The organism is Acidovorax sp. GW823-FHT01C06 (assembly GCF_058798375.1).
This window is the reverse complement of sequence record NZ_JBXAKN010000005.1, coordinates 110,706-165,314: the sequence shown is the minus strand read 5'-3', so window position 1 is coordinate 165,314 and position 54,609 is coordinate 110,706. Positions and strand designations below refer to the sequence as shown.

Here is a 54,609-nt window from a genome sequence, read left to right as displayed (position 1 = left end):
GTAGCGCCCACCATCAGCGTGGAAGAGCTCGAAAAGCGCATCGACGAACTCAAGGCCGTGCAGTTCTGGCTGGAGCAGAACTCGCGCGCGCTGGCCGCCACCATCCAGGCGCTGGAGGTGCAGAAGATGACCCTGGCCACGCTCAAGGGCATGAACTTCAGCATGGGTGACGTGGCCAATGCCTTCAAGCTCAAGACCGCCGACACCGTGATGAGCGGCGTGCAGAAAGCCGCCGACACGGTGAGCGGCGCGGCCGGCGCCGTCGCAGGGGCCGCCGCCCGCGTCACGGGCCGCGCGAGCCCCGCCGAAGAAGCAGAAGAAGACGAGGGCGAGGACGCCGAGCCCGCCGCCCAGCCCGCCAAGGCCAAGGCGAAGGGCAGCAAGGCGGCAGCGGCCGCCACCGCCGCGCCCACCGTGGTGGACCCGATGCAGTGGTGGGGCGCGCTCACCGGCCAGTTCCAGCAGATCGCCGCCAACGCCATGAAGGACGCGGCCAAGCAGACCGCCATCGACACCACCAAGAACATGGCCACGGGCCTCGCCAAGGAAGCCCTCAAGACGGCCACCGGCATGGCCACCCAGTTCGCCGCCAAGGGCATGCAGACCATGCAGGGCGGCGCCAAGCGTGCCGCGGCGGCGGGCACCGCCAGGAAGACCGCCGCCACCAACAAGCCCGCGGCCCGCAAGACCACGGCGAAACCCGCCGCCAAAAAAACCGGCAGCAGCACCCGCAGCCCGGCGGCCCGCAAGCGGGCGGGCTGACGCCAACGCGGGCGGGTGGCAACCCGTGGGGGCCCGACACCCCCGCCACCGCCCCTGGCACGGAGATCCACACCATGAAGCTTTTCCCTTCCGGCCACGCCACCCATCCCCAGTGGCGCATGGCCGCCGCGCTGGTTCTGGCGCAGTTGCGCGCCCAGATGGCGCTGCCCGAATACGCCTCGGCGCCCACGCTGGGCCTGCTCTACATCACCGACCACTACGCCAGCGAGGCCCAGGCGCTGCTCGACCACCTCAGTGGCGAACTGCCCGAGGTCACGGACTGGAGCGGCACCGTGGGCGTGGGCGTATCGGCCAACAATGCCGAGTACTTTGACGAGCCCGCGCTGTCGGTGATGCTGCTCGATGTACCCGCCGACCAGTACCGCGTGTTCTCGGGCGTGGCACCGTTGCCCAACCACCCGCGCCACCCGGCCAGCGGCTTCGTCGCGCACACCGCGCTGGTGCATGCCGATGGCCAGACGCCCGAGCTGGCCGAACTGCTGGCGGAGATGGCGGCCCGCACCGATACGGGCTATCTCTTTGGGGGCCTGAGCGCAAGCCGCGGCGCGAGCGTGCAGTTCGCCGTGGGGGGCGATGGGAACATGGCCGGGCAGGGCGCGGCGGGCGGCGTGTTCGATGGCGGCCTGTCGGGCGTGGCGTTTGGCGCCGGCGTGGCGCTGGTGTCGCGCGTCACGCAGGGTTGCCAGCCCGTGGGGGCGCTGCGCACCATCACCGACGCGCAGGAGAACGTGGTGCTGCAGCTCGACGGCGAACCCGCGCTGGACGTGCTGCTGGAGACGCTGGACGTCACGCTCGACGGAGATCCCCAGCCCGCCCTGCGCAAGGTGCGCGCCACGCTGGCGGGCCTGGTCAGCGCGGGCGAGCAGCCCCAGGGCCAGCGCCGCACGGGCCACTTCGGCACCGACACGCGGGTGCGGCACATCGTGGGGCTGGACGGCGCCCGCCGGGGCGTGGCGCTGGCCGACAAGGTCGAGGCCGGCATGCACCTGGCGTTCTGCCAGCGCAACGTGGCCGCGGCGCGCGCCGACCTCATGCGCATCTGCGCCGAGATCCGCGAGGAGCTGTCGCCAGAGGAGCTGGAGCCCGTGCCGCTGGTCTCGGATGCCGCGGCGGGCGCGGCCGCCGGGCCCGCCGCGGGCGGCCAGGGCAGCCTCGCCCCGCAGGCGGGCCGGCGCATCTGCGGCGCCATCTACGTGAGCTGCTCGGGCCGTGGCGGCCCGCATTTTGGCGGCCCCAGCGCCGAACTGCAGATCGTGCGCCACGCGCTGGGCGATGTGCCGCTGGCCGGTTTTTTTGCGGGCGGCGAGATTGCCCACCACCATCTGTACGGCTACACCGGCGTGTTGACCGTGTTTGTGGACGGCGAGCCCTCACCGTCCTGATGTAGAAGAGGGGGCGGGCTGGTGCAGCAGCCCCCGCAATCGCCAACGCCGGTCAGCCCGCGCCGTTGTCGTTGGACTCGGCTTTTTCCTCGGGCGTCAGCCGCGTGGCCAGGATCTTGTCGATGGTCTTGCCGTCCATGTCCACCACTTCGAGCTTCCAGTTCTCCCACTGCACCGTGTCGGTCACCTTGGGCAGGCGGCCGGTCAGCAGCATGATCATGCCGCTGAGCGTGTGGTAGCGGCCGCGCTCCTCCTCGGGCACGGTGTCCAGGTTCAGGCGGTCCTTCAGCTCGGGCACGGGAATGTGGCCGTCCAGCAGCCAGCTGCCGTCCTCGCGCTGCAGCGCCCACGAGGTCTCGGGGTCGCGCGGCTGGAACTCGCCGGTGATGGCCTCGATCAGGTCCTGCAGCGTCACGATGCCCTGCACCTCGCCGTACTCGTCGATGACAAAAGCCATGTGCACGTCCGACAGCCGGAAGTTGTCCAGCAGCTCCATCCCCGTGATGGTTTCGGGCACGTACAGCGCGGTCTGCAGCGTCTGCTGGGTCAGGCCGTGGGCGCGGTCGCGCAGCGTGCGCGACAGCCACTGGCGCGCGTTGAGCACGCCCAGGATGTTGTCCATGCCGCCGCGCACCACGGGAAAGCGGGCATGGTCGGATTCTTCGATGCGCTGCAGGTTGTCTTCGAACGGCGCATCGATGTCCAGGCACACCACGTCGCCGCGCGGCACCATGAGCGAGCCGATCTGGCGGTCATCGAGCCGGAACACGTTGCGCACCATGGTGTGCTCGTGCGACTCGATCACGCCGGCCGTGGTGCCTTCCACCAGCATGGCGTGGATCTCTTCCTCGGTCACGGGGCTGCCGCTGGTTTCCTTCACGCCCAGGAGGCGCAGCAGCGTGCGCGTGGACGTGGACAGCAGCAGCACGAACGGCTTGGTGGCCAGCGCCAGGAAGTTGATGGGCCGCGCGACGAGCCGGGCGAAGGTCTCGGGGTACGACTGGCCGATGCGCTTGGGCACGAGCTCGCCCACGACGATGGAGAAGTACGTGATCAGCACCACCACCAGCCCCGTGGCCGCATAGCCGCCATAGGGCAGCGGCACGCCCAGCGACTCCAGCCAGGACGCGAGCGGCGCGGCCAGCGCGGCCTCGCCCACGATACCGTTGAGGACGCCGATGGACGTGATGCCGATCTGGATGGTGGAGAGGAAGCGGGTGGGGTCCTCGCCCAGCTTCACGGCGGCGGCGGCGCCGCTATCGCCCTCATCGATCAGCTTCTGCAGCCGGGCTTTGCGGGCCGTGACCAGGGCGATCTCGGACATGGCAAACAGGCCGTTGAGGAGGATGAGGGCGAACAGTATTGCTATTTCCATACAAAGGGCGCCTTGCACGCCCTTGGGTGTTGATGAGTATGGGATTGTAAGGACGGGGGCGCGGCGGGTTCCCCAAGGCCACGGCACCTGCGCGCGCGGCGCCCGACGGTGCAGGGCGCGCAGGCCGCAGGGCAGGCCTGGCGCGGGGACCGTGGCGGCCCGTGCGCCGCGTGCTCAGCCGCCTTCGGTGGGCAGCCCGGTCGCGTCCCACTCGGGCAGCCCGCCGCGCAGCCAGTACACGGACTTGAAGCCCTTGGCCGCCGCCACCTTGGCCGCCTTGTAGGACTTCCAGCATTCGGCGCCGTTGCAGGCAAAGATCACGGGCTTGGCCTTGTCCAGGCTGGGAATCTTGTCGAGCGCCTGGAAATCGTCCTGGGCCGCGTTGAACGCCACGTCCTTGAGGCTCTTTTCCACATAGGCGGCAAACACGGCGCCCCGGATGCGCCGGGTCTTGAATTCCTTTTCGGTGCGCGTGTCCACCAGCGTCGCGCCCTGGGCCTGCAGGCTCTGCGCCTCGCGCGCGGTGATGCGGTTCACCCCGGGCAGGCTGGTGGGCGTGAAGAGGCCGAGCTCCGCAACGCGCCGGTACTCCGCGGCCTCGGGGCGCACGGCGACCGGGGGCAGGCCGGTGGCGGACGAGGCCCCGCCAAACCACTGGGCCAGCTTGCCACGCGCATCGGCGGGCAGGTCCTTCTTCACCACGATGGAAAACCCGCCCGGCACCGGCTGCGAGGTGGCCAGCACGCGCGCGGTGCCCGGGTGCGCGGCGGACCATTCCGCCCACTCGTCCTCCCGCACCACGGTGGCGTCGGCCGTGCCCAGCGTCAGGGCCGTGAGTCCCGCCTGGGGAAACTTCTCGTACTGCACGGCCCGCAGGTCCTGGAACGACAGGCCCGCCTCGTTGAGCATGCCGCGCGCCATGTAGGTATAGAGCGAATCCTGCTGGGGCAGGTAGAGCCTGCGGCCCTTCATCGCCGGCACCGCGTCGATCTGCGGCAGGCCGACCAGCAGGTACCTGTCCGATTTCTGCGTCGCGCCCACCAGTTCATAGCCGCGCTGCAGGGCGGAAGCGGCCACCTGGGCGGGGCCGATGAAGATGTCGTGGCTGGCGCTGCGCGTGGCGCGCATCACGTCGGCCAGTTCGTCGCTGGTGGCCAGGGCCACCGTCTGGCCGGCCGCCTTGGAGAGCCCGGACTCGGCGGCCGTGCGCAGGATGGAGTGGGCCGCCTTGCGGGCCGTGGGCTCCACCGCCACCATGGCGGTGAGCTGGGCCTGCGCCACGGCACAGGCCGCGCACGCGAAAAGCAGCACCGCGAGCTTGCCGCCCATGGGTCTCCAGTCAGTGTTCATGGCGCGCGCCCTCTCTCAAAAGAAAGGGCGAATATGCCCACGCCCTCCGTATCTGCGTACGAATGTTTCCGATGTTTTGTATTTGTTACGTTTACTAACGCCATGTCGCGCGCGGTGCGCAGGGGCTGCCGCACAGAATGCGGCCTAGGCTGAAAGCCGGGGGCCTGCCCACCGCTGTCGCGAGCCTGCCTGTTCAATCATTATTTTGGAGACCGTTTCCATGAAAGATTCCATGACATTGCCGCGCCGCCACATGCTGGCCGGAAGCGCCGCTGCCTTGAGCGCGCTGGGCCTGGCCGGATGGACCGGCAGCGCCAGGGCGCAGCAGGCCGCCAGCCCCGCCAAGCCGCTGCCCGCGTATGCGGGATGGAAGTCTTCCGATGCGCTCATCGTGCACAGCAGCAGCACGCTGGAAACCCGGCGCTCGGCTTTCGGCACCAGTGTCATCACGCCCTCCAACCAGCTGTATGTGCGCAACAACCTGCCTGCGCCCGACGCGGCCATCCTGGACAACCGGGACGCCTGGACGGTGTCGGTCGAAGGCGTGAAGAACCCGCGCAGCCTCACCCTGGCCGAGCTCAAGACCCTGGGCGTGGAAACCGTGGCCACCGTGCTGCAGTGCTCGGGCAACGGGCGTGGCTTCTTCCCCAGCAAGCCCAGCGGCACGCCCTGGGCCGTGGGCGCGGCGGGGTGCGTCGTGTGGAGCGGCGTGCCGCTGCGCAATGTGGTGGCGGCGCTGGGCGGGCTCGCCGATGGCGCGGCCTACCTCACGGGCACGGGGGGTGAGAAGCTGCCCGAGGGCGTGGACCCGCTGTCCGTGCTGGTGGAGCGCTCCGTGCCCATCAAGGCCACCGAGGACGCGCTGCTGGCCTGGGAAATGAATGGCGAGCCCATCTCGCTGGCGCACGGCGGCCCGCTGCGGCTGGTGGTGCCGGGCTACCAGGGCGTGAACAACATCAAGTACGTCAAGCGCGTGGCCTTCACCGGCGCCCAGTCGCAGGCGCGCATCATGTCGCACGGCTACCGCATGTCGCCCCCCGGCTCCAAGGCCAGCCCCGACCAGCCGTCGGTGTGGGAGATGGGCGTCAAGTCCTGGATCAATGGCCCCCTGCCCGAGAAGGGCCCCCTCAAGGCCGGCCAGGTGCAGGTGCATGGCGTGGCCTTTGGCGGCACGCAGGCCATCAAGGGCGTGGAGGTCTCGGTGGACGGCGGCAAGACCTGGCAGGCCGCGCGGCTCATCGGCCCCGATCTGGGCAAGTTCGCGTGGCGCCAGTTCGTGCTGCCGGTCACGCTGGCGGCGGGCACGCACGTGCTGGCCAGCCGCGCCACCGATGCCGCAGGCAATGTGCAGGCCGAGCAGCGCGAGGAAAACCTGGGCGGCTACAACAACGCGAGCTGGCGCGACCATGCGGTCACGGTGACCGCAGCGTGACCGGGCGCCCCCCTGAGACGCTGCGCGCCTTCCCCCCTGGAGGGGAGCGCGCCCCCCGGACTGGCCGTGCCAGATCCGCGGTGGCACTGGTGCTGGGGCGCATCGGTTTCCAGCATTTGCGCGTGCCTGCGCTCGCGGCCATGTCGAGCGTGCTGCTGCTGTGGACGGGTGCCGGCTGGGCGGCGGATGCCGCCGAGCTGGCGCGGGGCAAGGAGCTGTTCATCAAGATCCAGCCTGCTTGCGCCGTGTGCCACACGCTGCAGGCCGCCGGTGCCGAGGGGCAGGTGGGCCCGGTGCTGGATGAGCTCAAGCCCGACGCGGGCCGCGTGCTGCGCGCGCTCAAGGCGGGCATCGGCGTGATGCCTTCGTATGCCGAACGCATGAGCGAGAAGGACATGCAGGCCGTGGCGCAGTTCGTGGCGCACGCCACGGGCGCTGCCAGGTAGGCCGGGCGCTGGCCCGTGGTGGCAGCGCCGCCTGCGCGGCGGTGCTGCAACCCCGCTGTGCTCCCGTTCAGGCCGTGGTGCGCGATGGCACCAGCGCCTTGCCGGGAGCGCAGCCCTGCAGACCCTGGAATGCAAAGTCCACTTCGGGCACCCGGCCGCTCACGATGTCGGCCAGGGCCTTGCCCGAGCCGCAGGCGTGGGTCCAGCCCAGCGTGCCGTGGCCCGTGTTGAGGAAGAGGTTGGCCACCTTGGTGGCGCCGATCAGCGGCACGTTGCTGGGCGTGGCGGGGCGCAGGCCGGTCCAGAACTGGGCCTGGCTGGCATCGCCCGCGCCGGGGAACAGCTGCTCCACGCGGCGCACGATGGCGTCGCAGCGCACCTGGTTCAGGTGGCGGTCGTAGCCGTTCAATTCGGCCGTGCCGGCGATGCGCAGGCGGTCGCCACCCCGTTCGCTGGTGTAGCGCGAGAACACGAGCTTGAACTCGTCGTCCGTGAGGCTCACCTGGTGCGCCTTGCCCGCATCCTTGACCGGCATGGTCACCGAATAGCCCTTGGCCGGATAGATGGGCAGGCGGATGCCCAGCGGCTGCGCCAGCAGCGGGCTGAACGAGCCCATGGCCAGCACGAAGGCGTCGCCGCGCACGCGCTCGAAGCGGCCCTCGGCGTTGGTCACTTCCACATGGTCGATGTGGCCGCCGGCTTCGCGCAGCGCGGTGACGTGGTGGCCCAGGCGGAACTGCACGCCCGCCGCCTCGCACAGCCGGGCCAGCTCGCGCGTGAACTGGTTGGCATCGCCCGACTCGTCCTCGGCCGTGAAGGTGGCGCCTGCGAGCTGCGGGCGGATGTGGGCCAGCGCGGGCTCGATGCGCACGGCCTCGTCGGCGCTGATGACCTGGCGCTCGCAGCCCAGCGCGCGCATCTGTTCGGCCGGGCCCAGAGCGCCGTCGAATTCCTTTGGGTTGGTATAGAAGTGCAGGATGCCTTGTGTGCGCTGGTCGTACTGGATGCCGGTGGCCGCACGCAACTGCTGCAGCGTGTCGCGGCTGTAGGTGCCCAGGCGCACGATCTGCTCGATGTTGTGGCGCGTGCGCGCCGGCGTGCAGTTGCGCAAGAAGTCCAGGCCCCAGAGCCACTGGCGCATGTCGGCGCGGATGCGGAACAGCAGAGGCGCGTCCTCCTTGCCCAGCCACTGCAGCACCTTGAGCGGCGCGCTCGGGTTGGCCCAGGGCTCCGCGTGGCTCACCGAGATCTGGCCACCGTTGGCGAAGCTGGTCTCGGCGCCGGGCGCACCCTGGCGGTCGATGACGGTCACCTCGTGGCCGCGCTGTTGCAGGAAATAAGCCGAAGTCACGCCGAGCAAGCCGGCGCCCAAAACGATCACGCGCATGATTTTCAAAGCCTTTCTGGGCTCTGGCGCTAGAACAACATGCGCTGGCAGCTATGAATTCAATAGCGTGCAGCTGGCGCATGAATGCCCAAGCTGCCGCTCCCCCTGTCCTTGGTACCTGAGAGATTCACCGCGCGGCCCACATGGCGCGCGGTTTGCTCCTTCGGTGCGCTTCGCGTTGCGCGAAGCGGCTCTCCAGACGGCTTTGATGAATGGTGCAGTACGGGACCTGAGCGTGTATGGGAGTTTGCGCCTTCGGTGAAGCGGGCGGGGCCGCTGACTCTCCTGCGGGGGCCATTCTAGGAGCCCGCATCGCGCAAAAACCGCTTTGTCCGCGCTAATGAACCGCAATCGTTGCTGATGCTGCGGGCACGGGGTTGGCCATAATCCGCCGGAACCTTCGCCTTTCTCTCCAGGACGCCTTGATGCCCGATACCGCCTTTGATCCGCTGACCAGCGCGGCCGTGCTCACCATGGCCCGCCTGGGGCGCACGCCCCGTCCCCTCGACCTGCCCGCCGCATTGCGTCCCCAGAACGCTGCCCAGGCCTATGCCGTTCAGGACGCCGTGGTGCGCGAGCGCGGCGAGATCGCGGGCTGGAAGGTGGGTGCGGCGTCGCCGCAGGCGCTGCCTGCGCGGGCGGCCCTGGCGCGCGATTCGGTGTTTGCGATGGCCGGCGGGGGCGCGGTGCGCCTGTCCTGCGCGGGCTTCGCCGTGCTGGGTGTGGAGGCGGAACTGGTGTACGAACTGGGTGCCGATCTGCCTGCCCGGGCGCAGCCCTACAGCGAGGCCGAGGCGCTGTCCGCCGTGGCGTCGGTGCGGGCGGCCATCGAGGTCTGCGACACGCGCTACGCCGCCTGGGCGCAGCAAGGCGAGTGGAGCCGGCTGGCCGACCAGGCCTGCCATGGGGCACTCATCGTGGGGTCGGGAACGGAGAGCGCGCAGTCGGTGCAGCCGATGCGGCAGCCCGTGGTGCTGTCGGTGAATGGCGCGCAGGCCGTGCGGCACGCTGGCTGGGGCAACCCGGCTGGCGATCCCCTGCGCCTGCTCACCTGGCTGGCCAATGGCGGCGCGCACAGCCTGGGTGGGCTGCGCGCGGGACAGTGGGTGACCACCGGGTCCTGCACCGGCACCGTGATGGTGGCGCCGGGCACGGTGGTGGTGGCTGAGTTTCCCGGCCTGGGGCGCGCCGAACTTCAACTGGGCTGACCGGCGGCGCCCTGCGCGGCGCGCGCCGGGCGTGGGGTCAGTTGCGGCGCGGGTTGTCGGGCTGCTGGTCGCGGCGGTTCGGTACGCCGTCGCCGTCCCGGTCGCGGTCATGGCGGTTGGAGACGCCATCGCCGTCACGGTCCCAGCCGCCACGCTGAAACTCCCAGCGGCCTTCGCGTTCCACCCAGTGCGGCTGGCGATACTGGTGGCCGGCGCGGGCCTGCACCCAGTGGCCGCGCACCCATTGGTAGCGGTTGCCACGCCATTCCCAGTGGCCTTCTTCCCACACCTGGCCCCGGCGGGGGCGGGGCACGGCTTCATGGCGCGGGGGAGGGGGCGCGGGCCTCACCTGGTACTGCGTGGCGTGGTAGCTGCGCTCCGGCTGGCCCGATTGGACGATGACGGTGCCCTGCGTGGCGGCATGCGCCTGCGGGAGGGTCCACAGCGCCATCAAGGCGATGGAGGCTGCGGTGAATGTCTTGCGGGTCATGAAGGTCATGGGATTCTCCTGATGTTCCTTGCGGAAGCGGTCACTGCATGGTGGCGGCACGGGCAGCCGGGCCGCGTAGGCGCCCTGCGGGGGTGTGCGTAGGCGGCGAGGGCCAGTTCCTGGCGCGCCCGCCGCCATCGGGGGGCGGGCGGCGCTCAGGCCCCGTCAATTGCGATAGGGGTTGTCCGGGCGGCGGTCGTGGCGGTTCGGCACGCCGTCTCCGTCGCGGTCGCGGTCGTGGCGGTTGGACACGCCGTCGCGGTCCCTGTCATGGTCGCGGTCGTAGCGGTTGGGAATGCCATCGCCATCGCGGTCGCGGTCATAGCGATTGGGGATGCCGTCGCCATCGCGGTCCCAGCCGCCGGGGCGCATTTCCCAGCGGCCCCCATGCTCCACCCAGCGGGGCTCGCGGTAGTAGTAGCCCGGGCGGGCCTTCACCCAGTGGCCCTGGATCCAGACGTGGCGGTGGCCGCGCCAGTCCCAGTACCCAGGCACCCACACCATGTCGCGGCGGGGGCGGGGCACCACTTCGTAGCGCGGTGGCGGGGGTGGGCCGTACTGCACCATCACCGGCGCGGGCGGCGCCTGGTAGTGGTGGGGCTGCCCCGACTGGATGACGACGGTGGCGCTGGTCTGTGCCTGCGCCACGGTCGCGGCGCCCAGCGACAGCAGGGCGATGGAAGCAGCGGCGAGTGCATTGCGGGCCATGATGGTCTCCTCAAAATGATTCCTTGCGGAACCGGAGACTTCATGGTGCAGATGCTGCGTCAAGACGGTGTAGGCGAATTGCGAAGTCTTGTGAAGTTGTGTTTCCCGTGGCGGCAAAGGGGGGGCTTTTCGTGATTTCTTTCACGCCGGGGCGTGCAGGTGGCCGTCCGGTGCAGGCCCGCGCGTGTCAACGCCACCACACCAGGGCCGCCACCACCAGCAAGGCAAACCAGGCAGGGTGCCTGCCCTCGGTGGCATAGAACACCAGCATTCCGCTGACCAAGGTGGCCAGCCCGGCCACGTCAGCCACCCAGGCCCCCAGGTTGGCATCCCCGGGTACGGTCCCCAGGCGCCACAGCAGGGCGCTGAGGGCCCAGCCCAGCACGGTGGCCAGGTGCCAGGTGCCCCACAGGATGCGCACCTGCCGCTCGTGCAGCACGGGCTTGCCGCCGGTGGGCACCACGCCCTGCGTGCGCAGTGCGCGAAACACGAGGAATTCACCCAGCACCGAGTGCGCAACGCCCACCAGGGCGAGGCCCCCGGCTGCCAGTACCAGCGCAGTATTCATGGACAGTTTTCAAGTCAATCAGGGTGGCCGTGGAAGGTGCAGACGCGGCGCGGCGATCCGTCTTCTTCGCCTTCAGCGCCTCGGGGGCCAGCACAGGGCCAGCGCGGGCGGCAGCGCCAGCCAGAAGCCCGAGGCGGGCATAAGCACGATGCCCAGCAGCGTGAGGGCCAGCAACCCGGCACCGAGCCCGCGCATGGGGACGGGCGCCATGGCTGTGTTGCGTTCGGCCAGCAGGATGGCCCAGCCCAGCAACGCGAACAACACGCCGAACAGCACAAACCAGACCACGGCGCCCACGGTCGGGTCTTTTTGCACGCTGTTGAAAACGCCGCGCCGCACGATCTCCTGCAGCTGGGTCGGAAACACGACGGCGGCATACAGCGTGTGCAGCAGCGCCACGGCCAGCATCCACGGGCCCTTCCAGCGGCTGCGAGGCGGCATGGCCGCAGAGCGAGGGGAGGGGGAGGTCAGGGTGGTCATGTGGGCGGGTTCCTAGGAAGAAAGAAGGGCGGGGCAATGCGTGCGCACCCGTGCACCCAGCCCCGTGAGCAGGTGCATCAGGCCCATCCACATGCGCTCGAACGCCGGCATTTCGCCGGGCACCTGCACCAAGTGATCGCCCAGCACGCGCTGGTGGCGGGCGGCGGTGATGGGTGGCGGCGTCTTGGCGCCAAAATCGAAAACCGCCTGCGTGAAGGGTTCCATCTGCCAGGCCTGCATGTCAGCCAGTGCGGGGGCGAGTTCGGCGGCGTAGGCCTGCACGGAGAGGCCGGCGTTGACGAGCCCGAGTGCCTGGTAGGCCTGCAGCACCAGCGCGTCGCGCTGCGGGTCGGAGGGAGGGCGCAGCAGTGCGGACCACGCCTGTGTCACTTGCGCCCGAAACCCGTCGGAGAGGCTGCGCGTGCAGCCAAAGTCGAGCACACCCACCGTGCCATCGGGGGCGAACAGAAAATTACCAGGGTGCGGATCGGCATGCACCCGGCCCAGCACAAAAGTGCAGTGCATGAACCAGTCCCACAGGTGCTGCCCGGCCTGATCGCGTTGCTGCTGTGTGGGTTGCGTGGCCAGCCAGGCCTGCAGGTGCTGGCCCGGCAGGAACTGCTGCGTGAGCACCTGGGCCCGCGTGTGCGACAGGATGGGCCGCGCCAGCACCACGCCGGGCAAAGCCGCGTGCTGCGCAAACCATTGCAGTTGCTCGGCTTCCTGCAGGTAGTCCACCTCGCGCAGCAGCGTGGCCTCGATCTCGGCCATCACGCCGTCCACCACGGTGCTGGCGGGCAGGGGCATGTCGGTGTGGGCCAGCGCGCGCAGCGCGGTGCGCATCAATTGCATGTCGCTGGCGATGGTGGCGGCAATGCCGGGGTACTGCACCTTGACGGCCACCGTGCCGTGGCCCGCCAGCTGTGTGCGGTGCACCTGGCCCAGGCTGGCGGCGGCGAAGGCGGTGGGCTCGAAGTGGTCGAACAGCGCCTCGGGCTCCTGGCCGAAGGCCTGGCGGAACACGCGCCCCACCAGCGCGCGGTTGAGCGGCGGCGCCTGGTGGTGGGCGCGCGCCAGCTCCTGCCGCACGCCGTCGGGCAGCAGGCCCGGGTGCATGCTGAGCAGTTGCGATACCTTGAGCGCTGAACCCCGCAGCTGGCCCAGGGCGCCAAAAAGGATGCGGCCCAGGGCGGCCTCGTGGTCGGCCTGCGCCTGGGCAGACGGCGTGCTGCGCACGCGATGGCCTAGTTGGGCCATGCCGATGCGTGCCGCCGCCAGGCCCGTGATGGTGCCGCGCGCAAGCCGGCTGGTGCGCGGCGGTTCAGCGCGGGCCATGGTTTGAAGCGGCCAGTTGTTGCAGCATGGCCTGCACGATGCGGCGGTGAAACGGCGTGATGACGGCCATGTAGGCATGGCCCAGCGTGTTGTGGATGTGCACCACGGTGCTGATGACGACCGTGGGGGCACTGCCAGGCTGGCCGTGCTTGGTCAGCGAGACCTGCACATCCAGGTGTTTGTCGTCCTGCCCCATCACCACTTCGGTGTCGCTCAGATGGCGGATGAGGAAGATGCCCACGCGGTCTCCGACGCGGTAGCTGCGCGCATTGGTTGGAGAGGCTCCGCTGGCAAGCGGATGCACGTCCTGCAACTGCCCCACGTCCTTGAGACCCATCAGCCGCACCAGCTTGTTGCGCACTGCCAGAAGTTGCTCCGTCCACCGCGGTGTCCTGGCCAAGACCTCCAGCCAGGTCTGCAATGCGCTGGCGGCGGGGCGGGGATCGGTCGTTGTGAAGGCGTCAAAAAAATCCGCGTCATGCAAGGTGGCATGGATGACGGTGCCTGGGGGCACCTGGATTTCGCGCACGGCGGGGGCGGTGGTCATGCGGACTTCCTCTTGCGGGGCGTGGCCACTGGCTGTGCGGCGGGTGCCGGGCTGGCAGCGCGGGGTTTGCGCGGCGCACGCGGCGGTTTGGAAGGCTCCGGCGACCGGGATGGTTCAGCGGCTGCCGTGTAGGCGGGGGCCGGGCCGGGCGGTGCGCTGGCCATGGCCTGTCTGGCCAGCTGCAGCATGCCCATCAGGCCGCTGCTGTGCTGCACCATGCGGGCCATCTGGCTGCGCAGCACAAAACCACCCAGTTGCAGCACGCGGTTGACAAGCCCCCCGCGCAGCGCCTGCACCAGCACGCCGAGCGAGAGGTCCACCAGCTGCGTGGTGTCGGCAAATTCCTCGGAGGTGTCGGCCAGCCAGTACGTCACCACACCGGCCAGGTAGTCGGTGTACAGCCCGCCCGCCATGCCCTTGAAGTCGCAGGGCTCGATTTCGCCACTGGCCTCCGCGGCTTCCAGAAATCTGGCGACGGCCTCGCGCAGGCTGTGCCGCGCCGCCAGGGGCTCGGCCAGCATCGACAGCGGCGAGCGCCGCGCCAGGCTGCGCACCTGGGCCACGAACTCGCGGTCGGCCAGCAGGCGCTCCAGCACCGCGTCGGTCAGGCGCTGCAGCTTTTCCTGCAGGCCGTAGCCCGCGAAGCCGGGCGTCTGCAGGGTGTCGGCCAGCGCCTGGTGGGCCACGTCGTCCAGGTAGCCCAGCACGATGCGGTCCTTGGTCGGGAAGTATTTGTAGATCGTGGCGTCGCCAATGCCGGCGGCGCGGGCGATGTCCTTCATCGTCGTGCCGTCGAAGCCCTGGCGGGTCATGAGGTCCACCGCGCTGGCCACGATCTGGCGGCGGGTGGCATCTTGCTGCTGGCGGGTGGTCTTCATTTAATATCTTTAAATCTGTCAAATTGACTATTTAAAGAATAGTGTATTCACATTAAAGAGTCAACCGGCGCTGAAACGGGCATTCGGTGCGCTGGAGGCGGCTGTTCTGAGCACTTTTTAGCCCTCTACCGCTTGTCGGTAAAGCGCAAGAAGCTATCAAAAAGATAGTGTTTGTGCTGGCTCGCCCGGCCCCCCGCCATGCCATGCCATCGCCCTCCGAAACCGGCGCGCCCAAGGCCGGTGCACCCGTGGAACCGGCTCTGCCGGGCCACCGGGTGCGTCCCCCGCGGGGGACGCCGCGCAGCGGCTCAGGGGGGGAGTCGTCTCATCCCGGTGAAGGCCTCGAACTCCCAGCTGCGCATGGCCAGCAGCAGGGTGTAGCCCTCCAGCTCGCGCGGCGGCAGTTTCTGGTCGGCCAAGTGCTGCTGCGCGAAGTCCTGCGCCACGCGCTGCATGCGCTCCATGAAGGCGGGCGCCAGGCCCCGGCTGATGGTGCCGTGGACCAGCAGCACGCCTTCGCCCGGGCCGTCGAAGCCGCCCGCGAAGTAGTCGAGCAGCGCATGCTCGCGAAAGTAGTTCATCACCGGCCCGTGGGGCCGCCAGCGGAAGGTCTTGGCCAGCTTGAGGCGGTAGCGGTTCAGCGGCCGCAGCTCGATGATGCCGATGCGGTCGAGCTGCGCGAGGTACTTGATGCCCTCGGCCTCGGTGAGGCGGTAGGTGGTGGTCACCTGCTCCAGCGTCCACTGGCTGAGCACGCAGATGGCCATGAGCAGCAGCTTCTTGTCGGCCACCACCGCGCGCTCCTGCTCCTGGCTCAGTTCCTTGAGCAAGGGCTGGCTGTCGGCCACGCGGCGCGCCAGGTCGGCGAAGTCCAGCGCCAGCGCGCGGCAGATCGCGTCGATGCGCGACAGCGGCATGTCGCCCTTGGCCAGCATGCGCTTGACGCTGGACTCGGCCATGCCCAGGGCCTGGGCCAGGTCCGCGTAGGTCATCTGCGCGGTCTTGAGTTCCTTTTTCAGGGCGGCAACGAGGTCGGCGGTGGTGCTCATGGGTATCGATTATGGGTACCCAGGGTGCTCCGGGTGGCCCTCCGTGCGACTTTTCGCGGCCCGGGGCCGTTGGGCTGAAGACACTGCGCGGCATCGATCCACCACCTGCCCACGGACACGACGACCATGACCGTTCTCCCCGCTCCCTTTCGCCATCGCCCCGGCCCGTCGCGCGCCGAGGGGGCCCTGCCGGGCCTCGCCGTGCTGCTGCTGGGGCTGGCGTGCCTGGGCCCGGCGCTGCCGGCCAGCACCCACCAGCATGCCTTTGCGGACCAGCGCGCGCTGTGGGGCATCCCTTGCGCGCTGGATGTCCTGAGCAACCTGCCATTCGCCGCCGCCGGCCTGTCGGGGCTGCGGTGGCTGCGGCGCGTGGAGCGCCCGGCCATGGATGCGGCCTCCCGGGTCTTCGCGGCCCTGTTCTTCGCGGGCCTGGTGTGCGCGGCCGTGGGCTCCGGCCTGTACCACGCGGTGCCCGACGATGCGGGCCTGCTGTGGGACCGGCTGGGCATGGTGCTGCCTTTCGCGGGCCTGCTGGGCCTGGCGGCGGGTGGCCGGGTGAGCGCCCGGGCGGGCTGGGCCGCCGCAGGCACGGTGTTGCTGGCAGGGCCGGCTGCGGTGCTGTGGTGGTCCACCACCGGCAACCTGCTGCCCTGGGCCGTGGTGCAGCTGGGCGGGATGCTGGTGGTGCTGGCGCTGGCCCTGCTGCCCCGGCGTGCGGGCACGCTGCCGGTGCACCTGGGCGCCGTGATCGCGATGTACGCCGTGGCCAAGCTGTTCGAGGCGGCCGACCATGCCGTGTTCGACGCCACGGCGCAGTGGGTGTCGGGCCACAGCCTCAAGCACGTGCTGGCGGCTGGCGCTGCCTGGCCGGTGCTGATGGCGCTGGATGCGCTGGCGGCTTCGCGCCACAGCCGCGCACCGCGCCCCGCATTTGCCGCCATGTGCGGGCAGAATGGCGCCCACACCATGGGTGTCGCACGCGGGCAGGGCCTCCAGCCCCGGGTGCGCCGGGCCATACCAACACACACAGCAGCCACCGCCGACCCATTGGACACGAGGAGAAACGCATGAACCCCGAGACCACCCCAGCCAGCGTGCCCCAGGCGCCCCACGTGCACTCCGTGCAGCACACGGGCAGCCCGGGCCATGGGCATGAGGACCCGAACCAGTTCGCGCTGCTGCGCCAGCGGCGCTTCGCCCCGTTCTTCTGGACCCAGTTCTCCGGCGCCGCCAACGACAACCTCTTCAAGTTCGCATTCACCGTGATGGTGACGTACCAGCTCAGCGTGTCGTGGCTGCCGCCCGCGATGGCGGGGCTGGTGATCGGCGCGCTGTTCATCCTGCCGTTCCTGCTGTTCTCGGCCACCTCGGGGCAGCTCACCGACAAGTACGACAAGACGCGCATGATCCGCTTCGTGAAGAACCTGGAGATCGCCATCATGCTGGTGGCCGCCTTCGGGTTCATCGCGGGCCACGTGCCCGTCCTGCTGCTGTGCACCTTCCTCATGGGCGTGCACTCCACGCTGTTCGGGCCGGTCAAGTTCGCCTACATGCCGCAGGTGCTCAACGAGCGCGAACTCACGGGCGGCAACGGCATGGTCGAGATGGGAACCTTCGTGGCCATCCTGCTGGGCAACGTGGCGGGGGGCCTGCTGGTGGCGCTGCCGGGCATCGGCCACACCACGGTGGCCGTGGCCTGCGTGGTGGCCGCGCTGGCGGGGCGCGCCGTGGCGCAGTTCATTCCCCCGGTGCCGGCCACCGACCCGGGGCTCACGATCAACTGGAACCCCTTCACCGAGACCTGGCGCAACCTCAGGCTCGCGCATGGCAACATCGTGGTGTTCCGCTCGCTGCTGGGCATCAGCTGGATGTGGTTCTTCGGCGCGGTGTTCCTGAGCCAGTTCCCCAGCCTGGCCAAGGAGGTGCTGCACGGCAACGAGCAGGTGGCCTCGCTGCTGCTGGTAGTGTTCTCCATCGGCATCGGCATCGGCTCGCTGCTGTGCGAGGTGCTCTCGCGCCGCCATGTCGAGATCGGCCTGGTGCCCCTGGGTGCCATCGGCATGAGCGTGTTCTCCATCGACCTGTACTTCGCCGCGCGCAGCCTGCCGCCCGCGGAGATCATGGGCCTTGGCACCTTTCTAGCGCAGAGCCAGCACTGGCGCGTGATGCTCGACCTGGCGCTGCTCAGCCTGTTCGCGGGCCTGTACAGCGTGCCCATGTACGCGCTGATCCAGATGCGCAGCCAGCCCACGCACCGCGCGCGCATCATCGCGGCCAACAACATCCTGAACGCGCTGTTCATGATCGCGAGTTCGCTCATCGCGGGCGCCTTGCTGGGCGCCGGCTTCACGGTGCCGCAGATCTTCCTGTTCACCGGCCTGGCCAATGCGGTGGTGGCGTTCTACATCTTCATGCTGGTGCCCGAGTACCTGCTGCGCTTCGTGGCCTGGGTGTCCTCGCGTTTCGTCTACCGCTTCAAGGTGCAGGGCGACGAGAACCTGCCCAGCACGGGCGCGGCCATCCTGGCCTGCAACCACGTGAGCTTTGTGGATGCCGTGCTGCTCATGGCGGCCAGCCCGCGCCCCATCTACTTCGTGATGGACCACCGCATCTTCCGCGTGCCGGTGCTCGGCTGGCTGTTCCGCCTGGCCAAGGCCATCCCCATCGCGCCCTACAAGGAAGACCCCAAGACCTACGAAGCCGCCTTCGACCGCGCCGCGCAGGTGCTGCGCGAAGGCGACCTGCTGGCCATCTTTCCCGAAGGCGGCATCACCAAGGACGGGCAGCTGCAGGAGTTCAAGGGCGGCATCATGAAGATCATCGAGCGTGCCCGCGAAGAGGGCATCGAGGCGCCCGTCATTCCCATGGCGCTGACCAATCTGTGGGGCTCGTACTTCAGCCGCATCGAGCAGGGCGGGGCCATGGTGCGGCCCTTCCGGAGGGGCTTCTACAGCCGCGTGGGCCTGAACGTGGGGCACGCCGTGGCGCCGTCGGACGTGCAGCCTTCGTTGCTGCGCTCGCGCGTGGCGGACCTGCTCGGAGCCTGACCGCCATGGAGCAGGACCGGGTGGAACAGGAAGAGCGCACCGCGCTGGCCCGCAAGATCATGGCCTTTCTGCGGGAGATCGGCCTGGACGTGGCCGAGGACGAGCTTGCCGGCGGCAACAGCTTCCTGCCCGGCGTGCGCATCGCGCGCGGCGGCCTGAGGGTGGACCTGGCGCGGCTGCGGTGGCCCGGCGACCTGCTGCACGAGGCCGGACACCTGGCCGTGGTGCCCGCAGCCCTGCGCGCGGGCATGGGCGATGCCCTTGCCGAACTGCCCCCCGTGCCGCACAGCGGCGAGATCGAAGCCACGGCATGGGCCTGGGCCGCCCTGCAGCATCTGCGGCTGCCATCGGCCGTGCTGTTCCACGAAGGGGGCTACCACGGCCACTCGCAGGGCTTGCGCATGACCTTCGAGCTGGGCGTGTATCTGGGCGCTGCCGGGCTGGTGTCGGCGGGCCTCGCCGCATCGCCCGCACAGGCCGCCTCTTCGGGCGTTGCGCCCTATCCGCACCTGCAGGCCTGGCTGCGCGCCTGAGCCGCGATCCTGCCGGCATGGATACATGGGCCGGGAACCGCCCTCGGGCGCTCCGCCTGGCCTGTCGCCGGGTCAGTCTTTGGGCGCACCCCGGCGCGCCGGTGGCTTGGCCCCCGGCGCTGCGTCCCCGCACGAGAGCAGCTTCTCGTAGTTGCGCCGCAGGATCAGCCCTGCGTAGTACACGTGCTCGCGCATCAGCTGCTCGGCACGCACACAGTCGCGCGCGATGACCGCCTCGATGATGCGGTGGTGGTCGCCGTGCGAGCGCAGGATGATGGGATGGTCGTCCCACAGGATGATGCGGTCCGAGGCGAAGGGAATGTTCTGCGCCTGCTCCGCGAAGCGCGTGACCCAGGGGTTGCCCGAGGCTTCCAGCAGCGTGTCGTGGATAGTCACGTTCATCTGCTGGTAGGGCTCGTGGTCTTCGGGCCTCAGTTCTCCCAGGGCCAGGATGCGGTCGCCGTCCGCCAGCGCCCCGCGCAGCCGCTGCGCCTGTTCGGGCGTGAGTCCGCGCATGGCGGCGTTGCGGCAGGCCAGGCCTTCGAGCACCGCGCGCACCTCGTAGGCCGCGACGATCTCCTCCATGTTGAAGCCGCGCACCAGGTAGCCGCGCTTGGGCTGGTGGTCGACCAGCCCCTCGCTGGCCAGGGTGCTCAGGGCGGCGCGCACGGGGGTGCGCGAAACGCCCAGCTTCTCGGCCAGGGGGATTTCCTCCAGCCGCTCGTCGGGCCGTATCTCCCCGTTGAGGATCCAGTTGCGCAGCGTCTCGGTCACGTCCTGGGCCAAAGTTCTCATCCCTGCCGCTCCAGTAGAAATTTTCTTCAAGTATACATGTGATGCCATTAATGGCTTTTTTACGGGTTATCCCTGAGATAAATCAGTAGTCATGTATACATAATTGCCTCGCTCACGCACCATGCGTGATTTTGATCAAGAAGGGCGAGGGTGGATATGGCAAGGGTTGCAAGTGAAGATGGCGGCTGGCTGGGGTTGGCAAACCGCACCGGTGTGGTGACGGGCGCAGGCGGCGGCATTGGCCTGGAGATCGCCGTGCAGCTGCTGGCCGCGGGAGCCCGCGTCGCCTTGCTCGACCGCGATGCACAGCGCCTGGCGGAGATCGCCGGCGGACTGGGCGAGCACCCGGGCCGGGTCCTGCCGATCACCTGCGACGTGACCGACCCACACAGCGTGCAGGCGGCGGCGGACCAGGTGCAAAAGGCCTGGGGCGCGGTGGATCTGCTGGTCAACAATGCCGCGGCCCTGTACGCCGACGCGCTGATGGACATCGCCGTCGACAAGTGGAACCAGCTGCTGTCGGTGAACCTGACCGGCTACCTGCTGTGCGCCCAGGCCTTCGGGCGGCAGATGATCGCCCACGGCGGGGGCTCGATGGTTCACATCGCGTCCATCTCGGCCAGCATTCCGCAGCCCTACAGCGGGGCGTACAGCGTGAGCAAGGCGGGCGTGAAGATGCTGTCGCAGCTGCTGGCCGTCGAGCTGGGCGCGCACGGCGTGCGCAGCAACGTGGTCAGCCCCGCGATGATCCGCACGCCCATGAGCGAGGGCATCTACACGGACCCCGCGGTGCGCCTGCGGCGCGAACAGATCGTGCCCGCCGGCCGCATCAGCACGCCCTCGGACATCGCCGGCGCCGTGCTGTTCCTGTCCAGCGAGCGGGCCAGCTACATCAGCGGCCAGGAATTCCTCGTCGACGGCGGCCTGACGCAGGCCTGGCTGGGCCTGATTCCCCGCCCAGGGTTCGAGAAGAAGGACACGGCCCCACAGCCGGCCGCCTGACGCCATTGCGCTCCCCCGTTACCTCACCCCCCCAAAAAAAGGAGACTCTCGTGAAACCAGCCAAGTCCTTGCTCGTGGCCTGCGTGGCCGCACTTTCCACCTTCTGCGCGCAGGCGCAGACCGAACCGGGCCTGACCGACAAGACCATCAAGCTCGGCCTGTTCGGGCCGCTGTCGGGCAACTCCATGGCCTACGGCTTCGACGTGATGAACGCGGCCAAGATGTACTACGACAAGATCAACAAGGACGGCGGCATCCACGGGCGCAAGATCGAACTGGTGGTCGAGGACGACCGCTGCAACGCCAACGACCTGCTGGCCGCCGTGAAGAAGCTCACCGAGCAGGACAAGGTCTTCGCGCTCAACGGGGGCTCCTGCTCTGCCGCCGTGGTGGGCGCGCGCGAGTACGTGGAACGCTCGCAGATCCCCCTGGTGATGCTCAACGCGTCGGGCGACGGCGCCCTGTACCCGCCGTCGAAGTACATCTATGGCGCGTTCTCCATCTCCCAGCGCGCGGTGGGCGGCTCGATGGTGCAGTTCGCTGCCGAGCACCTCAAGGGCAAGAAGATCGGCTACATCAACCACGACGATGCCTATGGCGGGTGGAACCTCGAAGCGGCGGAGTTCCAGGCCAAGCAGCTCGGGGTGGACCTGCAGGTCCAGTCGGTCGCGCCGAACCTGACCGACGTGACCGCGCCGATGCTCAAGATCCGCGCCGCCAACCCCGACGTGCTGCTGATCACCACCTACGCGCGCCCCGTGAGCCTGCTGGTCAAGAAAGCGCAGGAGCTGGGCTGGACCAAACCCATCGTGATCGCCGTCAACGGCACGGCCGACCTCAAGCAGCTGGTCGAGAACGTGGGCAGCAAGGATGCGTTCAAGAACGTCTACCTGCAGGAAGTGATGGCCGACGTGGCCGGCGGCCCCAAGCTCAAGTGGGTCTACGACATGTACAAGGCCTACTACCCCGAGCTGGCCGCCAAGCCAGGCTATCCGCAGACCTACATGCCCTACGGCATCCCGTCGGCGATGACCGTGGTCAACGCGCTCAAGGCCGCGGGCCCGCAGCTCACGCGGGAGAAGTTCCTCACCGCGCTGTCGCAGACCAAGTTCGAGTCGAACGTGATGGCCGGTCCGATCGAGCTCACGCCCACCGACCACGCGGGCCAGAAGTCGGCCATCTACCTGAAGTTCGACGGCACCAACATGACCGCGGTCCCCGGCGCCTACCGCAGCCTCTGGACCTACCAGCCCAAGTAACCAACCAGGAGAAGGGGCCGGTCCACGCCCGCGTGCGGCCGCCCCTCCATCGCCATGAGTTTCAGTGAGATTTGGCTGTTTCTGCAGCAGGGCATCCTTTCCGGCCTGGTGACGGGCAGCGTCTATGCGCTGCTGGCCATCGCCATCGTCGCGATCTTCAAGACCACCGACGTGCCGAACTTCGCCCAGGGCGAGATCTTCATGATCGGCGGCTATGTGGCGCTGTCCCTGCTGCTGATCGCGGGCTGGTCGTACGCCGTGGTCATCCCCGTCACGGTGGTCGCCGTGGCGGTGGGCGCGGCGCTCTTCCAGCGGGTGGTGATGGAGCGGGTGACCCATTCCAAGGGCGTGGGCCCGCAGCTGGTGATCGCCACGCTGGGCCTGGCCTACATGCTCAAGGGCCTGGTGCGCCAGACCGGGCTGGGCGACACGCCGCGCTCGCTGCCGCCCCTGGTCTCCAACGACCCCGTGATCATCGGCGACGCCTTTCTCACGCGGCTCGACGTGGCGATCTTCGTCGCCTCCCTCACCGCGATGGTGCTGATCTACCTGATGTTCAACCACACGCGCATCGGCAAGGCGATGCGGGCCGTGGGCATGAACCCGCGCGCCGCGCAGATCGTCGGCATCCGCCTGTCGCGCATCCGCATGATGGTGTGGGCCATGGCAGGCCTGCTGTCCGCGCTGGCCGCCCTGCTCATCACCCCCAAGATCCTCATCACGCCGGACATCGCGCACATCGCGATCCTGGCCTATGCGGCGGCCATCGTGGGCGGCTTCACCAGCCTGCCGGGCGCCGTGCTGGGCGGCCTCGTCATCGGCATCGTCGAGAACCTGGTGGGCCTGTTCATCTCCACCAACGCCATCGTGGTCGCGCCCTTCCTGGCCATCCTGGTCACGCTGATCGTGCGTCCGCAGGGCATCCTGGGCGGCAAGCCCCAAGTCAAGAAAGTATGAAAACCATGACCCGCGATCACTGGGCATTGCTCGCTGCCGCCCTGGTTCTGTTGATCCTTCCCTTCGCCGTGTCGGGCTATGTCCTGTACGTGGTCAACCTGCTGATGGTCTTCGTGGTGCTGGCCCTGGGCATGCACGTCGTGATCGGCGAATCGGGCCAGTTCGCGCTGGCGCACGCCGCGTTCTTCGGCATCGGCATCTACACGGCCGGCATCATCAACACGGCATGGCACCCGCCCTTCGTGCTGTCCGTCCTGGCCGGCGGGGCCCTGTCGGCCGTGCTCGGCTACCTCATCGGCTACCTGGCGCTGCGCATGCGCGACATCTACCTGGCCCTGGCCACCTTCGCCTTCGGCGAGGCGATGCAATGGGTCTTCCTCACCTGGGAGCGCGTCACGGGCGGCTCCAACGGCATGAAGATGGATCCGGCCAATCTGTTCGGCTACAGGCTGACCAACGACCTGCAGGCCTACCCCTTCGTGGTGGTGCTGGCGGGGCTGATGCTGTGGCTCACCGTGGCGCTGGCGCGCTCACAGTACGGCTCGTCGCTCAGGGCCGTGCGCGAGAGCGATGTGGCCGCGATGGCCATGGGCATCAACGTCAAGGCCATGAAGCAGAGCGCGTTCGCCATCTCGGCGGCCTTCGCGGGCATCGCCGGGGGCATGTACACGCTGTTCACCTCGTTCATCCACCCGGAGAGCGTGGGCTTCCAGACCACCATCCTGGTCCTCACCATGGTCGTCGTGGGGGGCATGGGCTCGGTGCGCGGCGCGGTGGCCGGCGCCATTGCCTTCGGCCTCATCTCCGAGCTGCTGCGCCAGCTCATGTCGGTGCAGGAAATCATCTATGGCGTGATCCTCATGGGGTTCATGATGTTCATGCCCAAGGGGCTGTTCGCCGACCGCAACCGCCGCGTGGCACGCAAGCCCGCCAAGGGGGTGCAGGCATGAGCACGCGCCCCTTCCTGGAAGTCTCCGGCATCACCGTGCGCTTTGGCGGGCTGGTGGCCGTGAACAGCCTCTCGTTCGACGTGGCGCGCGGCTCGATCCATGCGCTGATCGGCCCCAACGGGGCCGGCAAGTCGACCACCTTCAACTGCATCTCCCGCTACTACCAGCCGACCGAAGGCCGCATCGTTGTGGACGGCGAGGACGTGACGCACCATGCACCTTCGCGCATGGCAGGCATGGGCATCGCGCGCACCTTCCAGAACCTGGAGCTGTTCGGCGACCTGAGCGTGTACGAGAACGTGCTGCTGGGCTGCCACTCGCACAGCGCGAACACGCTGGGCCGGCTGCTGCGCCGCCCCGGCGGCGAGATCCGCGACCTGGTGGACAGCCTCATCGAGCGCGTGGGCCTGACCCACGACCGCGAGACCCGCGCCAAGGAACTCGACTTCGGCCACCAGAAGCTGCTGGAGATCGCCCGCGCCCTGGCGCTCAAGCCGCGCCTGCTGCTGCTGGACGAACCGGCGGCCGGCCTGCGCAACCGGGACATCGAGAACCTGGACCACCTGCTGACCGAACTGGCCCAGAAGGACGGCATCACCGTGCTCCTGGTCGAGCACGTGATGCAGCTGGTGATGTCGATCTCCGACCGCATCACCGTCATGTCCTTCGGCCAGAAGATCGCCGAAGGCACCCCCAAGGAAATCAGCGAGAACCCGACCGTGATCGAAGCCTACCTCGGCAAGGGAGCGGCCCATGCCTGATCCCATGCAGCAACCAAGCCAGGGCGCACTGCTCGAAGTGCGCGGCATCAGCGCCTCCTACGGCGCCATTCAGGCGCTCTCGGGCGTGAGCCTGGCCGTGCCGCAGGGCGCCATCGTGGCCCTGCTGGGCAGCAACGGTGCCGGCAAGAGCAGCACGCTGAACGCGATCTCGCACCTCATCGATCCCACCGCCGGCGAGGTCCACTTCGCCGGCGAGCCCATCCACCGGCAGCCGTCCGACGAGATCGTCCGCAGGGGCCTGGTGCAGGTGCCCGAGGGGCGCGAGGTGTTCAAGGAAATGAGCGTGCGCGAGAACCTGGAGCTGGGCGCCTTCCTGCGCCGTGACCGCGCCGCGATCGCCGAGGACCTGGACAAGGTCTACACCCTGTTTGCGCGGCTCAAGGAACGCTCCGAGCAGCGGGCGGCCACGCTGTCGGGCGGCGAGCAGCAGATGCTGGCCATCGGCCGCGCACTCATGTCCCGCCCGCGGCTGATCATGTTCGACGAGCCTTCGATGGGGCTGTCGCCGCTGCTCGTCGAGCAGATCTTCGAGGCGATCCAGCGGCTCAACCGGGAGCAGGGTCTCACCATCCTGCTCGTGGAGCAGGACGTGCGCCTGGCGCTCACGGTGGCCAGCCACGCCTACATCCTGGAAAACGGCGAGATCACGCTGCAGGGCGCGGCGGCCCAGCTCATGGACGACCCGGCCGTGCGCCGGGCCTACCTCGGCGTCTGAACGGCGCCCATTCAGCAGGAGAAATTGGATGGATTTGTTGAAAGGCAAGCTCGCGCTGGTGACCGGCGCCGGCGGGGGGCTGGGCTCGGCCATTGCGCTGGGCTTCGCGAACGAGGGCGCCAAGGTGATCTGCGCCGACATCGGTGCGGACAAGGCCGAGGCCACGGCCCGGCGCATCCGCGATGCCGGCGGCGAGGCCTGGAGCGTGGTGCTGGACGTGTGCGACCGGGCCGCCGTCCAGGCCTGCGCCGCGGACCTGCAGGCGCGCATCGGCCCGATCGACGTGCTGATCAACAACGCAGGCATTTCCGGCCGCGCGCGCATCGACGACCCGCACGCGCCCGAGGTGTGGGACCGCCTCATCGACGTGAACCTGCAGGGCCTGTTCAACGTCACGCATGCCTTCGTGCCGGCGTTGAAGAAGACCCGGGGGTGCATCGTGAACCTGTCGTCCATCGTGGCGTTTGTGAGCGGCATCTCGTCGGCGGGGTATGTCGCCTCCAAGGGCGCCGTGCGTTCGCTGACCCAGGTGCTGGCCCGCGACCTGGCGCCTTTTGGGGTGCGCGCCAATGCGGTCGCGCCCGGGCTGATGCTGACCGAGATGGTCGCCCCGCAGCTGGCCGTGCCCGGCGGCACGGACTGGTACATGAAGCGCGTGCCCGCGGGCCGCGGCGGCGAGGTCGAGGAAATCGTCGGACCCGTGGTCTTTCTTTCCTCCCACATGGCCAGCTATGTGAATGGTGTGGTGCTGCCCGTCGATGGCGGCTTTCTCTCGGCTTGATCGGAATCTTCGCAAACACATGGACGACAACAGCAACAGCAAACCGATTGCCCTGGTCACCGGCGGTGCCGGCGGCATGGGCCTGGCCACGGTCGAACGCCTAGCCCGCGACGGCTATGCCGTGGTGATGGTGGACCGCGATGAAGCCCTGGCGCAGCGCGAGACCGGCCGCTTGAAGGGCCTGGGCCTGGATGTGCAGTGCCGCGTGCTCGACCTGACGGACGAAGCGGCCGTGCGCGGCCTGGTGCACTCCCTGCCCCCAGTGCGCGCTCTGGTCAACAACGCCGGCATCTTCGACGAGCGCAAGTTCCTGGAGGTGAGCAACGACGACTTCCGCCGTGCCTACGAGGTCAACCTCATCGCCGTGGCCACGCTCACACAGGAAGTGGCCAAGACCATGCCCGAGGGCGGCCGCATCGTGAACATCGCTTCGCGCGCGTACCTGGGGGCGAAGAATCACCCGCACTACGTGGCCTCCAAGGCCGCCGTGGTGGGCTACACGCGCGCCAGCGCCATGGAGCTGGCACCGCGCGGCATCCTGGTCAACGCGATCGCGCCGGGGCTGATCGACACGCCCATCCTGCGCGCGCTCACGCCCGAGCGGCTGGCGGCGCAGCTCGCGCTGCAGCCCACGGGCAAGGCCGGCAGGCCGGAAGACATCGCCCAGGCGGTGGCCTTCCTCGTGTCGCCGCAGACCGGCTTCATCACCGGGCAGGTGCTGTTCGTCGATGGCGGCAAGTCGCTGGGTGGGTCGGGCGCATGACGGCCCCCCACTGGGATGCCGAGTACGACGTCGTCGTGATCGGCGCGGGCGCGGGCGGCATGGCCGCCGCGCTGACCGCGAAGATCGAAGGCTGCAGCGTGCTGCTGGTCGAGAAGACCGACCGCGTGGGCGGCTCCACCGCCGTGTCCGGCGGGGCCGTGTGGGCGCCGCTCAATGCGCAGTCGGCGCGGGTGGGCCACCCCGACAGCTTCGAGAAGGTGTGGACCTACCTGCGCAACACGGTGGGCGACGCGGCGCCGGCCGGGATGCAGCAGGCCTTCCTGCGCCACGGCGCCGGCATGGTCGACTACTTCGAGAAGCACACCGCGGTGCGGCTTGTCGCGCGCAGCTACTCCCCCGACTACTACCCCGACCGCGAGGGCGCGGCCTTCGGCGGCCGCTCGCTCGACCCGGCGACGTTCGACGGGCGGGAACTGGGCGCGCATTTCCGGGAACTGCGCGACCCCCTGCCCGAGTTCATGGTACTGGGCGGGATGATGGTCAACATGACCGACGCCAGGCACCTGCTGGCGGTCACGCGCTCGTTCACGTCCTGGCGCGAAGGCATGAAGCTCGTGCTGCGTTACTTCGCCGACCGGCTGCGCGGCTACCACCGGGGCACGCGCCTGGTGCTGGGCAATGCGCTGGCGGCCCGCCTCTTCAAGAGCGTGATCGACCGTGGTATCGACTACTGGCTGGACACACCGGTGGAGAAGCTGGACGTGTCCCATGGCGCGGTGGTGGGCGTCTCGCTGGTGCGCGCGGGCAAGCCGGTGCAGGTGCGGGCGCGCCGCGGCGTGGTGGTGGCCACGGGGGGATTCCCCTGGAGCGAGGAACTGCGCAGTGCGCACTACCCCGCGCCGACGGGGCCCTGGTCCATGTCGCCGCAGGGCAACCGGGGCGAGGGCATCGCGCTGGCGCGCCAGGCGGGTGCCACGCTGGGGCAAGGCCACACCAGTCCGGCGTTCTGGGCCCCGGTCTCCGTGCTGCAGCGGCCCGATGGCTCGGTCGTGCGCTACCCGCACCTGGTGTGGGACCGCGCCAAGCCCGGCCTCATGGCCGTGAACGGGGCCGGCCAGCGCTTCGTCAACGAAGCGACCTCGTACCACGAGTTCGTGCGGGCGATGTACCGCTCCCACGCCACGGTGCCCACGCTGCCGGCCTACCTGGTCTGCGACAGCGACTTCATGGAGCAATGGGGCATGGGCCTGGCGTTGCCGGGCGGGCGGCCGCGCGATCACCTCGTCAAGGCCGGCTACCTGGTGAAGGCGCCGACATTGCGGGCGCTGGGCGATGCCCTGGGCATCGGCGGCGCCGCGCTGCAGGCCACGGCCGAGCGCTTCAACGCGCAGGCCGACCAGGGGCGCGACGACGACTTCGGCAAGGGCAGCACCGAATACAACCGCTACCTGGGCGACGCGGCGCACCAGCCCAACCCCTGCATCGGTGCCTTGCGCCAGGGCCCGTTCTATGCCGTGAAGGTGTTCGCGGGCGACATCGGCACGGCCGTGGGCATTGCCTGCAACGAAAATGCCCAGGCGCTCGATGCCGCCGGCCAGCCCATCCCGGGCCTCTACGCGGCGGGCAATGACATGCATTCGGTGATGGGCGGCGAGTACCCCGCGCCGGGCATCACCCTGGGGCCCGCGCTGACCTTCGGGTGGATCGCGGGCCGCCAGCTGGCGCAGGCTGCGCCTTCCCATCCATGAACCGGTGAACTTCCATGCAGATCTATTTCTCTCCGTTCTCTCCCTATGTGCGTAAGTGCCTGGTGACGGCGCACGAGCTGGGCCTCAGCGACCGCGTGCAGCTGCTGCCATCGAACGCCAACCCGGTCCGGCGCGACCAGGACATCATCGCCAGGAACCCGCTGGGCAAGGTGCCGACCTTCATCACCGACGAGGGCGCCGTGCTGTACGACAGCCGCGTCATCTGCGAATACCTCGACGAGATCGGCAACGGAACGCTGTTTCCCCGCAGTGGCGATGCGCGCTGGAATGCGCTGACGCTGCAGGCGCTCGGAGACGGCATCCTCGACGGCGCGCTGATCGCCCGCTATGAGGACGTGGCGCGGCCCGAGCCGCTGCGCTGGCCCGAGTGGCGCGCCGCGCAGCTGGACAAGGCCGAGACTTCGCTGGCCCACCTGTCCGCGAACCCCGCACTCATCGCGCCGCAGCGGCTGGACATCGGCACGCTCACGGTGGCCTGTGCGCTGTGGTACCTGGATCTCAGGTTTGCGGACTTCGGATGGCGCCAGCGCCATCCCGCCGTTGCGGCCTGGTACGAGGCATTTTCAAAGCGTCCATCATTGCAGGCGAGCTGGGCGCTGTGATCCGGCGCGCGCCAGCGCCCCATCGCTGCCGCGCTCACTCCGCCCGGATGTTCGCGCGCTGGGCGATCGCGCGCATGCGCGGCAGTTCGTCCTCGATCCGCGCCAGCACGGCGTCGCCGCTGGCATAGGACTGCTCCAGCCCGCTGGCGATGAGCTTGCTGCGGATCTCGGCATCCGCCATGGTCTCGGCCAGGGCCTTGCCCAGCTTCGCCTTGACTTCGGCGGGCAGGCCGCGCGGCGCCACGACGGCCAGCCACGAATCCGCGGCAAAACCCGCGAAGCCGCTTTCCGCCACCGTGGGCACATCCGGCAGCTGCGTGGCCCGCGCCGCGCCGGTGACCACGATGGGCTTGATCTTGCCACCCTTGAGCTGCGGCAGCGCGGCCGCCACCGTGTCGATGGTGAACGGGATCTGCCCACCGATCAGGTCGCTCATGGCGGGTGCGCTGCCGCGGTAGGGCACATGCATCAGCTGGATGCCGGTGGCCGACCACATCAGTTCGGCGGCAAAGTGGCCCGTGGTGCCGCTGCCGAACGAGCCGTAGGAGAACTTGTCCGGAGCGCGCTTCACCGCCGCGATCAGCCGCGGGAGGTTGGCCACCGGCACATCGCGGTGGGCCAGCAGGATCAGCGGCACGCGCGCCACCATGCCGATGGGCTCGAAGCTCTTGACCGGGTCGTACGGCAGCTTGTTGTTGAGCGCCGGGTTGACGGTGAAGGTGGAGCCCGAGCTGATCAGCAGCGTGTAGCCGTCGGCCGGAGCGTTGGCCACGAAGGATGCGCCCACGATGGTGCCCGCACCCGCCTTGTTCTCGACCACCACCGCCTGGCCCAGGCGTTCGCCCAGCTTCTTGCTGATGAGCCGGCCCACGATGTCGACGGCCCCGCCGGGCGGAAAGGGCACCACCAGCTGCACCGGCTTGGCGGGGTAGCCATCGGCGTGCGCCATGCGCCCCCAACCCAAGCCTGCGATGGCTGCCATGAACAACAAGGCGACGCTGGTGCGTCTTTTGGGCTGTGGGCATTTCATGTGGCGGTCCTTCTGGTGCGGGTTGTTCACCCTGCGTTGCGGCTGTGAACAAGGGGAAGGCGCGCCAGTCTTCGTCTCGCTCTGGCCACGCCTGTCGCTACTGCGGAGTTGTCGAGGCCGCCAGGGCGATGAGATGAGGGCACGGGACCATGGCGGTGGAAGACCGGGCGGCATGCGCAGGTCTTGTGAGGGCAGAGCGGGGGGCGCTCAGATCACGGACAGCCCGGCCAGCCGGCACAGGCGCTGTTGCTCGGTTTCCTCGCGCGGCGGTGCGTCAGCCGTTGCGAAAAAGAAAGCTGTAGGCGTTCAACGCCGGCACCCCTCCCAGGTGCGCGTACAGCACGCGGGAGCCTTCGGGGAATTCGCCCTTGCGCACCATGTCGATCATGCCGTGCATGGACTTGCCTTCGTACACCGGGTCGGTGAGCATGCCTTCCTGGCGTGCGCACAGGCGGATGGCTTCGAGCGTGCCCTCGTTGGGCAGGCCGTACTCGGGGCCGCCGTAGCGCGTGTCCAGCACCACATCCTCGGCCGTGATCTCCTGGCCCAGCTCCACCAGCTTGGCCGTGTTCTGCGCGATGCGCAGCACCTGGGCATGCGTCTTCTCGGGCTTGGCCGAGGCGTCGATGCCGATCACCTTGCGCGCCCGGCCGTCGGCCGCAAAGCCCACCACCATGCCGGCCTGCGTGCTGCCCGTGACCGAGCACACGACGATGTAGTCAAACGTAAAGCCCAGCTCCTTCTCCTGCTGGCGCACTTCCTCGGCAAAGCCGACGAAGCCCAGGCCGCCGTACGGGTGCTCGGAGCAGCCGGCCGGGATGGGGAAGGGCTTGCCGCCCGCCTTCTTCACGTCTTCCATGGCCTGCTCCCAGCTGGGGCGGATGCCGATGTCGAAGCCCGCAGCGTCCAGGCGCACGTCTGCGCCCATGATGCGGCTCATCTCGATGTTGCCCACGCGGTCGTACACCGCGTCGGAGTAGTTGACCCAGTTCTCCTGCACCAGCACGCATTTCATGCCCAGGTGCGCGGCCACGGCGGCCACCTGGCGCGTCTGGTTGGACTGGATGCCGCCGATGGAGACCAGCGTGTCGTAGCCGCCCGCGATCGCCTCGGGGATGAGGTATTCGAGCTTGCGCGTCTTGTTGCCGCCAAAGGCCAGGCCCGAGTTGCAGTCCTCGCGCTTGGCATACAGGTGCACCTTGCCGCCCAGGTGGGCCGACAGGCGCGGCAGCGCGGTGATGGGCGAGGGCCCGAAGGTGAGCGGGTGGCGGGCGAATTTCTGCAGGTTCATGGCGGGTTTCCGGTCGATGGAAGGGATGGTGCAAGAGGTGGCTTGCAGTGCCTTCATCGTAGGAAAACACGCGCATACAGTGGTTGCGAATTTCTTCCTGATTTCAGCGTTTCAGGTTTGTGTATGAGAATATGAAAAACTAATATTTCTCACAGATCAATATGCGCACAACAAAAGTTCGTGCCAAGAATGTGCCGCAGTCCGATGTGTCGGCCGAGCTGGACCGTACCGACAAGGCCATCCTGCGCCAGCTGCAGCGTGATGCCTCGCTGTCCAATGTGGCGCTGGCCGAGAAGGTGCACCTGAGCCCGCCCGCCTGCCTGCGCCGCGTGGAGCGGCTCAAGCGCCTGGGGCTCATCGACGGCATCGTGGCGTTGCTCAACCCCCAGGCCGTGGGCGCGGGCATGCTGGTGATGATTGGGGTGGTGCTGGACCGCTCCACGCCCGAGTCGTTTGCCGAGTTTGAAAAGGCGGCGGCCAAGGTGTCCGGCTGCATGGAATGCCATGTGGTCACCGGCGAGTTCGACTACTTCATGCTGGTGCGCACGCGCGACAACGACAGCTTCAACCGGCTGCATGCCGAGCAGCTGCTCTACCTGCCGGGCGTGCGGCAGGTGCGCTCGTTCATGGTGCTGCGCAATGTGCTGTCCACCACCGAGCTGCCGCTGGCGCTGTAGCGGCGGCCAGCCCTCCGCTCACGGGGCGCCGCGCAGGCGCCCCACCACGGCCGACCAGGCCGGACCGCCGAACACGTTGACCACCAGCCCCGCCATCAAGAGCCCCGCGCCCGCAAAGTGCACGGGCAACAACTGCTCGCCGAACACCCACCAGCCCGTGGTCAGGCCCACCACGGGCACCAGCAGGGTGAAGGGGGCGACGCGGTTCACCGGGTAGCGCGACATGAGATACGTCCACAGCCCGAAGCCCAGCAGCGTGGAGATCCAGGCGATGTAGGCCACGGCGGCCATGGATTTCAGCGACAGGTGCTGCACGGCGGCCCACACGGCCGCGGGCCCGTCCAGCAGCAAGGACAGCGCCACGAATGGCAGCGGCGCCACCACGCTCGACCACACGATGAAGGCAAACTGGTTCATCGGCCCGTAGCGTCCCACGGCGCGCGTGACGATGTTGCCGCAGCCCCACATCGCCGCCGCCCCCACGGTCAGTGCGAATCCCGCCAGCGGCATCGACGCGCCGTGGGCACTGCCGATCAGCACCAGCCCCACGCCGGCCAGCGCCAGGCCCGCCACCTGGTTGCCCTGCCATGCCTCGCGCAGCCACCAGGCCGCCAGCAGCAGCGTGAAGAACGACTGCGACTGCAGCACCAGCGAGGCCAGGCCCGACGGCATGCCGATGTGGATGGCGGTGAACAGCAGCGCGAACTGGCCCACCGCCATGGTCATGCCGTACAGCAGGTACAGGCGCAGCGGAACCTTGGGGGGCTTGACGAACAGCAGCGCTGGAAACGCCGCCAGCAGGTAGCGCAGCGCGCCCAGCAGCAGGGGCGGCACACCGGCCACGCCCACCTTGATGACGGCGAAGTTGAGCCCCCAGACCACGATGACGAGCAGGGCCAGGGCGAGATCGCGGGGGCGCAGGGCAGTGTTCATGCCCTGTATTTTCGGTGCACCGGCGGGTCCGTGGCCGCGCGTTTCACGACCGGCCTGGTGCGAAAACGGACATGCCCGGGCCCACCCCGGGGCGTTACGCCGCTTCCACCGCGAAGCTCAGCCCCGCGTGGGCCTGCAGCCGCGCGATCAGCTTGCCGCCCAGCGCGGGCGCCGTGGTCAAGATGCCGCCGGGGGTGTCCGTGGCGTCCTGCAGCAGGCACACGGCCGCCTCGGTGATCATCTTGGAGGTGGAGCCATAGCCCGGGTCGCGGTCGCCCTTGACGCCCACGCGCAGGCTGTTGCCCGCGGCGTCGGTGCCCAGGAAGAGCACGTCGTAGAAGCCGTTCTCGCGTTCCTCGCGCGAAGGGCCCTCGCCGGGCTTGGGGCCCTTGTCCGAGCCCAGCGACTTGTCGCCCGCCACGGCATTGGCCATGGCCTCGCCTTTTTCGCCGGGGCCGGTGATGAGCATTTCGTCGTACACGAAGTCGGTGCCGTAGGCGTGCTGCAGCAGGAAATTGGAGCGGTGCACGTTGCGGGTGTTGATGGCGGCCATCACGAACGGGGCCACCCACACTCCTTCGCCCAGGGCCTCGTCCACCATGGGCTTGTTGCCCGAGGGCTGGCGCGGCCCTTCGAAGCCGGGCGTGAGCGAGAACGGGTTCTTGAGCAGGTCCAGCACGGCGGGGTGGGTGGCGGCGGCGGCCATGGTGGCCTTCAGGCTGGCGGCGGTGCCGCCCGAGAACGTGCCCTTCATCTTGCGCACCCGTCCGCGCACCCGGCTCGCGGGGTGGCCGAAACGGGCCTTCATCTCGGTTTGCAGCAGGTACACGCCCAGGTCGAACGGGATGGAGTCGAACCCGCACGAGAACACGATGCGCGCGCCGCTGGCCCGGGCCGTGGCTTCGTGCGCGTCGATCATCTGGCGCATCCACGCGGGTTCGCCGCACAGGTCCACGTAGTCCACGCCGGCCGCCGCGCACGCGGCCACCAGTTCGTTGCCGTAGAGCTGGTAGGGCCCCACGGTGGTCAGCACCAGGCGGGTCTGGTCCATCAGCGCCTGCAGGCTGGCGGGGTCGGTGCTGTCGGTCACGATCAGCGGGGTGTCGGCCGGGGCGCCCACTTCGTCGCGCACGGCGGCGAGCTTGTCGGCATTGCGCCCGCCCATGGCCCAGCGCAGGCCGCTGCCGGTGGGATAGCGCTGCAAAAGGTACTCGACCACGAGGCGGCCCGTGAAGCCGGTGGCGCCGTGGACGACAAGATCGAAGGGTTTGGTCATGGGCTGTCTCCGTGCACTGCTGCGTGCGGGTGGGGGAAGGGGCGGGCGCCGCCGCGGGCGGCCGCCGGCTGCTGGGATGCGATTGTGAAAGACAAGCGGGTGCCGGCATGTCGCCCAGGTGCCGCTTGCAATGGGCAAAAAGTATCGTTTGGCGATACCGTGAAGCCGGACTGCCGCCACTGGCGCAACCCGGCGGGGGCGGCGGGGGCCGGGCCCGGCACCATGCGGTCCGTGTTCAACCACGGGCCTGACAAGGGCCCCACCTCTGTATGTCATCCAATGCCCCCTTCCTCGTTCAGCGTGACACCCGTGCCTGGCAACTGCAGGTGTGGGTCTCGTTCGGCATCGCCGTCTTCCTGTGCGCCGTGGGGCTGGCCTGGCTGCCGGGCCAGCAGCTGGAGCAGGCGTTCATGGTGATGGGCTATGTGTTCTGCCTCTCGGCCGCGTTCGTGCTGGCCAAGTTCGTGCGGGACAACGAGAGCGCCGCGCGCCGCGGTGCGGGCGACACGCCCATGTGGAAGCTGGTGGTCTGGGGCGGATTCGCCGTGGCCATGGGCCTCACGGGCTGGGGCCTGTTCGGCATGGACATCAACGTGACCTACAAGGCCTTCCTGGGTGTGAGCTGGCTGTACCTGATCACCACCGCCTTCACGCTGGCCAAGATGCTGCGCGACCGCCACGAGGCTGACCTGCTGGAAGCGCGCCTGCAAGGCCGCCGCGAAGCTGCCGCAGCACATGCTGCTACGTCTGGTAACAACGCCAGCTGAGTTTCCGGCGTTCGCCATGGAGCTATGGCGGATGCTCGGAGGTTGCCCTGAAAAAAACCGGTGCTGCCGCGCTACTGCGCAGCACCTCCTGTGAGGAGTGAAACCATGAAGAAATTGCCGAAGATCCTGACCCTTGCCCTGGCCGCCGGCCTGCTGTGCACGCTGGCTGCGCTGCCCGCACGGGCCCAGAGCGAGGCCTCGGCCGCGCTGTCGCTGCTGCCTGTCGCTTCGGTGGTGGGCACGGCGTCGGTGGCGTCCGCCGCCGCTGGCGCGGTCGTGGCGGTGCCTGCCGCCCTGTCGGTCGCCGGTGCGGTGCTGACCGTGAAGACGGTGGAGGCCTCGGCCACCGGCACGGTGTACCTGCTGGAGCGCGCCTCCGACGGCGCCCAGGTCAGCGTCGAGGTGGCGGGCCGGGGCGTGGGCGCATCGGCGCACACCGTGGGCACGGTGGTGACCTGCAGCGTGATCGGCACGGGCGTGGTGCTGTCGGTGGCGGGCGAGGCGATCGCCTTCGTGCCCAACGCCATCGGCCGTGCGCTGCTGCACAACGAGCGCCTGTAAGGGGCACCGCCATGGATGTGCAGCAGATGACCGTGACGACCCCGGCGCATGCCCGCGTGCGCTCCTTCAGCCCCGCCATGCTCGGCCTGGCCCTGGTGGCGGGCGCGGCCCTGCTGGCGGCGCCAGCGGCCCACGCGGGCCGCTCCTGCGAGGCCGCCAAGCCCGTGCCGGCCAAGGTGATCGAGCGCGGCATGCAACTGGCGCAGCAGACCTCCGCCGCGCTCGACGCGGAGCATGCGAAGTCTGGCGCCCAGGTGGTGGTGCTCGCCCGCGCCGGGCAGGACCTGAGCAAGTACGGCCTGCGCTATTCGCACCTGGGCTGGGCCTACAAGACACCCGAGGGCCCCTGGCGCGTGGCCCACAAGCTCAACGAATGCGGCACGGCCGTGGGGCACCTGTACCGGCAGGGCCTGGGCGAGTTCTTCCTGGACGACCTGTGGCGCTACGAGGCCGTCTACGCCGTGCCCACGCCCGAGGTGCAGCAGCGCCTGCTGGCCGTGCTGCAGGACAAGGCCCGCACCAGGACGCTGCAGCACCCGCCCTACAGCATGGTGAGCTACGTGTGGGGCCGCAAGTACCAGCAGTCCAACCAATGGGCGCTGGAAACGCTGGCCGTGGCCATGGAGCCCGCCACGGTGCGCAACCGCGAGCAGGCGCAGGCCTGGCTGCAGTTCAAGGGCTACGAGCCGACCACGCTCAAGCTCGGGCCGCTCACGCGGATGGGCGGGCGCGTGGGTTCGGCCAACATCGCGTTCGACGACCACCCGGGCGACAAGCGGTTCTCGGACCGCATCGAGACCGTCACGGTCGATTCGGTGCTGGCCTGGCTGCAGCGGGCCCAGCTGGCGGCCGCGCCGGTGGTGCTGACCGTGAAGATTTGATGAAATGGGCCGATTGCGCTTGACTGGTAAGCGCTGGCAGCTATCAAATGCATAGTATCTACAGAGGGGAATGATCATGAGCAAATCACTGCGGCTGTCTGAAAAATGGTTCCGCCGCGGCCTGTGGCTGGTGGCGCTGGTGTTCGCCAGCTTCCTCATCGGGCTGGGCGGCACCATCGTGGGCGATTTGCCCAAGGTCGAGACGCCGCTGCGCGTGGATGACTTCCTGGACAAGCCGGCCGCCGAAAAGCTGCGCGCCCAGGTCAAGGACGCGCGCCAGGCCGAGCAGGACGCGCAGACCGCGCTGGAGCAGGCGCAGCTGCAGCGCAGCAAGGCCCGCAGCGAAACGCAGGCCGCGCGCGAGACCTTCAACAACTGGCTTTCCACCCGCTCGGCCACCCAGCGCGCCGACCAGGACCCGGAGGTCATTGCGCGCACCCAGGCGCTCGATGTGCTCAAGCTCGCCGAGCGCAAGACCCAGCAGGCGGTGGAGCTGCAGCAGCAGGCCGCGCTCGACGCGCGCCAGGCGGCGGCGGCCACGCAGGAGCGCCTGAACAGCATGGAAGCCGATGGCTACGTGAAGCTGGAGGCCGAGCGCCGCAAGGTGGAGCTGCGCGTGTTCCTGTACCGCCTGGCGCTCACCCTGCCGCTGCTGGCCATCGCCGGCTGGCTGTTCGTGAAGAAGCGCAAGGGCACCTACTGGCCGTTCGTGTGGGGCTTCATCTTCTTCGCGCTGTTCGCGTTCTTCGTGGAGCTGGTGCCCTACCTGCCCAGCTACGGCGGCTATGTGCGCTACGTGGTGGGCATCGGCATCACGGCGCTGGTGGGGCGCTACGCCATCCTCGCGCTCAACCGCTACCTGGAGCGCCAGAAGCTGGCCGAAACCCTGCCCGACCAGGAGCGCCGCAAGGAGCTGAGCTACGACGTGGCCCTGGCCCGCCTGGCCAAGAGCGTGTGCCCCGGCTGCGAGCGGCCCGTGGACTTGAAGAACGAGAAGATCGACTTCTGCCCGCACTGCGGCATCGGCCTGTTCGACCACTGCGGCACCTGCACCACGCGCAAGAGCGCCTTCGCCCGCTTCTGCCATGCCTGCGGCACGGGCGCGGGGGTGCGGCTGGCGCGGGATGACTGAGCGGGTCCCCGCGTGACACCCATGGGGGGGCTGCGCCGCCGCGAGCTTCTGGGCGCGCTGGCCGCCGCCGGACTGGCGGGGGCCTGTGCGCCGCTGACGGCCCACAGTGCGCCCGGGGCGCTGATCGAGAACGTGACCCGCCTGTACCCCGTGCGCGTGTCGCGGGTGGTGGTGCCCGCCAGCCTGCAGGACGTGGCGCAGGCCGTGCGCAACTGGCCCGGCGCGGTGGCCGTGGGCGGCGGGCGCTACAGCATGGGCGGCCAGGTCGGCGTGGAAGGCGGCCTGCACATCGACATGCGCGGCATGAATGCCCTGGTGTGGCTGGACACCGGGGCGCGCACGGTGCGCGTGCAGGCCGGCATGCGCTGGCGCGACCTGCAGGACCACCTGGATCCCCACGACCTGGCGGTGCGCACCATGCAGAGCTACTCGAACTTCACGGTGGGCGGTTCCGTGTCGGTGAACGTGCATGGCCGCTATGTGGGGCACGGGCCCATCGGCGCGTCCGTGCGGGCCCTGCAGATCGTGCTGGCCAGCGGCGAGGTGCGCGAGGCCAGCCGCCAGCAGCACCCCGACCTGTTCCGTGCCGCGCTGGGCGGCTATGGCGGGCTGGGGGTGATCACCGAGGTGGAGCTGGACCTGGATGCCAACACCGCCATCGAGCGCACCGTGGCCCAGGTGGCGCTGGACGACTACCCCGGCTTCTTTGCCGCCAGGGTGGCCGCCAACGCGCGGGCCGTGATGCACAACGCCGACCTGCTGCCCCCCCGTTTCGACCGCGCCACCGCCGTGACCTGGGCCCGCACCGACAAGCCCGTGACCATGCCCGGGCGCCTGGTGCCGCGCGGCCAGCGGTATGACCTGGACAAGAGCGTGATCTGGGCCATGACCGAACTGCCGGGCGGCCACCAGCTGCAGCACAAGGTGGTGCGCCCGGCGCTGCTGCGTGGCCAGCCGGTGGTGTGGCGCAACCACGAGGCCAGCCTGGATGCCGCCTCGCTGGAGCCCGCGAGCCGCGCACAGTCCACCTACGTGCTGCAGGAGTACTTTGTGCCCGTGGCCCGGTTCGCCGTTTTCACGCGGGGCTTGGCCCGCATCCTGCAGCAGCATGGGGCGCAGGTGCTCAACATCTCGGTGCGCCATGCGCCGCCCGACCCCGATGCCATCATGGCCTGGGCGCGCGAGGAGGTGTTTTCGTGGGTGCTGTACTACAAGCAGGGCACCCGCCCCGAGGCCTGTGCCGAAGTGGCTCTGTGGACGCGTGCGCTGATCGACCTGGCCCTGCAGCATGGCGGCACCTACTACCTGCCCTACCAGCGCCATGCCACGCGGGCGCAATTCGCGGCGGCCTACCCGCAGGCGGACCGGTTTCGCGCGGCCAAGGCCGTCTGGGACCCCGCGGGGCGGATGACCAACATGCTCTGGGCGCAGTATCTGTAGAGGGACGCCGCGGGCCGGCGCGGGGGGCTACCCCATCATCACCCGGTTGCGCCCCTGCGCCTTGGCGCGGTAGAGCGCCGCGTCGGCCGCGAGCAGCAGCATGTCCATGTCTGCATCGCCGCCCAGCGTGGCGCTGTGCACCAGGCCGATGCTGATGGTGGCATGCCGTGGAACGCCCCCGGCGGCGCCAAAGGTCTGCTGCTCCACCACCTTGCGCAGGCGTTCGGCGATCGCGTGCGCCTCGGCGGGCGAGGCATCGGGCAGCACCACCGCGAACTCCTCGCCGCCCAGGCGGCCCAGCACGTCCTGGGGGCGCAGCGCGCCGGCCATGGCCTGGGCGAGGCCGACGAGGAGCTGGTCGCCCGCGCCGTGGCCCAGCTGGTCGTTGACCTGCTTGAAATGGTCCACGTCCACCATCAGCACGGCCAGGCCGGCGGATTCGCGCTGGTAGCGCGCGACCAGCCGCTCGCCCTGCTGCAGGAACGCGCGGCGCGCGAGCACGCCGGTCAGGTCGTCGTGCCGCACGGCGTGGTCCAGGCGGCGCAGGGCCTCGGCGCGCGCGGCGCTGGCGCAGGCCACGGCCAGCGGCCCCAGCGCCAGCAGCGTGACGCCCACGCGCAGCGAGAACACGTCGCTGGCATGCGCGGGCGTGAAGTTGAGCACGCCCGTGGCCACCCCGGCCATGGTCCACAGGCACACCACCAGCGACAGCAGGCTGGACGTGAACGGGCTGTAGCTGAGCGCGCACCACAGCAGCCCCGGCACCACGAAGGCCAGCATGCCGGGCCCGCCGACCACGGTGCGGATGCCCTCGGCCAGCAGCAGCGAGCTCACGGGGGCCACGCGCCAGAACAGCGATGCGCCCGGCAGGCCCTGCGGGGCGTTCATGGCGGGCGGCGGGTCGTCGGCGCGGGGCGCGGCCAGCACCACCGGCACGATGAGCATGTAGTTCATGAGTTCGGTGCTGAACCACAGGGACAGCAGGTCGGTCCAGGGGGTATCGAAGTACACCGGCGCGGCGCCGCAGCCCGCCAGGGCCCCCACGGTGCTGGCGACCAGCGCCGCCACCAGCAGGTACAGCGCAGACACCGTGCGCTGCAGGCGCCGGATGCGTTCGTCCAGGCGGCGCAGCACCAGCCAGCCCGCCGTGGCGCCCAGCATGTTGGCCCCGTTGAGCCACAGTGCCATGGACCAGTCGCTGCCCGTGGCCAGGTCCGCCGCCAGGTAGCCCACGGCGGCCGCCACCCAGGCCGGCGGCCGCGCGAGCCGGGGGTAGCGGACCAGCAGTCCCAGCAGCAGCGCATTGGCGGGCCAGAACGCCGACAGGAAGCCGATGGGCCGCGCAAAGATGCCCACCAGGCAGGCGGCGAAGATCAGCAGGGCCAGCCCCAGCCAGGCCAGGGGCGGCGGAAGCGGTCGCAGGAGCGCGAAAGGGCGGTACATGGGTGGATGGCGGTGGATCGGCGGGAGGGCGGGGGCGGCGGTGGGCGGGGGTGCCCCCGATTGTCCCCGGGCCGGGCGTGGTGGGGGACTCGCCCGGCACCCCCGGGACACCGTTGTTGACGATTTCAAACGCCCGCCGCGAGGGTCAGGGGGGGCCTGCCAGCAGCAGCGCCACCAGTTCGCCCGTGCTGCTGGCGCCCAGCTTGCGCATGAGCCGGGCGCGGTGGGCGTCCACGGTGCGGTGGCTGATGTCCAGGTGGCGCCCGATCTGCTTGCTGGTGGCGCCCGTGACGATGTGCTGCGCGATCTCGCGCTCGCGCACGGTCAGCGGCGTGCTGACGGGGCGGCGGTGCGAGATGTCCTCGAACATCCACACGGCGCGCGCGAACGGGTCGGCCCGGTCGAGCGCGCGGCCCGCCACGTGGCACCAGAACAGCGACCCGTCGCGCCGCCGCATGATGCGCTCGTCGCTGTAGCCGCCCGTGTCGCGCATGGCCTTCAGGCCCCGGTGGCCGGTGTGCGTGAACTCGTCGAACGACGGGTACAGCGGCGCCAGCGGCTGGCCCAGCAGCTCGGCCTGGGCATGGCCGAACATGTGGGCGAAGGCATCGTTGCACAGCTCGATGGCGCGGTCGCGTGTCACGCACATGCCCACGGGCGCGAGGTGAAAGGCCAGTGCGAGCGCCTCGTTCGGAACGGCGGGGGGTGCGGGCATGGGGTGGCATTCTGCAGCAACCGCCCCCTGGCGCGGTGTGTCCGCGCCCGGCCGGGAGGGGCGGCTCAGGCCGGGCGTTCGTGCACCACCGCCACGCGGTTGCGGCCTGCGCTCTTGGCGTCGTACAGCGCGTGGTCGGCCGCGCTCAGCCAGTCGGCCCAGGTTCCGCCGGCGCGGGCCACGCAGGCCAGGCCGATGCTCACGCTGACGGGGATGTCCTCGCCATTCTTGGTCAGCCGGATCTGCGCCACGGCCGTGCACAGGCGCTGGGCGATGGTGGCGGCGTCGCCCGCCGAGACATCGGGCAGGTAGACCAGGAATTCCTCGCCGCCCATGCGCGCGAGCAGGTCGGAGTCGCGCAGCTGGCGGCGCAGGCATTCGGCGAAGGCGACCAGCACGCGGTCGCCGGCCGCGTGGCCGAAGCGGTCGTTGATGCGCTTGAAGTGGTCCAGGTCGAGCTGCGCGATGGCGCTGCCCACCGGCAGCTGCGCGGGCAGCCGGGACATGACCCAGTGGCGGTTGCCCACGCCCGTGAGCGCGTCCGTCTGCGCCATCCGCTCCAGGCGCGCCTCGGCCCGTTCGCTGGAGAGCGACGAGACCATGAGGGCGATGCCGAAGTGGCAGAACATCTGCACGTAGAAGGCCCGGGCGAAACCGGTGGAGCTGGCGTTCTCGGTGGCGATGTAGAACAGGCGCAGCGCGAAGATGAAGGCGCTGACCAGCAGGAACCCCGCCAGGAGGGCCCGTGATGGCAGGGGCTCGGCGCGGCGGTCGCGCCATATTTCATGGGCCGAGCCCACCAGGGCTGCGGTGGCCGTCACGTGGAAGGCACCGGCCCGCAGGAGGTTGTCCAGCGGAAACTGTGTGGCGATGCCCGCCACCAGCCAGCCCGCGGGCACCAGGGCGAGCCAGCCCATCGGGATGCGCCTGCGCCCGCTCAGCGCCCGAACGCCCGCCCAGAAGAGGCAATAGCCGACCGTGCCGAGCAGCAGGCTGCCGTGTGTCCAGAGCCAGTCCGGCAGGATGAGGTACTCGCCCCGGCCCGCCAGTTCGGCGCCGATGGCCAGCAGCAGGTACGCCCCGGCCAGCGGCCGCAGCCCCTGGGGCCGGCAGGAATGCCGGCTGACGTGAAAGATGCTCAGGGCCCCGGCCACCAGGGCGGTCTTGTAGAGCAGGAGTACGGTGGGGAGGTCAAGCTGTATGCCCATGTCGCGGTGCAATGGCGGGTTGGTGGCGGTCCCAGGCGGGGACCGTGGTCTGTGGTTCGTGGTCGCGATGGGGGAGGCGCTCAGCGGCGGCGCCAGCGCAGCCGCCACTGCCGCCGGATGACCCGCGCCACGCGCCAGGCCCATGACGCGCGGGCGCGCTCCAGCACGGCGTGCTTGATGCCCATCCAGCGGGCATGGGTCCAGGCGAACCAGCGCAGCTGCATCAGCGCGGCCTGGGTGAGGCTGTACAGCCGGGCCACCACGGCGGTGCCCACCACCTTGGCGATCACGATCACGGTCATGCCCAGCACCACGTGCCCCCGGCCCACCGCCCACAGGGCCAGCAGCTTCACGGGCAGCAGCAGCGCCGTGGGCAGCAGGAACACGGCCACCGCCGCCCAGGGCGGCAGGGCGCGCACGCAGCCTTCGATCCAGCGCAGGCCAGGCCAGCGGCCGATGCGCGCCAGCAACTGCTGCAGCGGTACCCAGCCCCATTCCTCGAAAAGGATCAGCAGGGCCAGCAGCCCGCTGCCCAGGCCGGTCAGCATGCGCGCGGGCCAGCGCAGCAGTTGGTGCAGGATTTTTGGAATGATTTTGGCCTCTGGCGCTTGTCTATCCAGCGCGGATGGCTATTGTTTTTATAGCTTCCGATCGTGGTTACACGCCCCGGGCCCGCTCGGCCTTGAAGCGCGCCCGGAACTGCGCGAACGCGCCCGCGTCGAGGGACTCGCGCACCTCGCGCATGAGGTTCAGGTAGTAGTGCAGGTTGTGCACGGTGGTGAGCATGGGGCCCAGCATTTCGCCGCAGCGGTCCAGGTGGTGCAGGTAGGCACGGCTGAAACCCTCGCGCCCGCCCTCGTCCCACGACACGCCCGCGCTGCCCGCGCAGGCATAGCAGGTGCAACTGGTGTCCAGGGGCTGGTGGTCGGCCTTGTGGCGCGCGTTGCGGATTTTCAGGTCGCCAAAACGCGTGAACAGCGTGCCGTTGCGCGCGTTGCGCGTGGGCATCACGCAGTCGAACATGTCCACGCCGTCGGCCACGCCCTGCACCAGGTCCTCGGGAGTGCCCACGCCCATCAGGTAGCGGGGCTTGTGCGCGGGCAGGCGGTGCGGGGTGTGGCCCATGATGTCCAGCATCTCGTCCTTGGGTTCGCCCACGCTCACGCCGCCCACGGCGTAGCCGGGGAAATCCATCTCGACCAGGCGCTCCAGCGATTCCTGGCGCAGGTTCTTGTACATGCCGCCCTGCACGATGCCGAACAGCGCGTTGGGGTTCTCCAGCCGCTGGAATTCATCCCGCGAGCGCTTGGCCCAGCGCAGGCTCATTTCCATGCTCTTGCGCGCCTCGGCCTCGGTGGTGAGGTGGCCCTTGGTCTCGTACGGCGTGCACTCGTCGAGCTGCATCACGATGTCGGAGTTGAGCGTGGTCTGGATCTGCATGCTCACCTCGGGCGACATGAAGAGCTTGTCGCCGTTGACGGGGCTGGCGAAGGTCACGCCCTCTTCGGTGATCTTGCGCATCGCGCCCAGGCTCCAGACCTGGAAACCCCCCGAGTCGGTGAGGATGGGCTTGTCCCACTTTTCAAAGCCGTGCAGGCCGCCGAAGCTCTGCATCACATCCAGGCCCGGGCGCATCCACAGGTGGAAGGTGTTCCCGAGGATGATCTGCGCGCCCATGTCGTGCAGGCTGCGCGGCATCACACCCTTGACGGTGCCGTAGGTGCCCACGGGCATGAAGATGGGGGTCTGCACCACGCCGTGGTTGAGCGTGAGCGTGCCACGGCGTGCGTGGCTGGTGGGGTCGGTTTTGAGGAGGTCGAACTGCAGCATGATGGGGCGATTGTCCCAGACGGGCCGCCCCCGCCTTGTGCGGGCAGGCCGCAGGGACATGGGCTGGCGTTGGCGCGCCGCATCGCTACACTGGTTCCAGACGGGCTACCAGCCCATCACAAGGAGAACAACATGCTCAAGATCCTCATCGCCGTGGATGGCTCGGAACTCTCCCTGGACGGCGTGCACCATGCGCTGGCGCTCCTGGGCCAGGGCCTGAAGGCCAGCGTGGTCCTGGCCAACGTGCAGGAACCCGCCACGCTGTACGAACTGGTGACCACGCGCGACCCCGACCTGATCGCCGCCGCCAGCCTGGAGGCCGGCCAGCACCTCATGGCGTCCGCGCGGGCGCTGCTCGACGCGGCGGGCGTGGCCTACGAGACCGACGTGGGCGTGGGCGACGTGGCCCACACGCTGGTGGACATGATCGAGCGCTCGGGCTGCGACATGGTCATCATCGGTGCCAAGGGGCAGGGCGCCATCACCAGCGCGCTGCTGGGCTCGGTCTCGCAGGAGGTGGCGCACGCGAGCCCGGTGCCGGTGACCATCGTCAAGCATGCCGAGGTGCTGGAAGCGCTGGAAAGCGACGTGGCCGAGGACACCGAGGCCTGAGAACCTGTTCAAGATCTTTTCGGGGGGGCCTGAAAAGAAAAGGGCCGCTGTGCGCGGCCCTGGCGGGGATCTTCGGAGGACGGTTGCCCGGCGTGTCAGGCCGCCTTGCGAAACGGTTCGGCCGCGGGCCGCTGCAGCTTGCCGTGGGGCAGGGTGGCCAGGCGCGAGAACATGCGGCGCACGTAGCCGCGCACCCACAGGCATTTGTTGAGCTCGTCCACGGGCAGCGGGCCCGACACCACCACGATGTCGTTGGCCACGTCCTGGGCTCCTGCGGCCCGCAGGCGGCGGCGCGTGTTGTTGGCCCAGGACTGGATGCGCGTGGGGCTGCCGTGCTGGTGCACCTCGCCCGTGTGCGCATCGAACGCAATCGCCACGGTATCGGTTTTCAGCTTGAACCTGCGCTCACCCGTCACGGCGCTGGGCGCCTCGCGCATGTCGTAGAGGTAGTAGCTGCCTGCCTTGAGCTGGTATTGCATGTCCATGGGTGTGTTCCTCTCTGTCGGCATTGTCGAGGGCGCACGGTGCGGGCAATGGCAGGTAAAACGGTGGGAAAGGGGCTCTTATCGGGAGCCGTTCGCCAGGGCCGCGCTGGTTTCTGTGCGCGTGCCATTGTGGCGGCGCCCCGGCGCCAGCGCGCGAAACTTGAGGGCGATGTCGTAACGAGTTGTGAGTGGAGTGTGTGGCGCGTCTGGCCTTTGGTTGCGCCCGGCCGTTGCGTTGCCCAAGGCGTATGCGACTGGCGCGGCCCACGCCAGAGCAGCCAAGCAAGGGCCGCCCCGCAGCGAGGGCTGCGTCCCTCTGCCCGCGCAGCGCAGCGCAGCGAGCGCGGGGGGACGGCGCACAGCGCCTCAGGGGGATGTCCCTGCTAGAAATCCACCAGGCTCAGCCCCAGGCTGAACACGGTGCGCTTGCGGTTGTAGTCGATCATGCTGTCGCCATAGCCGCTGAACAGCTGCGTGTGCAGGCGCAGGTTGCTCTTGCTGCCAAAAAGGCCCGTGCCCACCGTCTGCAGCCATTCCAGGCGTACCGAGCCCCGGTCGCTGCTCGACAGCGAGTGGCGCAGCGTGGCGCCCACGGTGTTGTCCTTGTTGACGTTCCAGAACGCCGACAGCTCGCCCCGGCCGACGTAGTCGCTGATGCCGGGGTTGTCGTCGCTGCCCGAGCTTTCGGGCACGCGCTTCCACAGGCGCGCGTTCACGCTGAAGCTGTTGGAAAGCTCCATGCCGGTCATGAGGTACACGCGGTTCCAGCTGCGCGACAGGGGCTTGCTCTGGCCGTTGGACTGGTGCACCAGGCCGATGCCGCTGTAGCGCCACTTCCAGCCGAACGGCAGCTGCGCCGTGGTGGGGTAGACGTACATGACCTCGGGCTCGTGGTCGGTGGCGCGGAAGGGGCGCGAGATCTGGGGCGTGAACAGCTGCCAGTACGACTGCTGCGAATAGCCGAACCACACGGAATCCTTGAGCGTGGGGTGGCCCTGCGTGAGCAGGCCCTGCGCGAGCTTGGTGCGCACCGACAGCTGGATGCGGTTCTCGGTGCGGCGGTAGGGCGTGGATTCGGTGGCCGAGTGGTCCGCCGCGTCGGACGTGGGCTGGCGGTTCACGTTGCTCGACGCCACCACCGACACGGTGATGGGCCGGTAGCCCCGGAAGCTGAAGGTGCCGCAGTCGCTGCCCGATTCCAGCTCCCAGAAGCGCGAGAGGTCGCTGTACTGCGGGTCGCGGCAGCCCTCGGTGCGGGCCACGTCGATGACGCGGGTGGCGGGCAGGGTGGTGTCCACGGGCGGCGGCACGGCCGACGCGGCGGCGGAGGCGCCCGGCGCATTCCAGCTTTGCTGGTCGGCGGCCCACTGGTCGAAGCAGGCCAGGCGCGCCTGGTTGTCGCTGGACAGGGCGGTGCAGCGGCGCCAGGCGCTCTCGGCGCCCCCGGCGGCCGAGGCGGTGGCGCCGGCCGGTGCCACCGCCTGTGCCAGCGCGGCGCCGGCGGGCGCCAGCGCGGCGGCCACCAGCAGCGCCAGCGTGCGACGCGATGGCGCGGCGGCGGGCGTGGCGGTCATGGCCACCCCGCCTGCCTGAGCAGCGCGAAAGGGGCCGATGGAGCTGAAGGGGTGGGGGTGGCGTTGTTCCATGTTCCGCGTATTTCCTTGCCGCACGATCCATCCACCACCTGGCCCGTCCAGGGGGTGCTGATGTTCATGCCGTTGATCGATTCTTCCAGGGTCGGGTCGCCGCCATCGGCGTCGCCGCTGACCGGCGCCGTGGTGCCGCCACGCTGCACGGTACCACGCACGCTGTGTGCCAGTGCGGCGTGGTGCCCCAGCTGCGGCGTGGCCGTGGCGCCCGGCGCAGGGGCGGCGGCTCGGCCAGCCAGCGGCCCCGCAGGCGCGGGTGGCCCCTGTCCGCCGCGGCGGGGCACGCCGCCGTAGATTGTGGTTCATTTCGGCGGTGGGCGCTTGTAGGATAAGCGCTGATAGCTATCAAAATAAAAGCGGCCCCCCGCCGGGGCGCGGGGCGGGGGCGAGCGGGTGCCGGCCGGGGCATGGGGCGCCTCAGGCCGTGGGCGCGGGCTGGGCGGCCACGGCGGCATTGGCCGCGCTCGTCGCCTGGGCCTTGGCGGCGAATTCGGCGCGCAGGGCCTTGAGCTTCTCGCGCGGGTCTTCGCGGGCGGTGGTCTTGTCCAGGCCCATCTCGGCGATGAAGCGGCTGGGCTGCGCGGCCACCATCTCGCGGCCCTTCTTGCGCCGCTTGGTCCAGCTCACGGCCAGCGTGCGCTGCGCGCGTGTGATGCCCACGTACATCAGGCGGCGCTCTTCCTGCAGCCGCTGCAGCGTGTCGTCGCTCACCTTCTGCTGGCGCCCCTCGTCGTCGTCGAGCTTGAACGGCAGCATGCCTTCGGTCACGCCCACCAGCACCACGTGCGGCCACTCCAGGCCCTTGCTCGCGTGCAGGGTCGACAGCGTCACCATGTCCTGTTCCTGCTCGCGTTCGCTGATGGTGGACAGCAGCGCGATGGTCTGCGACACCTCCAGCAGGCTCTTGGTCTCCTTGGCCACCACGGCGCCCGCCGTGTCGTCGATCTGGCCGCCCGCGCGCTGGGCCATCCAGTCGCAGAACTCCATCACATTGCTCCAGCGCGCGGCGGCCACCTTTTCGCTGTCCTCGTTGTCGTACAGGTGCTGCTCGTAGCCGATCTCCTTGAGCCACTCGTTCAGGAAGGTGCGCGACTCCTCGGCGCCATGCACGCGGCGCGCGCTGTACTCCAGGTAGTTGATGTAGCGGCCGAATTCATGCAGGCCGTCCATGGCCCGCTTGGGCACGGCCGCCGGCAGCATGCCGTTGAACAGCGAGCCGAACATGCTCTGCTTGTGCTGCGTGGCGAACGCGCCCAGCGCCGCCAGCGTGGTGTGGCCGATGCCGCGCTTGGGCGTGGTGATGGCGCGCAGGAACGCCGGGTCATCGTCGTTGTTGATCCACAGCCGGAACCAGGCGCACAGGTCCTTGATCTCGGCGCGGTCGAAGAAGCTGGTGCCGCCCGAGACCTTGTAGGGAATGTTGGCCTTGCGCAGCGCCTTCTCGAACGGCTTGGCCTGGTGGTTGGCGCGGTACAGGATGGCGAAGGCCTTCCAGTCGGGCGGCGGGTTGCTGGCCGCGCGCAGGCTCTGGATGCGGGCTACGGCGCGTTCGGCTTCGTGTTCTTCGCTGTCGGCGTCCACCACGCGCACCGGTTCGCCCTCGCCCAGTTCGCTGAACAGGGTTTTGGGGAACAGCTTGGGGTTGGGCCCGATCACGTTGTTGGCCGCGCGCAGGATGGCGCTGGTGGAGCGGTAGTTCTGCTCCAGCTTGATGACCTTGAGGTGCGGGAAGTCGATGGGCAGCTTCTTCAAGTTGTCCAGCGTGGCGCCGCGCCAGCCGTAGATGGACTGGTCGTCGTCGCCCACGGCCGTGAAGTGCCCGTTCTCGCCCACCAGCAGCTTGAGCAGCTCGTACTGCGTGGCGTTGGTGTCCTGGTATTCATCGACCAGCACGTGGCTCAGCGCCGCCTGCCACTTGGCGCGCACTTCGGGGAAGTCGCGCAGCAGGCGCAGCGGCATGCCGATGAGGTCGTCGAAGTCCACGCTCTGGTAGGCCGCCAGGCGCTCCTCGTAGCGCGCCATCAGCGTGGCGATGATGCGCTCGTTGTCGTCCGCCGCTTGGGCCAAGGCCTGTTCGGACGTCAGGCCCATGTTCTTCCACTTGCTGATCACCCACTGCCATTGGCGCGCGGTGGCCATGTCGGTGGTGCCGCCCGAGGCTTCCTTCAGGATGCCGGTCACGTCGTCGGCATCCAGGATGCTGAACTGGGGCTTGAGGCCCAGCACCGAACCATCCTCGCGCACCATGCGCACGCCCAGGGCGTGAAAGGTGCACACCAGCACGTCCTTGGCGCGCCGGCCGATCAGGCCCTTGGCGCGCTCGCGCATTTCGGCGGCCGCCTTGTTGGTGAAGGTGATGGCGGCGATGCGCCTGGGCTCCATGCCCTTCTCGATCATGTGCGCGATCTTCTGCGTGATCACGCGCGTCTTGCCCGAGCCCGCGCCGGCCAGCACCAGGCAGGCCCCGTCGGTGTAGTGGACAGCCTGGAGCTGGGCGAGATTGAGACCGGCGGACATGGATGGAGGAAGAAGGAAAAAGCAGGAGAGGAAGAAGGGGCCGGGGGCACCCAGGGGCGGGCGTACCGCAGCGCCGCCGGAGCGCGCAATGATACCGGCGCGCTCCGGCGGGGCCGGGTTGCGCCGCGGCCGGCCCCGGCCCCGGCGGGGTCTGACAGGGGCCTGACGCCGCCCCCGCGCTGCGGGAAACCCCGCTAGGGACGGGATCGTCACACTTTGATACTACGCCCATCGGTTTTCGCCCGATCCGGGTGGCCGCGCCGTGACGAGTCCCACCATGCACCTTCCTGCCCCACTCCGCGCCCTTCGCCCCCTTCGCGCCGGGGCACCGCTGCAACCTGGTACCCGCCGGCGCCGCGGCCGTGGGGCTCTGGGCGCCGCCCTGCTGGCCTGCGCCGCCGCGCTGGCCCCGGCGCACGCGCAGCTGGGCAGCACCGCCCCGGTGCGTGTCGGCGTGGTCGGCCCGTTCACGGGGCCTTCGGCGGATTTCGGGGTGCCCATGCTCAACGGCATCAAGCTCGCGGTGGACGAGATCAACGCCGTGGGCGGCTACCTGGGGCGGCCGCTGGAGCTGGTCATCAAGGACGACGCCGCCAACCCGGACCAGGGCCGCAAGGTCTCGCAGGAGCTGCTGGGCGAGAAGGTGGTCGCCACCATCGGCTTTTGCAACACCGGCGTGGCGCTCAAGGCCATCGACCTGTTCCAGGAGGCCAGGAGCCCGCTCATCGTGCCGTGCTCCACGGGCACGGCGGTCACGGCCAGGTACCCGGCCGCCGACAGCTACATCTTCCGGGTGCAGGCCCGCGACGCGCTGCAGGCGCCCTTCATGGTGGACGACATCGTCAAGCGCGGCTGGGACAAGGTGGCCATCTTCGCCGACAAGACGGGCTACGGCGAGGGCGGCTACACCGACGTGGTGGCGGCGCTGGCGGCCAAGAACCTCAAGCCCGTGCACGTGGCGCGCTTCGACCTGGGCGTGAAGGACCTCACGGCCGAGCTCGCGGCCGCCCGCGCCGCGGGCGCCAACGTGGTCTACAGCTACACCGTGGGGCCGGAGAACGCGACCATCGCCAACGGCAAGAAGGCGATGGGCTGGAAGGTGCCCCAGGTGGGCGCATGGCCGCTGTCCTTCCCGTTCTTCCTTGAAGGGGCCAAGGACGCCGCCGAGGGCGCGCTCATGGTGCAGACCTTCATCGCCGAGCCGAGCAACGAGCGCCGGGCCTCGTTCCTGTCGAGCTACACCCGCAAGTACAACGGCAAGGTGGCCGTGCCCATGGCCGCGGCCAACGCGTACGACGCCACGTACCTGCTGATGTATTCCTTCCTCGGCATCCGCGACGGCAACCTCTCGGGCAAGGCCATCAAGGAATCGCTGGAGGGCAGGATGAAGACCTACTACGGGGTGGTGTCCACCTACGACAAGCCGTTCAGCGTGCAGGACAAGGAGGCCATCACCCGCAACATGCTGGTCATCGGCATGGTCAGGAACGGTGCCATCACCTTCGCCTACCCCGAGGACGCCAAGCGCAACCTGATCGTGCAGCGCAAGCAGTAGTGGCGCGCAAGGGCACCGCCGCGCCGGCGCTCGCGCCGTGCATTCGCCAGGGGTGATGGCCCCCGCCTGACTTTGCGCTGACCGCCGCCGGCGCCCGGCGACCGGCCGCGCCGCGCAGCACGGACAATAGCCCCGTGCTCTCCGTCCTGCTCATCACCTTCCCCTTCTTCGCGCTCGTGCTCTGCGGCTACCTGGCCGCGCGGCGCGGCGTGCTGCCCCAGCCGGCCATCCCGGGGCTCAATGCCTTCGTGCTGTATTTCGCGCTGCCCTGCATGCTGTACCGCTTTGGCGCCAGCACGCCCATCGGGCAGCTGCTGGACCCGGCCGTGGCGGGCGTGTACGTGGTGTGCGCCCTGGCCATGGTGGGCGGCACGGTGGCGCTCACGCGCAGCGCGCGCATCGGCTGGAACGACGCGGCCTTCGGCGCGCTGGTGGCCGCCTTTCCCAACACGGGCTTCATGGGGGTCCCGCTGCTGGTGGCCTTGCTGGGCGCGCAAAGCGCGGGCCCGGCCATCGTCACCATCGTGGTGGACATGGTCATCACCAGCTCGCTGTGCATCGCGCTGTCGCGGCTGGACGGCGCCGGCACCCACGGCGTGGGCGTGGCGCTGCGCAGCGCCTTCAAGGGCATGGCGACCAACCCCATGCCCTGGTCGATCGCGCTGGGCGCGCTGGCATCGGCCCTGCAGTTCACGCTGCCGGGCCCGGTCGACAAGACCATCGCCATGCTGGCCGATGCGGCCTCGCCCGTGGCGCTGTTCACCATCGGCGCGGTGCTGGCCCGCTCGCAGATGAACCAGCACGAGCAGGTGCCCGCGCGCGACTACGTGCCCATCGCGCTGGCCAAGCTGCTGGTGCACCCGCTGCTGGTGTGGGGCGCGGGCACGGCGGCCATCGCGCTCGGGGTGCCGCTCACGCCGTTCGCGCTCACGGTGCTGGTGCTGCTGGCGGCCCTGCCCAGCGCCAGCAACGTCTCGCTGCTGGCCGAGAAGTTCGGCGCCAACAACGGGCGCGTGGCGCGGATCATCCTGGTGTCCACGGCGCTGGCGTTCCTGAGCTTTTCGGCGGCGGTGGCGCTGCTGGCCTGATTGCTATAATTTTGATAGATTTCAGCGCTTTCTGGTAAAGCGCTGGGGGCCAAAAAGCACTTGAAATTTTGTGCCGCCCCCTACCTGGGGTGCATCCCCTGGCTCCGCCGCAGCCAGGCACCGGTCGCCAGAAGCACCAGGCAAAGCATCGCCAGCGCCCAGGGCGAGTTGACGGGAATTTGGCTGGGCGCCACTTCTTCGAGCACGAGGTCGTCGTGGTAGCCCGCCGCGTCGAAGGTGAAGAAGCTGCCGGTCTTCAGCGCGATGGTCACCTGGCTCGAGGCGGCGGTGAAGGTGGCATCGAACGGCTCCCACTGGAACTGGAATACCCCGTTGAGCGCGAGGTTCGAGACGTCGCGCCGGGCGATCATCGTGTCCAGCGGGCCGGGCGCGGCGTCGATGGTGGCGGCCCCCACGGCGCCGTCGTAGGCCACGACCTCCCACCAGGTGGCGTTGCCGCCCGCATTGCCCGTCACGCCCCCTGACCAGGCGCCGCGCAGCCGGTACACCCGCCCGGGGGTCACCGCCACGGTCTGGAACAGGCCGCCGTGCGCATTGCCCGCGCCGCTGCCCTTCTTCTGCGCGTGCGAGGTGCCCGCCCCCCCGAAGGGGCACTGGGTGGGCACCCAGATGTCGCAATCGTTGCTGTGGATCCAGGTGCCATCCCAGAAGCCCGGCGGCGCCGTCCAGGTGCTCCAGCCGGCCAGGCCGGCGTCGAAGTTGCCGTTGGTGAGCAGGTTCTGGGCGCGCACGGCGGTCCCCCCCGAGAGGAGGGCCAGCAAGATCAGGGCACGAACAATGGCGGTCATTGGCAGGCTTTCTGACGAGGGAAGGGGGAACGAGGCCGGTCGACGGGCCCTGGATGCCGGGTCCACCGGACCCGCGCAGCACAGCCACGCCCCGAGGCGCTGGAGTGCCAGGCCGCAGTATCTGGGGCAAGCCCACGGCAGGCAAGTTTTATCGGGCCCGCGCGACCGTGGGTTGCCGATCGCGCCGGACAGGATCAGCGCCCTGGCCTCGAACGGATGGGTGTGGTCGTCCAGCATGCGCGCCCGCATCGCGCGTGACGGTCGGGGGGGCGCAGCGCCCGGGAAGGCCTTCCTCCACGCCTGTCGCCGGCGAAACGTCCACTGTGGCGTGGTGCGCACACAATGCTATCGCCTGTGCCACTGCAGCATGGGCGTATCCATCCATTCATGAGGAGACCTCCATGCGTTTTGCGAAGCCTTGTTTTCGGAGCTGGCTGGCAGCGGCCGCCGTTCTTTCCGCCGCCGCCACCGCGCAGGCAGGCCAGGTGTTTGCCGACCAGGCACCCTCGGCCGCGCTGGGCCGCGACGTGAAGTTCACGGTGTATGTGCCCGACGGCTACCAGCCCGGCGGCACGGTGAACTATCCCGTGGTCTACCTGCTGCACGGCGCGGGCGGCGACGAGAACGAATGGCGCACCAAGGGGGGCGCGGTCGAGACCCTGGACGGCCTCATTAAGCGCGGGCTGATCCGCCCGTCGGTCGTGGTCATGCCCACGGCGGGCCCGGCGTCGTGGTGGGCCGACGGCGCGGCCGAGAAGGCGGGCACCGCCATCATGAAAGACCTGCTGCCCTACGTCGAGTCGCGCTACCGCGTGCAAAAGGAGCGCAGCGGCCGGGCCATCGGCGGCCTGTCGATGGGGGGCTACGGCGCGTTGAACCTGTCGCTGCGCAACCCCACGCAGTTCTGCGCCGCGGCGGTGATCAGCCCCGCCATCTATGACCCGCTGCCGCCGGACACCTCGGCGGCACGGCGCACCCCGCAGTTCGTGCGCGACGGGCAGTTTGACCCCGACACCTGGAAGTCGCTGAACTACGCGGCGGCGCTCGACGCCTACAAGGCGGGCACGCCGCGTGTGCCGATGTGGATCGTCTCGGGCGACCACGACTACCTGGGCATCGCTCCCATGTCGGCCACCCTGTACTGGCGGATGTACCAGATTCAGCCCAAGCAGGTGGAGCTGCGCGTGATCGACGGCGACCACGAGTGGCTGGTGTTCCGCGACGCGTTGCCCGACGCCCTGCAGTACGTGGACCGGCAGTGCCGCCAGGGGTGACCGGATGGCCTGCGCGCACCCCGGCCCGGAATCCGCCGGGTGCGAGGATGCGCGGGGCGTGGCGGAATTTGCTATCAATTAAATAGCTATCCGCGCATGTCC

General features: G+C 69.5%; 54 protein-coding genes and 1 riboswitch (1 of these 55 cut by a window edge). Of the genes, 28 read left to right on the top strand and 26 right to left on the bottom strand.

All coding sequences use genetic code 11. The features are described 5' to 3' along the window. Both AC1RCS_RS13020 and AC1RCS_RS13015 read left to right on the top strand, forming a co-directional pair. Positions 1–762 carry the 3' portion of a PhaM family polyhydroxyalkanoate granule multifunctional regulatory protein gene (locus tag AC1RCS_RS13020; protein ID WP_492245069.1) on the top strand. 117 nt of this gene lie to the left of the window's left edge, so 762 of the gene's 879 nt are visible here — the last part of the coding sequence; its start codon lies beyond the left edge, outside the window; its stop codon occupies positions 760–762. Positions 763–836: 74 nt separating this feature from the next. Further along, positions 837–2,165 carry an FIST signal transduction protein gene (locus AC1RCS_RS13015; protein ID WP_492245070.1) on the top strand — a complete coding sequence of 443 codons (1,329 nt, stop codon included), beginning with the start codon at positions 837–839 and terminating at the stop codon, positions 2,163–2,165. 52 nt (positions 2,166–2,217) lie between these two features. Here the strand turns inward: AC1RCS_RS13015 and AC1RCS_RS13010 are convergent, their stop codons facing one another. Continuing rightward, on the bottom strand, positions 2,218–3,540 hold the full coding sequence (locus AC1RCS_RS13010) for a hemolysin family protein (protein WP_492245071.1): 1,323 nt from the start codon (positions 3,538–3,540) through the stop codon (positions 2,218–2,220). A 174-nt stretch (positions 3,541–3,714) separates the two neighbouring features. Then, complete coding sequence (locus AC1RCS_RS13005) at positions 3,715–4,890, bottom strand: rhodanese-like domain-containing protein (RefSeq protein WP_255591614.1); 1,176 nt, start codon at positions 4,888–4,890, stop codon at positions 3,715–3,717. A 220-nt stretch (positions 4,891–5,110) separates the two neighbouring features. Between AC1RCS_RS13005 and sorT the strand changes: the two genes are divergently transcribed. Then, positions 5,111–6,322: a SorT family sulfite dehydrogenase catalytic subunit gene (sorT, locus tag AC1RCS_RS13000; protein ID WP_218296855.1), complete on the top strand. Its 1,212-nt coding sequence runs from the start codon at positions 5,111–5,113 to the stop codon at positions 6,320–6,322. Between the two features lie 140 nt (positions 6,323–6,462). Beyond that, the gene (gene sorU, locus AC1RCS_RS12995) at positions 6,463–6,768 is read left to right on the top strand and encodes a SorU family sulfite dehydrogenase c-type cytochrome subunit (RefSeq protein ID WP_304505101.1); all 306 of its coding nucleotides are present in this window, start codon (positions 6,463–6,465) and stop codon (positions 6,766–6,768) included. 67 nt (positions 6,769–6,835) lie between these two features. Here the strand turns inward: sorU and AC1RCS_RS12990 are convergent, their stop codons facing one another. Beyond that, positions 6,836–8,155 carry a D-amino acid dehydrogenase gene (locus AC1RCS_RS12990; protein ID WP_492245072.1) on the bottom strand — a complete coding sequence of 440 codons (1,320 nt, stop codon included), beginning with the start codon at positions 8,153–8,155 and terminating at the stop codon, positions 6,836–6,838. Between the two features lie 95 nt (positions 8,156–8,250). Then, a riboswitch (glycine riboswitch) is annotated at positions 8,251–8,364 on the bottom strand. Positions 8,365–8,580: 216 nt separating this feature from the next. Between AC1RCS_RS12990 and AC1RCS_RS12985 the strand changes: the two genes are divergently transcribed. Continuing rightward, positions 8,581–9,363 (top strand): 2-keto-4-pentenoate hydratase, encoded by a 783-nt coding sequence (locus AC1RCS_RS12985; RefSeq protein WP_492245073.1) that lies wholly within the window; start codon positions 8,581–8,583, stop codon positions 9,361–9,363. Between the two features lie 37 nt (positions 9,364–9,400). On the opposite strand, the gene AC1RCS_RS12980 is transcribed toward AC1RCS_RS12985, so the two are convergent. From AC1RCS_RS12980 to AC1RCS_RS12945, 8 genes are all read right to left on the bottom strand, one after another. Next, on the bottom strand, positions 9,401–9,853 hold the full coding sequence (locus tag AC1RCS_RS12980; RefSeq protein ID WP_218341312.1) for a thrombospondin type 3 repeat-containing protein: 453 nt from the start codon (positions 9,851–9,853) through the stop codon (positions 9,401–9,403). Positions 9,854–10,018: 165 nt separating this feature from the next. After that, the gene (locus AC1RCS_RS12975; protein WP_218296858.1) at positions 10,019–10,561 is read right to left on the bottom strand and encodes a YXWGXW repeat-containing protein; all 543 of its coding nucleotides are present in this window, start codon (positions 10,559–10,561) and stop codon (positions 10,019–10,021) included. Between the two features lie 187 nt (positions 10,562–10,748). Further along, a complete protein-coding gene (locus AC1RCS_RS12970) occupies positions 10,749–11,129 on the bottom strand; it encodes a hypothetical protein (protein WP_218296859.1) in 381 nt (126 codons plus the stop codon). A 72-nt stretch (positions 11,130–11,201) separates the two neighbouring features. Then, complete coding sequence (locus AC1RCS_RS12965) at positions 11,202–11,609, bottom strand: DUF6463 family protein (protein ID WP_255591616.1); 408 nt, start codon at positions 11,607–11,609, stop codon at positions 11,202–11,204. A 12-nt stretch (positions 11,610–11,621) separates the two neighbouring features. Further along, positions 11,622–12,944, bottom strand: coding sequence for an ABC1 kinase family protein (locus tag AC1RCS_RS12960; RefSeq protein ID WP_492245074.1), 1,323 nt, complete (start codon positions 12,942–12,944; stop codon positions 11,622–11,624). After that, positions 12,931–13,491 (bottom strand): DUF2867 domain-containing protein, encoded by a 561-nt coding sequence (locus AC1RCS_RS12955; RefSeq protein ID WP_492245075.1) that lies wholly within the window; start codon positions 13,489–13,491, stop codon positions 12,931–12,933. The genes AC1RCS_RS12960 and AC1RCS_RS12955 overlap by 14 nt, the downstream gene beginning before the upstream one ends. Next, entirely contained in the window at positions 13,488–14,369 is an 882-nt protein-coding gene (locus AC1RCS_RS12950; RefSeq protein WP_492245076.1) for a TetR family transcriptional regulator, read from the bottom strand. The genes AC1RCS_RS12955 and AC1RCS_RS12950 overlap by 4 nt, the downstream gene beginning before the upstream one ends. Before the next feature lie 308 nt (positions 14,370–14,677). Next, a complete protein-coding gene (locus AC1RCS_RS12945) occupies positions 14,678–15,418 on the bottom strand; it encodes a helix-turn-helix domain-containing protein (RefSeq protein ID WP_218296863.1) in 741 nt (246 codons plus the stop codon). A 126-nt stretch (positions 15,419–15,544) separates the two neighbouring features. On the opposite strand from AC1RCS_RS12945, the gene AC1RCS_RS12940 reads away from it, so the two are divergent. Genes AC1RCS_RS12940 through AC1RCS_RS12930 form a run of 3 tightly spaced genes read left to right on the top strand, consistent with a single transcriptional unit; the run spans position 15,545 to position 18,998 of the window. Further along, the gene (locus AC1RCS_RS12940; RefSeq protein WP_492245077.1) at positions 15,545–16,489 is read left to right on the top strand and encodes a hypothetical protein; all 945 of its coding nucleotides are present in this window, start codon (positions 15,545–15,547) and stop codon (positions 16,487–16,489) included. Continuing rightward, positions 16,486–18,465, top strand: coding sequence for an MFS transporter (locus AC1RCS_RS12935; protein ID WP_255591619.1), 1,980 nt, complete (start codon positions 16,486–16,488; stop codon positions 18,463–18,465). Before AC1RCS_RS12940 ends, AC1RCS_RS12935 begins: the two co-directional genes overlap by 4 nt. A gap of 5 nt (positions 18,466–18,470) precedes the next feature. Then, a complete protein-coding gene (locus tag AC1RCS_RS12930) occupies positions 18,471–18,998 on the top strand; it encodes a hypothetical protein (RefSeq protein ID WP_492245078.1) in 528 nt (175 codons plus the stop codon). A 72-nt stretch (positions 18,999–19,070) separates the two neighbouring features. Here the strand turns inward: AC1RCS_RS12930 and AC1RCS_RS12925 are convergent, their stop codons facing one another. Continuing rightward, positions 19,071–19,793: a GntR family transcriptional regulator gene (locus tag AC1RCS_RS12925; RefSeq protein ID WP_218296864.1), complete on the bottom strand. Its 723-nt coding sequence runs from the start codon at positions 19,791–19,793 to the stop codon at positions 19,071–19,073. 156 nt (positions 19,794–19,949) lie between these two features. Between AC1RCS_RS12925 and AC1RCS_RS12920 the strand changes: the two genes are divergently transcribed. From AC1RCS_RS12920 to AC1RCS_RS12875, 10 genes are read left to right on the top strand one after another with little or no spacing between them, the layout of a single operon-like run. Further along, positions 19,950–20,795 (top strand): SDR family NAD(P)-dependent oxidoreductase, encoded by an 846-nt coding sequence (locus tag AC1RCS_RS12920; protein WP_218296865.1) that lies wholly within the window; start codon positions 19,950–19,952, stop codon positions 20,793–20,795. 50 nt (positions 20,796–20,845) lie between these two features. Further along, positions 20,846–22,054, top strand: a complete 1,209-nt coding sequence (locus AC1RCS_RS12915; protein WP_218296866.1) for an ABC transporter substrate-binding protein — start codon at positions 20,846–20,848, stop codon at positions 22,052–22,054. Positions 22,055–22,108: 54 nt separating this feature from the next. Continuing rightward, entirely contained in the window at positions 22,109–23,011 is a 903-nt protein-coding gene (locus AC1RCS_RS12910; protein WP_218341268.1) for a branched-chain amino acid ABC transporter permease, read from the top strand. 5 nt (positions 23,012–23,016) lie between these two features. Next, on the top strand, positions 23,017–23,961 hold the full coding sequence (locus tag AC1RCS_RS12905; RefSeq protein ID WP_492245079.1) for a branched-chain amino acid ABC transporter permease: 945 nt from the start codon (positions 23,017–23,019) through the stop codon (positions 23,959–23,961). After that, positions 23,958–24,722, top strand: a complete 765-nt coding sequence (locus tag AC1RCS_RS12900) for an ABC transporter ATP-binding protein (RefSeq protein ID WP_218296869.1) — start codon at positions 23,958–23,960, stop codon at positions 24,720–24,722. Before AC1RCS_RS12905 ends, AC1RCS_RS12900 begins: the two co-directional genes overlap by 4 nt. After that, the gene (locus tag AC1RCS_RS12895; protein WP_255591621.1) at positions 24,715–25,458 is read left to right on the top strand and encodes an ABC transporter ATP-binding protein; all 744 of its coding nucleotides are present in this window, start codon (positions 24,715–24,717) and stop codon (positions 25,456–25,458) included. Before AC1RCS_RS12900 ends, AC1RCS_RS12895 begins: the two co-directional genes overlap by 8 nt. A gap of 28 nt (positions 25,459–25,486) precedes the next feature. Further along, positions 25,487–26,239 carry an SDR family NAD(P)-dependent oxidoreductase gene (locus tag AC1RCS_RS12890; RefSeq protein ID WP_218296870.1) on the top strand — a complete coding sequence of 251 codons (753 nt, stop codon included), beginning with the start codon at positions 25,487–25,489 and terminating at the stop codon, positions 26,237–26,239. 19 nt (positions 26,240–26,258) lie between these two features. Then, entirely contained in the window at positions 26,259–27,002 is a 744-nt protein-coding gene (locus tag AC1RCS_RS12885) for an SDR family NAD(P)-dependent oxidoreductase (protein WP_218296871.1), read from the top strand. Further along, entirely contained in the window at positions 26,999–28,711 is a 1,713-nt protein-coding gene (locus AC1RCS_RS12880) for an FAD-dependent oxidoreductase (RefSeq protein WP_492245080.1), read from the top strand. The genes AC1RCS_RS12885 and AC1RCS_RS12880 overlap by 4 nt, the downstream gene beginning before the upstream one ends. Positions 28,712–28,725: 14 nt before the next feature. Continuing rightward, complete coding sequence (locus AC1RCS_RS12875) at positions 28,726–29,334, top strand: glutathione S-transferase (protein ID WP_218341272.1); 609 nt, start codon at positions 28,726–28,728, stop codon at positions 29,332–29,334. A 34-nt stretch (positions 29,335–29,368) separates the two neighbouring features. Here the strand turns inward: AC1RCS_RS12875 and AC1RCS_RS12870 are convergent, their stop codons facing one another. Both AC1RCS_RS12870 and AC1RCS_RS12865 read right to left on the bottom strand, forming a co-directional pair. Next, entirely contained in the window at positions 29,369–30,364 is a 996-nt protein-coding gene (locus AC1RCS_RS12870; protein WP_492245081.1) for a Bug family tripartite tricarboxylate transporter substrate binding protein, read from the bottom strand. 274 nt (positions 30,365–30,638) lie between these two features. Continuing rightward, entirely contained in the window at positions 30,639–31,655 is a 1,017-nt protein-coding gene (locus tag AC1RCS_RS12865) for a 1-aminocyclopropane-1-carboxylate deaminase (RefSeq protein ID WP_218296875.1), read from the bottom strand. A gap of 161 nt (positions 31,656–31,816) precedes the next feature. Here AC1RCS_RS12865 and AC1RCS_RS12860 point away from each other — a divergent pair, with 161 nt between their 5' ends. Then, complete coding sequence (locus tag AC1RCS_RS12860; protein WP_218341274.1) at positions 31,817–32,332, top strand: Lrp/AsnC family transcriptional regulator; 516 nt, start codon at positions 31,817–31,819, stop codon at positions 32,330–32,332. An 18-nt stretch (positions 32,333–32,350) separates the two neighbouring features. Here the strand turns inward: AC1RCS_RS12860 and AC1RCS_RS12855 are convergent, their stop codons facing one another. Both AC1RCS_RS12855 and AC1RCS_RS12850 read right to left on the bottom strand, forming a co-directional pair. Then, positions 32,351–33,253 carry an EamA family transporter gene (locus AC1RCS_RS12855; RefSeq protein WP_492245124.1) on the bottom strand — a complete coding sequence of 301 codons (903 nt, stop codon included), beginning with the start codon at positions 33,251–33,253 and terminating at the stop codon, positions 32,351–32,353. A gap of 106 nt (positions 33,254–33,359) precedes the next feature. Further along, complete coding sequence (locus AC1RCS_RS12850) at positions 33,360–34,541, bottom strand: saccharopine dehydrogenase family protein (RefSeq protein ID WP_492245082.1); 1,182 nt, start codon at positions 34,539–34,541, stop codon at positions 33,360–33,362. A gap of 269 nt (positions 34,542–34,810) precedes the next feature. On the opposite strand from AC1RCS_RS12850, the gene AC1RCS_RS12845 reads away from it, so the two are divergent. From AC1RCS_RS12845 to AC1RCS_RS12825, 5 genes are all read left to right on the top strand, one after another. Then, complete coding sequence (locus tag AC1RCS_RS12845) at positions 34,811–35,308, top strand: YiaA/YiaB family inner membrane protein (RefSeq protein ID WP_492245083.1); 498 nt, start codon at positions 34,811–34,813, stop codon at positions 35,306–35,308. Between the two features lie 105 nt (positions 35,309–35,413). Then, positions 35,414–35,869 (top strand): hypothetical protein, encoded by a 456-nt coding sequence (locus tag AC1RCS_RS12840; protein WP_218296879.1) that lies wholly within the window; start codon positions 35,414–35,416, stop codon positions 35,867–35,869. 77 nt (positions 35,870–35,946) lie between these two features. Next, on the top strand, positions 35,947–36,750 hold the full coding sequence (locus AC1RCS_RS12835) for a DUF2145 domain-containing protein (RefSeq protein ID WP_492245125.1): 804 nt from the start codon (positions 35,947–35,949) through the stop codon (positions 36,748–36,750). Positions 36,751–36,826: 76 nt separating this feature from the next. Beyond that, on the top strand, positions 36,827–37,882 hold the full coding sequence (locus AC1RCS_RS12830; RefSeq protein WP_218296880.1) for a serine endopeptidase: 1,056 nt from the start codon (positions 36,827–36,829) through the stop codon (positions 37,880–37,882). A 21-nt stretch (positions 37,883–37,903) separates the two neighbouring features. Beyond that, positions 37,904–39,322 carry an FAD-binding oxidoreductase gene (locus AC1RCS_RS12825; RefSeq protein ID WP_492245126.1) on the top strand — a complete coding sequence of 473 codons (1,419 nt, stop codon included), beginning with the start codon at positions 37,904–37,906 and terminating at the stop codon, positions 39,320–39,322. Between the two features lie 27 nt (positions 39,323–39,349). Here AC1RCS_RS12825 and AC1RCS_RS12820 read toward each other — a convergent pair whose 3' ends face one another. From AC1RCS_RS12820 to tgt, 5 genes are all read right to left on the bottom strand, one after another. Next, positions 39,350–40,765 (bottom strand): GGDEF domain-containing protein, encoded by a 1,416-nt coding sequence (locus tag AC1RCS_RS12820; RefSeq protein ID WP_218296882.1) that lies wholly within the window; start codon positions 40,763–40,765, stop codon positions 39,350–39,352. Positions 40,766–40,910: 145 nt separating this feature from the next. Next, positions 40,911–41,480 carry a LuxR C-terminal-related transcriptional regulator gene (locus tag AC1RCS_RS12815; RefSeq protein WP_218296883.1) on the bottom strand — a complete coding sequence of 190 codons (570 nt, stop codon included), beginning with the start codon at positions 41,478–41,480 and terminating at the stop codon, positions 40,911–40,913. Positions 41,481–41,545: 65 nt separating this feature from the next. Continuing rightward, complete coding sequence (locus tag AC1RCS_RS12810) at positions 41,546–42,688, bottom strand: GGDEF domain-containing protein (protein WP_492245084.1); 1,143 nt, start codon at positions 42,686–42,688, stop codon at positions 41,546–41,548. An 80-nt stretch (positions 42,689–42,768) separates the two neighbouring features. Then, entirely contained in the window at positions 42,769–43,236 is a 468-nt protein-coding gene (locus AC1RCS_RS12805; protein ID WP_255591624.1) for a hypothetical protein, read from the bottom strand. 109 nt (positions 43,237–43,345) lie between these two features. Further along, positions 43,346–44,518 carry a tRNA guanosine(34) transglycosylase Tgt gene (tgt, locus tag AC1RCS_RS12800; protein WP_492245085.1) on the bottom strand — a complete coding sequence of 391 codons (1,173 nt, stop codon included), beginning with the start codon at positions 44,516–44,518 and terminating at the stop codon, positions 43,346–43,348. 132 nt (positions 44,519–44,650) lie between these two features. Between tgt and AC1RCS_RS12795 the strand changes: the two genes are divergently transcribed. Beyond that, positions 44,651–45,130 (top strand): universal stress protein, encoded by a 480-nt coding sequence (locus AC1RCS_RS12795; protein WP_218296886.1) that lies wholly within the window; start codon positions 44,651–44,653, stop codon positions 45,128–45,130. 95 nt (positions 45,131–45,225) lie between these two features. On the opposite strand, the gene AC1RCS_RS12790 is transcribed toward AC1RCS_RS12795, so the two are convergent. From AC1RCS_RS12790 to AC1RCS_RS12775, 4 genes are all read right to left on the bottom strand, one after another. Then, positions 45,226–45,615, bottom strand: a complete 390-nt coding sequence (locus AC1RCS_RS12790; protein WP_010466226.1) for a hypothetical protein — start codon at positions 45,613–45,615, stop codon at positions 45,226–45,228. 383 nt (positions 45,616–45,998) lie between these two features. Beyond that, entirely contained in the window at positions 45,999–47,189 is a 1,191-nt protein-coding gene (locus tag AC1RCS_RS12785; RefSeq protein ID WP_369643539.1) for a phospholipase A, read from the bottom strand. Continuing rightward, on the bottom strand, positions 47,186–47,548 hold the full coding sequence (locus tag AC1RCS_RS12780; RefSeq protein ID WP_492245086.1) for a hypothetical protein: 363 nt from the start codon (positions 47,546–47,548) through the stop codon (positions 47,186–47,188). Before AC1RCS_RS12780 ends, AC1RCS_RS12785 begins: the two co-directional genes overlap by 4 nt. A gap of 133 nt (positions 47,549–47,681) precedes the next feature. After that, entirely contained in the window at positions 47,682–49,781 is a 2,100-nt protein-coding gene (locus AC1RCS_RS12775; RefSeq protein ID WP_492245087.1) for an ATP-dependent helicase, read from the bottom strand. Positions 49,782–50,058: 277 nt separating this feature from the next. Between AC1RCS_RS12775 and AC1RCS_RS12770 the strand changes: the two genes are divergently transcribed. Together AC1RCS_RS12770 and AC1RCS_RS12765 are read left to right on the top strand one after the other, a co-directional pair. Next, positions 50,059–51,336, top strand: coding sequence for an ABC transporter substrate-binding protein (locus AC1RCS_RS12770; protein WP_492245088.1), 1,278 nt, complete (start codon positions 50,059–50,061; stop codon positions 51,334–51,336). A 134-nt stretch (positions 51,337–51,470) separates the two neighbouring features. Next, complete coding sequence (locus AC1RCS_RS12765) at positions 51,471–52,424, top strand: AEC family transporter (RefSeq protein ID WP_218296889.1); 954 nt, start codon at positions 51,471–51,473, stop codon at positions 52,422–52,424. A gap of 80 nt (positions 52,425–52,504) precedes the next feature. Here the strand turns inward: AC1RCS_RS12765 and AC1RCS_RS12760 are convergent, their stop codons facing one another. Next, positions 52,505–53,233 (bottom strand): hypothetical protein, encoded by a 729-nt coding sequence (locus tag AC1RCS_RS12760; RefSeq protein ID WP_492245089.1) that lies wholly within the window; start codon positions 53,231–53,233, stop codon positions 52,505–52,507. 401 nt (positions 53,234–53,634) lie between these two features. Between AC1RCS_RS12760 and AC1RCS_RS12755 the strand changes: the two genes are divergently transcribed. After that, positions 53,635–54,507 carry an alpha/beta hydrolase gene (locus tag AC1RCS_RS12755; RefSeq protein WP_218296891.1) on the top strand — a complete coding sequence of 291 codons (873 nt, stop codon included), beginning with the start codon at positions 53,635–53,637 and terminating at the stop codon, positions 54,505–54,507. Positions 54,508–54,609 lie beyond the last annotated feature (102 nt).

Coding starts and splice junctions, on each gene's coding strand:
- AC1RCS_RS12845 (WP_492245083.1), top strand. CDS start 34,811: ATGTCATCCAATGCCCCCTTCCTCGTTCAGCGTGACACCCGTGCCTGG.
- AC1RCS_RS12920 (WP_218296865.1), top strand. CDS start 19,950: ATGGCAAGGGTTGCAAGTGAAGATGGCGGCTGGCTGGGGTTGGCAAAC.
- AC1RCS_RS12860 (WP_218341274.1), top strand. CDS start 31,817: ATGCGCACAACAAAAGTTCGTGCCAAGAATGTGCCGCAGTCCGATGTG.
- AC1RCS_RS12935 (WP_255591619.1), top strand. CDS start 16,486: ATGAACCCCGAGACCACCCCAGCCAGCGTGCCCCAGGCGCCCCACGTG.
- AC1RCS_RS12970 (WP_218296859.1), bottom strand. CDS start 11,129: ATGAATACTGCGCTGGTACTGGCAGCCGGGGGCCTCGCCCTGGTGGGC.
- AC1RCS_RS12980 (WP_218341312.1), bottom strand. CDS start 9,853: ATGACCCGCAAGACATTCACCGCAGCCTCCATCGCCTTGATGGCGCTG.
- AC1RCS_RS12760 (WP_492245089.1), bottom strand. CDS start 53,233: ATGACCGCCATTGTTCGTGCCCTGATCTTGCTGGCCCTCCTCTCGGGG.
- AC1RCS_RS12990 (WP_492245072.1), bottom strand. CDS start 8,155: ATGCGCGTGATCGTTTTGGGCGCCGGCTTGCTCGGCGTGACTTCGGCT.
- AC1RCS_RS12895 (WP_255591621.1), top strand. CDS start 24,715: ATGCCTGATCCCATGCAGCAACCAAGCCAGGGCGCACTGCTCGAAGTG.
- AC1RCS_RS12785 (WP_369643539.1), bottom strand. CDS start 47,189: ATGACCGCCACGCCCGCCGCCGCGCCATCGCGTCGCACGCTGGCGCTG.
- AC1RCS_RS12835 (WP_492245125.1), top strand. CDS start 35,947: ATGCTCGGCCTGGCCCTGGTGGCGGGCGCGGCCCTGCTGGCGGCGCCA.
- AC1RCS_RS12755 (WP_218296891.1), top strand. CDS start 53,635: ATGCGTTTTGCGAAGCCTTGTTTTCGGAGCTGGCTGGCAGCGGCCGCC.
- AC1RCS_RS12910 (WP_218341268.1), top strand. CDS start 22,109: ATGAGTTTCAGTGAGATTTGGCTGTTTCTGCAGCAGGGCATCCTTTCC.
- AC1RCS_RS12850 (WP_492245082.1), bottom strand. CDS start 34,541: ATGACCAAACCCTTCGATCTTGTCGTCCACGGCGCCACCGGCTTCACG.
- AC1RCS_RS12820 (WP_218296882.1), bottom strand. CDS start 40,765: ATGTACCGCCCTTTCGCGCTCCTGCGACCGCTTCCGCCGCCCCTGGCC.
- AC1RCS_RS12945 (WP_218296863.1), bottom strand. CDS start 15,418: ATGAGCACCACCGCCGACCTCGTTGCCGCCCTGAAAAAGGAACTCAAG.
- AC1RCS_RS12965 (WP_255591616.1), bottom strand. CDS start 11,609: ATGACCACCCTGACCTCCCCCTCCCCTCGCTCTGCGGCCATGCCGCCT.
- AC1RCS_RS12865 (WP_218296875.1), bottom strand. CDS start 31,655: ATGAACCTGCAGAAATTCGCCCGCCACCCGCTCACCTTCGGGCCCTCG.
- AC1RCS_RS12805 (WP_255591624.1), bottom strand. CDS start 43,236: ATGCTGACCGGCCTGGGCAGCGGGCTGCTGGCCCTGCTGATCCTTTTC.
- AC1RCS_RS12840 (WP_218296879.1), top strand. CDS start 35,414: ATGAAGAAATTGCCGAAGATCCTGACCCTTGCCCTGGCCGCCGGCCTG.
- AC1RCS_RS12875 (WP_218341272.1), top strand. CDS start 28,726: ATGCAGATCTATTTCTCTCCGTTCTCTCCCTATGTGCGTAAGTGCCTG.
- AC1RCS_RS12795 (WP_218296886.1), top strand. CDS start 44,651: ATGCTCAAGATCCTCATCGCCGTGGATGGCTCGGAACTCTCCCTGGAC.
- AC1RCS_RS12870 (WP_492245081.1), bottom strand. CDS start 30,364: ATGAAATGCCCACAGCCCAAAAGACGCACCAGCGTCGCCTTGTTGTTC.
- AC1RCS_RS12900 (WP_218296869.1), top strand. CDS start 23,958: ATGAGCACGCGCCCCTTCCTGGAAGTCTCCGGCATCACCGTGCGCTTT.
- AC1RCS_RS13015 (WP_492245070.1), top strand. CDS start 837: ATGAAGCTTTTCCCTTCCGGCCACGCCACCCATCCCCAGTGGCGCATG.
- AC1RCS_RS12815 (WP_218296883.1), bottom strand. CDS start 41,480: ATGCCCGCACCCCCCGCCGTTCCGAACGAGGCGCTCGCACTGGCCTTT.
- AC1RCS_RS12775 (WP_492245087.1), bottom strand. CDS start 49,781: ATGTCCGCCGGTCTCAATCTCGCCCAGCTCCAGGCTGTCCACTACACC.
- AC1RCS_RS12885 (WP_218296871.1), top strand. CDS start 26,259: ATGGACGACAACAGCAACAGCAAACCGATTGCCCTGGTCACCGGCGGT.
- AC1RCS_RS12905 (WP_492245079.1), top strand. CDS start 23,017: ATGACCCGCGATCACTGGGCATTGCTCGCTGCCGCCCTGGTTCTGTTG.
- AC1RCS_RS13010 (WP_492245071.1), bottom strand. CDS start 3,540: ATGGAAATAGCAATACTGTTCGCCCTCATCCTCCTCAACGGCCTGTTT.
- AC1RCS_RS12985 (WP_492245073.1), top strand. CDS start 8,581: ATGCCCGATACCGCCTTTGATCCGCTGACCAGCGCGGCCGTGCTCACC.
- AC1RCS_RS13005 (WP_255591614.1), bottom strand. CDS start 4,890: ATGAACACTGACTGGAGACCCATGGGCGGCAAGCTCGCGGTGCTGCTT.
- AC1RCS_RS12810 (WP_492245084.1), bottom strand. CDS start 42,688: ATGGGCATACAGCTTGACCTCCCCACCGTACTCCTGCTCTACAAGACC.
- AC1RCS_RS12790 (WP_010466226.1), bottom strand. CDS start 45,615: ATGGACATGCAATACCAGCTCAAGGCAGGCAGCTACTACCTCTACGAC.
- AC1RCS_RS12975 (WP_218296858.1), bottom strand. CDS start 10,561: ATGGCCCGCAATGCACTCGCCGCTGCTTCCATCGCCCTGCTGTCGCTG.
- AC1RCS_RS12880 (WP_492245080.1), top strand. CDS start 26,999: ATGACGGCCCCCCACTGGGATGCCGAGTACGACGTCGTCGTGATCGGC.
- AC1RCS_RS12830 (WP_218296880.1), top strand. CDS start 36,827: ATGAGCAAATCACTGCGGCTGTCTGAAAAATGGTTCCGCCGCGGCCTG.
- AC1RCS_RS12950 (WP_492245076.1), bottom strand. CDS start 14,369: ATGAAGACCACCCGCCAGCAGCAAGATGCCACCCGCCGCCAGATCGTG.
- sorT (WP_218296855.1), top strand. CDS start 5,111: ATGAAAGATTCCATGACATTGCCGCGCCGCCACATGCTGGCCGGAAGC.
- AC1RCS_RS12930 (WP_492245078.1), top strand. CDS start 18,471: ATGGAGCAGGACCGGGTGGAACAGGAAGAGCGCACCGCGCTGGCCCGC.
- sorU (WP_304505101.1), top strand. CDS start 6,463: ATGTCGAGCGTGCTGCTGCTGTGGACGGGTGCCGGCTGGGCGGCGGAT.
- AC1RCS_RS12890 (WP_218296870.1), top strand. CDS start 25,487: ATGGATTTGTTGAAAGGCAAGCTCGCGCTGGTGACCGGCGCCGGCGGG.
- AC1RCS_RS12955 (WP_492245075.1), bottom strand. CDS start 13,491: ATGACCACCGCCCCCGCCGTGCGCGAAATCCAGGTGCCCCCAGGCACC.
- AC1RCS_RS12770 (WP_492245088.1), top strand. CDS start 50,059: ATGCACCTTCCTGCCCCACTCCGCGCCCTTCGCCCCCTTCGCGCCGGG.
- tgt (WP_492245085.1), bottom strand. CDS start 44,518: ATGCTGCAGTTCGACCTCCTCAAAACCGACCCCACCAGCCACGCACGC.
- AC1RCS_RS12960 (WP_492245074.1), bottom strand. CDS start 12,944: ATGGCCCGCGCTGAACCGCCGCGCACCAGCCGGCTTGCGCGCGGCACC.
- AC1RCS_RS12925 (WP_218296864.1), bottom strand. CDS start 19,793: ATGAGAACTTTGGCCCAGGACGTGACCGAGACGCTGCGCAACTGGATC.
- AC1RCS_RS12940 (WP_492245077.1), top strand. CDS start 15,545: ATGACCGTTCTCCCCGCTCCCTTTCGCCATCGCCCCGGCCCGTCGCGC.
- AC1RCS_RS12825 (WP_492245126.1), top strand. CDS start 37,904: ATGGGGGGGCTGCGCCGCCGCGAGCTTCTGGGCGCGCTGGCCGCCGCC.